Genomic DNA, 56,372 nt, shown 5'->3' on the forward strand with positions numbered 1-56,372 from the left:
GCCCGCACCACGCCGATCCCGTCGACCGGGTGCACGATCAGTGTGTACGGATCCGGGAGCACCACGAGCACCCCGTCGGCGGGTATCGGCAGGTAGTCGCCGAGCCAGCGCAGATGGGTGGCCGCGGCCGGGGTCCGGCCGGTCAGGCGCCACACCGGCGTGCCCGACAGCTCGATGGCCTCGAGCTCCAGCCGCTCGTCCCGCCCGACGTTCGTGATGGCCAGTTCCAGCGCCCGGCCCGACGGCACGGGCCAGCAGCCGGCCTCCTCGGGGCGTACCGGCCTGGAGCCCACCGTGAGCAGCTCGACCAGGTCGCCGTTGAGATGGCGACCCACCACCCTGGTCAGGTCGGCGACCTCGTCGACCGCCTCGACACGGGTCCGCAGCAGCGGCTTGACCTGGTCGAGGTCGCAGACGTCGAGGCGTTCGTCGGCCGCCGCGAGAGCGTTCGCGAGGTGTTCGGAGACCAGCATGGGCCAGTCGTCCCTTGGCCGGCGGCCCACCTCGCGGCGCAACCCGGTCAGCCTGACCAGGATCTCCCTGTCGCCGCTCAGCGCCAGCGAGGCGCCGTCGGCGGCGAAGACGCAGGTGTACCCTAGGGACTCGGCGACGAGCCCGAGCAGCGAGTCGAGATCGACATCCTCGATCGACCGCCGAGAGGGCTCCCGGTCACGCTTGAACAAGTTCACGCGCCGCGTCCCCTCTGTCCGTTTCATCCCTATCCGTGTATTCCTACCTTGCCTGCTCCTCGTTGCGGAACAGACCAGCCAGCGAGCACGATTCGGTATCGATAGCCCCAAGAGCCCCAAGCCACACACTCATCTGTGGTGCGCCGTGCCCCACCGGCAACCCCGCCAGGACCGGCACTCCGAGCGGCAGCAGCCGGTCTTTAAGGACGGGGTAGGGATCTCCGCAGCCCACCCACGAGCCGAGGGCGATCCCGCGCACGCCGTTGAAGGCGCCCGCCTGAAGTAACTGGGTGAGCATCCGGTCGATCCGGTACGGCTCCTCACCGATGTCCTCCAGCAGCACGATCTTCCCGGCGAACGACGGGTGGTAGCGCGTGCCGCACATGGAGGCGAGCAGCGACAGGTTACCGCCCGCCAGCACACCCTCGGCCCGGCCGGGAGACAGCACGAGGTCGCCGATGACGGGTGGCGCCTGGCGGTCCAGGGCGGCCCGCAGGTGCTCCCAGGTGCGCGGCTCGGGCCGCTTCTCGTCGGCGATCACGTCGCAGGCCGGCATCGGCCCGTGCAGCGTGGGCACGCCCAGCTCCATCGCGAACGCGTGATGCAGCGCCGTGATGTCGCTGGACCCGATGAGCGTCTTGGGTCCCGCCGCGCGCATGGCGGCCCAGTCGAGCAGGCCGAGCAGCCTGGCCGCGCCATAACCGCCCCTGGCGCAGAACACCGTGGAGACGGCCGGGTCGCACCAGGCGGCCTGCAGGTCGGCGGCGCGCGAGGCGTCGGCTCCGGCGAGGTAGGGGAGCTCCTGGCGGCCGAGCACGTGCTCGCCGACCACGACCTTCAGCCCGAGCCCCTCCAGGCGCTCGACCCCCCGTCTGAGCAGGATGGCGTTCGGCGAGCCCGACGGCGAGACGACGGCGACGGTGTCACCCTGCCGCATCGACCAACTCCTTGACGAGGACCGACACCGACGTTGGCTTTTTCACCCGCCAAACGGTGTCACACTTACCTCTCGTATGCGACTTCCGCCCCACATCCTCGTGGTCAACGGCATCAAGGTCCGCAGGCCGGTCTTCCTGCTCGGTGCTCCGCACTCCGGCGCGGACCTGCTCGCCCGCGCCCTGAAACGGTCCCCCGGCTTCCACGTCACGATGGGCCGGGCGTCCGTCGCGCACGTGGTCTACGCCTTCGCCCGCAAGCCGTCGATCGGCCAGACGTCGGGGGCCGTACGCGTGCTGCGCGACGCGCTCGCCGAGGCGTGGCAGGTGCTGCCTCGATCGTGCGGCCAGTGCTCGGAGCCGTGCAGGGAGGCCGGCGGCGTCACGAGCATGGGCCCGTGCGTGGCGACGAGCGAGGTGACGAGGTTCGGCGACGGCAGTCCCGACCTGATCTACAGCGCTCCCGTGCTGCTCCAGGCCTTCCCCGACGCCCGGTTCGTGCAGCTCATCCGCGACGGCCGCGACGTGGTCGCCGACATGCTCGACGATCCGGCCTGCCTGGCCTGGTTCAAGCCGGTGATGCTGTCGGAGGAGACCGAGTTCCCCAATCCCTTCCTCGGCGTCAACCGCGACGAGCACCGCGACCGGTGGAAGGGCATGCCCGCCGCGGGCAAGAGCGCCCTGCGCTGGCGCAGCGCCGTACGGCTCAGCGCCACGCTGCGCAAGGACCTGCCCGCCGGCCAGCTGCTCACGCTGCGCTACGAGGACCTCGTGCGGAAGCCGGCCGAGCCGGTGGCTGCGCTGACGGAGTTCCTGGAGACGCGCGTCTCCAAGATCGGCTTGTACGCCCCGCGCGTCTCCGAGGTCGGCTCCTGGCGCGCCCGCCTGCGGCCCGGCGACCTCACGCTGGTGGAGAAGGTCGCCAGGCAGGAGCTCACGCGACTGGGCTACCTGAAGAACTGAACTGGGTGCGGTAGAGCTCGGCGTAGAGCCCGCCGCGCGCCAGCAGCTCCTCGTGGCCGCCCCGCTCGGCGATGCGGCCGTCCTGCACGACGAGGATCTCGTCGGCCTCCCTGATCGTCGACAGCCGGTGCGCGATCACCAGTGAGGTGCGGCCGGCCAGCGCGGTCTTCAGCGCCTGCTGCACGGCCGCCTCCGACTCCGAGTCGAGGTGCGCGGTGGCCTCGTCGAGCACCACCACGCGCGGCGCCTTCAGCAGCAGCCTGGCCAGCGCCAGCCGCTGCTTCTCGCCGCCGGACAGCCGGTAGCCGCGGTCGCCCACGACGGTGTCCAGCCCGTCGGGCAGCCCCTCGATGAGGTCGCCTATCTGCGCGGCCCTGAGAGCGTCCCAGATCTCCTCGTCACTCGCCCCTGGCCTGGCGTAACGGAGGTTGGCCCCGATCGTGTCATGGAAGAGATGAGCGTCCTGCATGACCACTCCCACGGTGTCGCGCAGCGAGGCGAGCGTGGCGTCGCGCACGTCGAGCCCGTTGATCCGGACCGCGCCCTCGTTGACGTCGTAGAGCCGGGAGACCAGCGAGGTGATCGTGGTCTTGCCCGCCCCCGATGGGCCGACCAGGGCGATGAGCCGGCCGGGGCCGGCCGTGAACGACACGCCGCGCAGCACCGGCTGGGACGGGCCCGTGTCCTGCCTGGCCACCGACTCCAGCGAGGCCAGCGACACCTCCTCGGCCGCCGGGTAGCGGAAGTGGACGCCGTCGAAGTCGATCGTCACCGGCCCGTCCGGCAGCGGCTTCGCGTCGGGCTTCTCCGCCACCATGGGCTTGAGGTCGAGGATCTCGAAGACCCGGTCGAAGCTGACGAGCGCGGTCATCACGTCCACCTGCACGTTGGACAGTGAGGTGAGGGGGCCGTACAACCGCATCAGCAGCGCGGCCAGGGCCACCAGCGTGCCCAGCTCGAAGGCGCCGCCGACGGCCAGCACGCCGCCGATGCCGTAGACCAGCGCGGTGGCCAGCGCCGCGACCAGGCCGAGCGCCACCCGGAACACCGTGCCGTACATCCCGACCGTCACGCCCACGTCGCGCACCCGGGCGGCGCGGGCGCCGTAGACGGCGGCGTCGTCCTCGGGCCGGCCGTAGAGCTTGGCCACCATCGCGCCCGCCACGTTGAAGCGCTCGGTCGTGACCGAGCTCATCTCGGCGTCGAGCTGCATCTGCTCGCGGGCCAGCGCGGACATGCGCCGCCCGACCCACTTGGCGGGCACGATGAAGATCGGCAGCAGCACCAGCGCGACCAGCGTCACCTGCCACGACAGCGCCAGCATCGCGCCCAGCACCAGGATCAGGCTGATCACGTTGCTGACGACCGACGACAGCGTGCTGGTCACGGCGCGCTGGGCGCCGATCACGTCGCTGTTGAGCCGGCTGACCAGCGCGCCGGTCTGCGCGCGCATGAAGAAGGCGACCGGCATGCGCTGCACGTGGTCGAACACCTCGGTGCGCAGGTCGTAGATCAGCCCTTCGCCGATGCGCGCGGAGAACCAGCGCTGCACGAGCGTGAGACCCGCGTCGACCAGCGCGAGCGCGGCGATCGCCACGGCCAGGCCGGCCACGACGCCGCTCTTCCTGGGCAGGATGCCGTCGTCGATGATCGCCTTCATCAGCAGCGGGTTGGCGATCACGATGACCGCGCCCGCTATCACCAGCAGCAGGAACGCGGTGATCTGCCCGGTATATGGCCGTGCGTAGCGTGCGATGCGCCGGACCGTGCCGGGTGTGAGCCGCTGCTGGGTCACGGAGTTGTCGCGCCGCAGGGACGTAAATATCTGGGGGCCGAAGCCCCCTCCCATCATCGCCATCGGGGGGTCCTCCTCCCCCGGCTCAGCACCGGGGACGGCCGGGCGATTCCCAGGTCAGCTCAGCGCGTAAAAACCCCGGCGCGGCTCAGCCGAACAGCGCTTTGAGGCGCTGGGCCTGCTCGGCCCCTTCCGCGGCGCTCTGCTCCTCCAGGGTGCGCGCCCGCGCCCCCTGGAGGAGTCGCTTGGTCGCCGCCGCCGCGTCCCGGTTGGTCGACAGCAGCTCCGCGATCTTGTCTTGTACGGCGCCCGCCAGGTCGCCCGGTGCGACCACGCGTTCGGCGAGGCCGATCCGCATGGCCTCGTCGGCCTGGACGGTCCTGGCGGTCAGGCAGATGTCGATCGCCTTGGCCAGGCCCACCAGTTCGACCAGTGGCTTGGTGCCGGTCAGATCGGGCACCAGCCCCATGGCGGGCTCTTTCATGCAGAACTTGACGTCGTCGGCCACGATGCGCAGGTCGCAGGCGAGCGCGAGCTGGAATCCCGCGCCGATCGCGTGCCCCTGTACAGCCGCGATGGAGACGATCTCTGGTCGGCGAAGCCAAAGGAATCCCTGTTGGAATGTCCTGATGCGCTCCTCGAACGCTGTGGTGTCGAGTTGAGCCGCCGAGCTGAACGAGCCCTGTCCGGGCACTCCCTCAGGCGTGAACATTTGCAGGTCGATACCTGCCGAGAAGGACGGTCCCTCACCTTTCACGACGACGATGCGCACCTGCTCAGGCAGGTTGCCCCCGATGTCAGCCAGTGCCGCCCAGGTCGCGAACGTCTGTGCGTTGCGCTTACTGGGCCGATCCAGCGCGATCGTCGCGATCTCACCGTCCACCTCGAAACGGAGTCCGATCTCCGCCAGCCTTTCGGCAGAGACTTCCTCCGCGTACCCCCCGCGCTGTGGCGCTGCCTTCGCTTCCGCCATCGCCCGCTCCCTCATTCGCCTTAGCCGTCGCGCCCGAGCCTACAGAATATGATTCTGGCTCGGGCGCGACGGCGGCTGACTTGGGACGAGCGGCTGCGGTCGCACGTACCGAGGCGGCCGTCAGCGCTTGGACTTGCCTCGAGTCGCTCCCCCGCGCCCGCGCAGAGTCACACCGGACTCGCTCAGGATGCGGTGGATGAACCCGTATGACCGACCGGTCGAAGCGGCCAGGGCGCGGATGCTCTCGCCCGCGGCGTAGCGCTTCTTAAGATCGCCGGCCAGTTTCTCACGATCGGCCCCGGTGACCCGGGTGCCCTTCTTCAGTGTCTCGGCCACGAGTACCTCCTGTAGTGCCGGACTTCCGCAGCGTTACTCCGCCATGATCAGTCATTTCAGCGGGATCGGCTACCTACTCCACGGGAAAAGATCCGTACCCACCCAAATTAAGATCAGGCAAGTGCCACAAGATCGGAAAATTCTTCGCTCCATGCGTCTTCAGTTCCGTCTGGTAGCAAGATCACCCTATCCGGTGACAAGGCGTCAACGGCACCCTCGTCATGGGTGACCAGGACGATTGCTCCTGAATACGACCTCAGAGCGTTCAGAACTTGCTCGCGGCTGACTGGATCTAGGTTGTTCGTGGGCTCATCGAGCAGAAGTACGTTCGCACTCGAGAGGACCAGCATGGCCAGTGCCAGCCGAGTCTTCTCGCCGCCGGACAGCACACCCGCCGGCTTGTCGGCGTCGTCGCCGGAGAACAGGAACGAGCCGAGCACCTTGCGCAACTCGGTGTCGGTGAACTCGCCACCGGCCGAGCGCATGTTCTCCAGGAGGGTCCTGTCGGCCTCGAGGGTCTCGTGCTCCTGGGCGTAATAGCCGATCTTGAGGCCGTGTCCGGGCCTGATCTCGCCGCTGTCGGGTTGTTCGACCCCGCCCAGCAGCCGCAGCAGCGTGGTCTTGCCAGCGCCGTTGAGCCCGAGGATCACGACCCGGTGACCTCGGTCGATGGCCACGTCGACGTCGGTGAAGACCTCCAGCGAGCCGTACGTCTTGGACAGGCCCGCACCCGTCAGCGGCGTGCGCCCGCAGGGCAGTGGGTCGGGGAAGCGCAGCTTGGCGACCTTGTCGCTCTGGCGCTCCTCCTCCGTGCCGGCCAGCAGCCGGTGCGCGCGGCGCATCATGTCCTGGGCGGCCTTGGCCTTGGTGGCCTTGGCCCGCATCTTGTCGGCCTGCGAGAGCAGCGCGCCCGCCTGCTTCTCGGCGTTGGCCCGCTCGCGCTTCCTGCGCTTCTCGTCGGTCTCGCGCTGGGCCAGATAGGCCTTCCAGCCGACGTTGTAGTGGTCGATCACACTGCGGTTGGCGTCGAGGTGCAGCACCTTGTTGACCGTCGCTTCAAGAAGGCCCACGTCGTGACTGATGATCACCAAGCCGCCCTGATGGGATCGCAAAAAATCACGAAGCCATCCGATTGAGTCCGCATCTAGGTGGTTTGTCGGCTCGTCGAGAAGGAGAGTTTCCGCTCCACTGAAAAGAATGCGTGCCAATTCCACGCGCCTTCGCTGGCCGCCTGAAAGCGTTTCCAGTGGCTGCCCGAGCACCCGGTCGGGCAGGCCCAGACTGGAGGCGATGGAGGCGGCCTCGGACTCGGCCGCGTAGCCGCCGAGCACGTGCATCTGGTCCTCGAGCTTGCCGTACTGCCGGACGGCCTTGTCGCGGGTGCGCACGTCGGCGGAGGACATGCCGAGCTCGGCCGCGCGCAGCTTGCGCAGCACCTCGTCGAGCCCTCTGGCCGACAGGATGCGGTCGCGGGCGAGCACCTGCAGGTCGCCGGTGCGCGGGTCCTGCGGCAGGTAGCCGACGGCGCCGCTGGTGGTGACGGTGCCGCCGGCGGGCAGCCCCTCACCGGCCAGGACCTTGGTCAGCGTGGTCTTGCCCGCGCCGTTGCGGCCGACGAGGCCGATCTTGTCGCCGGGATTGACCCGGAAGGAGGCGTTCTCTATGAGCAGGCGCGCGCCCGCGCGCAGCTCGATGTCACTGGCGATGATCATGATTGACGGAACACTCCCGAGCTAGGGGTAAGAAGAGTTGGGCGTGGCGACGCCGGTCAATCGGGAGTGTGCATACAGATCAGTGTAGGGCCCCCGCCGGGAACCCCACCTCTGCTTAATCCGTCGCCAAGTGGCCGCCGATCAGCGCCAGGTTCTGGATCGCGGCCAGGCCGTACTGGGCGGCGTCGTTGGTGGAGACGAACGGCGCCTCCAGCACGTGCGCCAGGACGTGCGGCCCCTCGACGCGGGTGAGACGCCAGTCCGGCTCGCGCTGCAGCGGGTTGCGGTTGAGCTGGTCGCCCTCGTCGAGGAAGAACTTGCGCCAGGCCAGAGCGGCCAGCCCGGCGTCGCCCGAGCGGGCGGCGGCGTACGCGGTGAGGCGGCTGTGCGCCTGCACCAGCGAGATGCCGCTCAGCGCATGGCCCACCTCGGCGGCCTGCTGCTCGGCGGGGGCGAGATAGAGCCGGCAGTAGTCCAGCCAGGCCTGTTCGAACCCGGGCACGTCCAGGCCGAGCGAGATGAGCTCGGAACACATCTCGGGCAGCCCGAAGACCGACGACAGGTGGGAGACGGAGATCTGGTCGCGGGAGGTGTCGAACCGGCCCGTGGCCAGGTCGAGGCGGGCCTCACCGGTCAGGAACCCCCGTGGCAGCGCGCCGATGCCGGCCATCGTGCCCAGCAGCCTGTCCTTGGCGTGCTCGTCGCCGTGGCGCTCCCACCGGGTGAGCCAGGCCGCCACGAGCGAGCCCCAGTCGGTGCCGAGCCCGACCGCCAGCGCGGACGGGTCGGGGGTGTAGACGTCCTGGCGCACCTTGCGCGTGGGGTCGATCGCCAGGAACGTCTCCTCGGGCCTGGCCAGCTCGTCGAGCAGGTCGCCGGTGCGCTCGTCGGCGGTCAGGTAGTAGAAGAAGCGCCGGTAGGCGGCGTTGGAGATGCGCAGCTGCTTGGCGCTGCAGCCCCAGTGCTGCACGTTGTGCCTGGTGCCCAGGCCCTTCCAGCGGCCGAGATGATAGACGTCGACCTCGCCGGTGTGGCGGGTCATGGCCTCGGCGAAGCGGAAGACGTCGGCCCGTCCCGTGCGCAGATACTGGTACCAGAGCCACAGGTCGGGCGAGAGCTCGGAGTTGTCCCACGCGTAGCCGCCGACGTCATAGCGCCAGGTGTGCCGGTCGGCGTCGTAGGTGTGCATCACGTCGCCGTAGTCCCAGAACCCGTACCACCTGCGCTGCTCCCGCTCGCGCCGGTAGAAGTCGAACAGCAGGTCCAGCCGGTCCTCGATCGCGGCATGGGCGGGCGTGGAGCGGTCGGGCAGCGCCCAGTCGCCGAACACGCCCGCCGCGCGGAGGTGTTCGGGGGCGGCGGTCAGCAGCGCCGGCTCGTTCATCGCGGCCGCGTGCCCGGCCAGGGCCGCCGACGACGGCGTGGCGTCGTGGACGCGCAGCGTGAGTTCGTGGGTACGGGCGATGCCGTGGGCGTCGCCGAAGCCCGGCTCGTAGTCCTCGTAGGTGATCTCCAGGCCCTCCAGCTGCTCGGCGAAGGTGTCCTGGCCCATGCCGTCGTGGTAGAAGCGCAGGTCCATGGCGGGGGCGGAGGGCGACCAGAGCCAGACGGTCGCGGTGGCCAGGCCGGTGGCGGCGCCCCTGACGTCGAGCCGGGTGGGGTGCAGCCGCCAGAAGTCGCGCAGGCCGAAGCCGAGTCCGCCGCTCGCGCCGCCGAGGTAGCCGTACCCGGCCGAGCGGGTGCCCGACGGGACGGTCACCCAGGCGTGGCCGCCGGCGGTGCGTTTGCGCAGGGTGAAGCCGTCGGCCGAGGTCTGGTCGAGGGTGTAGTCGTTCCACGCGGGGATGAGGTGCAGGCGGTCGGCCACCTCGGGGTTGCCGATCGGGCCGCACGGCCGGCCCTCGACCTGGGCCCGCCGTACGGCCTCCCCGGGGTCGCGGCGCAGCCCGGTCAGGCCGCGTACCGCCTCGGTGAGGAAGCCGTCCTGCCCGGCCAGCCGCACGTGGCGGTCGTGGAGCTCGTCGCGCATGACCACGTCGGCGCGCAGGCCGAGCCCGGCCAGGAAGTCCCGCTCGGGGTCGCCGTCCCAGACGAACGTGTGCATGACGCGCACATCCTCGGCGCCCGCGTAGAAGTACAGGCGGACGGTGAACGGGAGCCGCCCGTCGTGGTCGCCCGCCAGGCGGATCACGGCCCGGACCGGGCCGTCCTGCTCGACGGTGACCTCGCGGACGATCCCCGTGGCCTGCTCGCGGGTGACCGTGCCGGCGTCGTCCGGGGTGGGGCCGTCCTGGTGGAGGCTGATCAGGCGGACGTCCCTGGCGATCTCGCGCGAGCCGTGGGAGACGGAGCGGGCCAGCGTGTCGCCCGTCTCCTCGATCGTCCAGGTGACGGGCCCCGTGCTCACCCGCAGCACGCCGTCCTCGCGGACGACGGTGACGGGCCGCTCCGGCCCGGCGGCCCGCGGCCGGGCTTGGTCGGCGGCCGCCTGTCCTTCCTGGCCGGTGGCCGGGCGCTTTGTCGTGAGTTCGTACGACGCGGCGGGCTCGGCCTGCGGTCCGATCGCGTGCGCCGACCACTTGACCGACCCGTCCGGCCAGGTGGCGGTCACCCAGCTCTGCACCGGCACCGCGCGCCCCTCGGGGTCGGCGAGCGCGAACGGGGCCGCGCGCTCCACCGCGCCGCGCCGCCACGGCACCCCCCAGGTCACGCCCTGGTCCGTGGGCCGATCCAGCCAGTTCAGCGTGGTCAAAAGATCTCCTTGAGTCGCCCGGCGACCATCACCGCCACCGCGTCGGCGCCGCGGAAGCAGAAGTGGGTGTCGTCGGCCACGCCGTCGGGGTACAGCGGGTGCTCGCCGGGCGCGAAATGGGTGAACAGGGCCTTGGAGCCCTCGGGTCCGAGCCGCTCGTACAGCTCGGTGGTCGCGACGGTCAGGTCGATCAGCGGCAGGCCCTCGGCTGCCGCCAGCTCGCGCACCTGGCCGGGATAGCCGCCGTGGGTCGGCACCAGCCGGTCGCCGTCGAACCTGCGCCGCTGCACCGGCGTGCACAGCACCGGCAGCGCGCCCGCCTGCCGCGCCTCCTCGGCGAAGAGGCGGAGATTCTCCCGGTACGGCAGGCCAGGTTCCTTCTGGTCGTTGTGCCCGAACTGCAGGACCACCACGTCACCAGGCGTGATCTCCAGCAGCAGCGCCGCCCACAGCCCGTCGGCCCGGTGGCTGGCGGTGGTCGCGCCGCCCTTGGCGAAGTTGCGCACCGGGCCGCCGGTGTGGGCCGCGAGCTGCGCGCCCCACCCCGACATGGGCGCCTCGGCCGCCGGGCAGGAGGCGACGGTCGAGTCACCCGCCAGCAGGACCGTACGGGTCACTCCTTGACCGACCCGAGCAGCACACCCTTGGAGAAGTGCTTCTGCAGGAACGGGTAGAAGAACAGGATCGGGAGCGTCGCGATGACGACCACCGCGAACTTCAGTCCCTGGGTGGGGAAGAACACCGACTCCAGCATGGCCATCGCGTTCTGGGCGTCGGGGCTGGTCAGCTGCCTGACGAGCACCTGGAGCGTCCACTTCTTGGAGTCGTCGATGTACAGCAGCGGCGACATGTAGTCGTTCCAGATGCCCACCGCGTAGAACAGCGAGAACGTCGCGATGATCGGCTTCGAGAGCGGCAGCACGATCTTGAAGAAGACGCCCATCTCGTTGCAGCCGTCGATGCGCGCCGCCTCCTCCAGCGCCTGCGGCAGCTCCTGGAAGAAGCTCTTCACGATGATCAGGTAGAAGGGGTTGATCGCCAGCGGCAGGATCAGCGCCCAGTAGCTGTCGAGCATCCCCAGGTCCCGCACCACCAGGTAGGTGGGGATCATGCCGCCGGTGAAGACGAGCGTGAAGATGACCAGGTTCAGGACCAACGTCCGTCCCGGCAGGTACCGCTTGGCCAGGGGGTAGGCCATCGTGAACGTCAGCAGCACCTGCACCACCGTGCCCACCGCCGTCACGCAGATCGTGGTCAGCAGCGCCCGGACGAACGTGCCCGAGTCGAAGATGTACTCATAGGTGGTGGTGACGAACTTCTCCGGCCACAGGAAGAACGGCCGTGAGGCGATCTCCGCCTCCGAGGCGAACGACCCGGCCAGCACGTACAGCAGCGGCAGGATCGTGATCAGCGCCAGGAACAGCAGCACGGCGATGTTGAGCACGTCGAACACGCGACTGCCGAGCGTGTGCTGGTGTGTGGGCGACTGGTTGGGCATTCAAGCGCTCCTTAGAACAGTCCACGCTGGCCGAGGCGCTTGGCCAGCCAGTTGGAGCCGAAGATCAGGAGGACGCCCACCAGTCCCTTGAACAGGCCGACGGCCGTGGAGTAGCTGAAGGCGCCCTGGGTGATGCCCATGTAGTAGACGAATGTGTCGAACACGTCCGCCGCCGAGCGGTTCAGCGCGCCGGTCATCAGCCAGATCTGCTCGAAGCCGGTGTCGAGCAGGTGACCCGATGTCAGGACGGCCATCACCACGATCGTGGGGCGGATCGCGGGCAGCGTGACGTGCCAGAACTGCCGGAAGCGCCCGGCGCCGTCCATGCGGGCCGCCTCGTACAGGTCGGTGTTCACGCCCGCCAGCGCGGCCAGATAGATGATCGTGCCCCAGCCGGTCTGCTTCCACAGCAGCTGGAAGACGATGATCGGCCGGAACCAGTCGGGCTGGGCCACGTAGTCGATCTTCTTGCCGCCGAGCCACTCGTGGAAGAAGGTGGCGATCACCCCGAAGTCCACGGAGAACAGCAGGTACGTCAGTGAGGCGACGATCGTCCAGGACAGGAAGTGCGGGATGTAGACCAGCGACTGGATCGACCGCTTGAGCACGCTGTGCCGCAGCTCGTTCAGCATGAGCGCGACGATGATTGGCGCGGGGAAGACGAAGACCGCCGTCAGCAGCGCCAGGATGAGCGTGTTGAACATCAGGCGGCCGAAGTCCGGCCCGTTGAACAGCTCCTCGAAGTGCTTGAAGCCGACCCACGGGCTGCCGGAGTAGCCGAGGAACGGCAGGAAGTCCTGGAAGGCGATGGTCACGCCGTACATCGGCAGGTACTTGAAGACGATGAAGTACACGAGACCGGGCAGCAGCATCAGGTACAGCCAGCGGTAACGCAGCACGGCGGTGCGGAACGTCAGCCTCTCGCGACGGCGCCCGGGTTTGGTGGCCGCCTTCGTGGGAGGCGGCGCCAGGTCGGTGGCCACAGCCACCTCCTTTCACAGAAGGGGCCCGGGAATGTCCCGGGCCCCTCGGGCGAGGTCAGTTGCCGAGCTTGGAGACCAGGTCGTTGGTCTCGGCGGCGATCTGGGTGCCGCCGTTGTCGTACCAGCGCTTGATCTCGGCCTTCAGCCCCGCCTCGTCGATCGCGCCGGAGATGAACTTGATCCGGGCGTCGGTGATGATCGGGTCGAGGGTCTGGCCCTTGGCGATGGTGGTGGGCGCCATGACCGCGAGCGCCGGGTTGTGCACGGCGGTCTTCAGGTCCTCCTCGGCCAGCTTGTTACGCAGCGTGACCTGGTCCTGGTGCGGCTTGTCCGGATAGATGTCCGGGTAGGCGCCGAGGCCGACGCTGGCGGTGGTGCCGAGCTGGATGAACGCCTTGTCCACGTCCTGCTGGATCTGCTTGACCTTGGGGTCGTCCTGGCTGATGCGGGCGGCGCCGCCGTCCTGGACCTTGAAGTTGCGGCCCTCGAGCCCGTTGCTCAGCAGGATCCCGCCCTCCTTGGAGGCCAGCTTGTCCAGGACCGCCAGCACCTCGTCGAGCTGCTGCTCGGTCTGCACGCTCTGCCGCGGGATGGCGATGACGCCGTTGTAGCCGGTGAAGGGGTAGGAGAACTTCTTGCCGTCGGAGCGCTTGAGGTTGCCGACCGTGAGGACCTTGTCGAAGTCGTTGGGGTCCTTCTCCTTGAGCAGGTCGAGGAGGTTGGTGCCGCGGACGTTGACGTCGATGATCATGCCGCCCTTGCCCTGGACGAACGGGTCGTTCCACTTGGCCGAGTCGAGGGTGGCGTAGTCGGGGTTGACCAGGCCCTCGTCGACCATCTTCTTGACGAACTTGTTCGCCTCGATGAACTCAGGGGTGTCGAAGCCGGGGACGAGCTTGCCGTCCCGCTCACCCCAGACGTTCGGGGCGCCGAACCAGGTCTCGATCACGTCGTACGGACTGGCGCTGCCGTACTGGGGGGACGGCCACTTGGGGATGATCAGGCCGTAGGTGTCCTTCTTGCCGTTGCCGTCAGGGTCCTTCTCGGTGAACGCCTTGGCGATGTCGTAGAGGTCGTCGACGGTCTCAGGCGTCTTCAGCTTGAGCTTGTCCATCCACTGCTTGTTGATCACGACGGCCGAGCGGAGCAGGGGACGGATCCGGTAGAGGCCGTAGATCTTGCCGTTGGTGGAGGAGTTCCGGACCGTCTGCGCGTCCCGGTTCTTCAGGTTCGGGTACTTGTCCAGCTTGTCGGTCAGGTCCCAGAACGCCCCGGCCTGGGCGGCGCGGACGAACGACGAGGTCTTGTCGCCCTGGATGACCATGATCTGCGGCATCTTGTCCGAGGCCAGCGTGACGTTGGTCTTGTCGTTGTAGTCGGCGTTGGGCACCCAGGTGATCTGGAGCTTCTTGCCGACGAGCTTCTCGACCGCCTGCTGCATCTCGCCCTTGGGGTCGGGGGCCGTACCGAACAGCGGGACCATCATGGTCACCGTGCTGCTGTCGGTCTCACTCCCCCCGCCGCTGGAGCAGGCGGACGCGAGAAGAGCAGCCGTTAGCGTCAACACACCGGCGACCAGCCGGCGTCGACGAGATGCGCTCATGAGTTCCCTTTCGAATGCAGGCGCGCCTCGTTCTCCTCGAAGAAACGCAGGCAGAGCCACGTGTTGAGATAGATCCACGCACCGATGCTGATCACCGCTGCGAGAACGGGCATCGCCGAGGTCACGAAGGCGATGGCCGCGAGCGCGAACAGCAGCAGCACTGAGGAAGCGGGTCGAGTTAGCGCTAACAGCGAGGCTTTGGGAACATAGGCCCAGAGCGGCAGGTCGTAGTGCGCGTAGAGCGGCCCGAGATAGGCCCCCACCCCGGCCAGCGCCACCAGCGCCAGAAGGGTCGCGATCCGCAACGCCCCCGAGCCGGGCCCGAGAGCGGAGAAGTACAGGTAGTTGCCCACGAGGACGGTGGCGAGCACCGCCACCGGCAGGATCAGCAGTGAGGCGCGGACGAACTCCCGTCGGTAGACGGTCCAGAATTCGGTCCAGGCCTGAATCGATTCACCGCGGGCATGCCGCCGAGCCAGCGTGTAGGCGGCTACGGTGGCGGGCCCGAGGCCCAGGATCACGCCACCCGCGAGGGTGAACAGGATCCACAGGAGGTTCAGGCGAGCCGCCCAGATGAGCTCTGAGCAGGCAGCTTGAATCCTGATCGACGTGGCGGGATGGTTCATCCGGCACCACCTTCTCGTGGCGTGTGCGCGGACACGGGGGTGGAGTGTTGCGCCGCCGTTCCTTGCCCGTTTCGCACGGGTGAACGGCGGTTGGTGCGAAATTAGTGTTGAATCGACTCAAAGTCAATGACGAGAAACCCGCAGATTCGCATATTCCCCGATCATCGGGGCCATCTGCCGGAACCCGATCTTGCCGCCCACCAGCGCGGGGCCGCCGGTGCTGCCGTCGTCCGTCCAGCGGAACGAGACGACATCGTTAATCGCGAACGTGATCACGCCGCCCTCGACGTCCAGGCGCATGGCGTACGGACCGTCGGCGTCGAGCACCGCGGGTAGCGGGTCGGCACCCTGCGCGACCAGGTGGAATCCATGGCTCTTGCGCAGGTTGCAGGTGTGCAGGGCGCGTTCCGACGCCCACATCCTGCGGAAGTAGGACACGTGGTAGGCGTCGATGTCGCCGTGGTGGTACTGCTCGTACGGCCCGCTGCGCGGCGCGAGGCCCGGATCGAACAGATCCTCGCCACCCCGGCCGCGGGCATGGAAGAACATGATGCACAGCCCCGGCTCCCTGACCGGCCAGAAGTCCCATTCGATCCGCACGTCGGCGGGCAGGTCCTCGGGGCACCACAGCACCACGTTCGCCGCCTGCCCGTCGGCCGGCGGCCTGAGACTCTCCAGCCGCATCCGCCCCATGGGGAACGTCGTCGCACCGTCCCCTTCCAGCCGGAACCCGGCCAGATCGTCGGGGCCGGCGAGCGGATTGCGGTAGATCTCCATCAATGAGGACTCCTGTGCAGGTCGCTGGACTGCCGGACCACCAGGTCCGGCTGAAAGATGACCTGCCGGTGCCGGTGCAGCTCCGGCTCGGCGACCTCCTCCAGCAACAGGTCGATGGCCGTGCGCCCGAGCAGCTCACGCGGCTGGCGGACCGACGACAGCGGCACGGTCGCCGCGGCGGCGAAGTCTATGTCGTCGTAGCCGACGATCGCCATGTCGTCCGGCACGCGCAGCCCACGCGCGGCCATGGCCTGCAGGAACCCCAGGGCGAGCAGGTCGTTGGCGCAGAAGACGGCCGTCGGCCGCTCCCCGGAAGGCAGCGCCGCCACCCGCTCACCCGCGCTCCGCCCGTTGGCGACGCTCAGCGCGGGCATGAACCAGGCGACCAGTTCGACGCCACCACCCGGTCCCATCCCGCCGCCCGGGTCGACTCCCCCGCCCGGCTCGGTGTCGCCCGCCTCGGTGACCGCGCTCGTGAAGCCCGCGTGCCGGTCGGCCACCTGCTTGATCGACTGCGGCCCGCCCACGAACAGGATCTTGCGGTGTCCCCGCTCGATCAGGTGCGATCCGGCGATGTGGCCACCGAGCCGGTCGTCGACCGCCACCGAGCACTGCAGCCCGGTGGCGGCGCTGTCGACGAGCACCACGGGCGTGCCCCTGGCGGCGAGCTCCGCCAGCCGCGGGTTGCCCGCGTCGACCGGCGTGATCAGGATGCCCATCACCCGCTGCTGTTCGAGCTGGTAGAGGTAGCGCAGCTCGCGGGCCGGGTCGGCGGCGCTGTTGCACAGCACCACCATGGTGTCGTGCTCATCCGCCAGGGTGTCGGCGCCCTGCGCGACGTCGGCGAAGAACGGGTTGGCCACGTCCAGCACGATCAGGCCGACCGTGCGGCTGCGGCCGACCCGCAGGTGGCGAGCCACCTCGTTGCGGACGAAGCCCAGCTCGCGGATCGCGCTGAAAACGCGTTCACGCGTGGCGGGGGAGACGATCTCGGGGCGGTTGAGCACGTTGCTCACGGTGCCCACGGAGACGCGTGCCCGCTGCGCGACCTCCTTGATGTTCGTGGTCGCCATTGATCCTCACGTGGCCGCTCCGGTGTTGAACGGGCCTCATCATAGCCGTACACATGATCTTTTTGAATCGACTCAAGGCGATGAGATACCAATTCGCTTGCCGTCGCGCATCAGATCACTGATCACGAGGCCATCATCGCTCCCCACGGCGTACGATGCCGCTCTCGTACGCGAGGACCACGAGCTGTACTCGATCACGCAGGTGAAGCTTGGTAAGGATCCGCCCGATATGCGACTTGACCGTCGCCTCAGAGATCGTCAACGACCCGGCGATCTCGATGTTGGACCAGCCCCGGGCCACCTGCCTGAACACGTCCCGCTCCCGCTCGGTGAGCCGGCCGAGCAGCTGGTCGGCCGGAGACTGCCCGGTCGCCGGGTCGGGCAGGTGACCGGCGAACGCGTCGATGAGCCGGCGGGTCACACCGGGCGACACCATCGCGTCACCGGCCGCCACCGCCCGGACACCTGTCAGCAGGTCGGCCGGCGGCACGTCCTTGAGCAGGAACCCGCTGGCTCCGGCCCGCAGCGCGGCGTAAACGTACTCGTCGAGATCGAACGTGGTCACCACCAGCACCCTCGCCTCGGCCCCCGACCCGACGATCCGCCGGGTCGCCTCGATGCCGTCCAGCACGGGCATCCGTACATCCATCAACACCACGTCGGGCCGCAGCGCCCCGGTCATCGCCACGGCCTGCGCACCGTCGCCCGCCTCGCCCACCACTTCCAGGTCCGGCTGCGTCTCGATCACCGCCCGGAACCCGAGCCGTTGCAGGGGCTGATCGTCGACGAGCAGTAATCGGATGCTCATGCGAGCATATTGTCGTCGAACCGCAGGCGAACGCGCACCCGCCACCCACCGCCAGGGATTGGCCCCGCCTCAACCCAGCCACCGTACGACGCGGCACGCTCGACCATCCCCGCCAGCCCATGACCACCCTCCGCCCCCGGCGTCCCGTAGCCACCACCAGACCCCACCAGCCCGTGGCCACCACTCGGCCCCGCCGTCCCGTAGCCCCCATCCGGCCTCGCCCAGCTGGGGCCACCATCCGGCCCCACCAAACCGCCTCCGTCATCCGGGCCCGCCAACCCGTGAAGACCACCCGGCCCCGCCAGACCGTCTTTGCCATCCGACCCTGCCAACCCGTGCGCACCGTCCGGCCCCACCAATCCACGGCCACCGTCCGGCCGAACCGACACCGGACGTGCGTGACGGCCGGCGCCGTCGTCGGTGATCTCCAGATCAGCGCCGTACGTCGTGTAACTGAGCTGGACGCGCACACTGGCCCGCCGTCCCGCGTGCTTGAGGACGTTGGTCAGCGCCTCCTGCACGATCCGGTACACGGCCAGCCCCGCCCCTGGGCCCCAGTTGCCTGCCACACCCTCGCGGAGCACCTCGACCCGTACACCCGCCTCCCGCACCTGGTCCACCAACCGGTCGAGATCGTCCAACCCCGGCTGCGGCGCCCGATCCGAACCTCCACCCAGCCGCGACTCACCGCCGCCATCGCGCAGCAGACCGACCAGCCGCCGCATCTCCGACAACGCCTGCCGCCCGGTCTCCGAGACCTTCTCCATCATGACCGCCACCCGCTCGTCACCGACTCCGGCGAAATACGAGGCCCTGTCGATGTGCAAGGGCGTGTCGACATGTAAGGGCGTGTCGATGTGCGAGGCCCCGGCGGAGTGAGAAGCGCTGTCGGCCCGCGAGTCTCTGGCGGTAGGCGAAGCACCGTCGATGGGCGAAGCACCGTCCACAGGTGAACCCCCGCCGGAGCATGAGCCGCCCTCGGCAGGTGAGGCACCGTCCGTAAACGCGGCACCGGCGGCGTACTGTATGCCGCCGGTGCCCGGGGCCCTGTAGGCGAGCGAGGCTCTGGCGGTGTACGAAGCGCCGTCAGCGAGCGCGACCATGACGGCCAGGCTGTGCGCGACGATATCGTGCACCTCCCTGGCGATCCTGGCCCGCTCGGCGGCCACCGCCAGCCGGGCCTGGTGATCGCGCTGCTCCGCCAGGTGCCGGGCGCGCTCGGCCAGGTAGCCCTGCCGCATCCGCAGGGTGACCCCCAGCAGCGCGACGACCACCAGGACCGAGGACATCCCGATCAATGTCGGCCAGCCGGGGTCGTCCCGCAGCCCGCTCAGCCCCACGGCGCCCGCGACCGCCCCCACCGCCGGCCACAGGTGGCGCTGCGGGCGGTGCCGGGCCACCGTATACACCGCCAGCAACGGCACGAAGACCAGGAACACGCCAGTGACCCCGATCAGGCCGCTCACGCCGACCAGCCCCAGCACGATCCAGAACACGACGGCAGGCGCCCGCCGCCGCCACACCAGCGGAACATGAACGACGGCGAACCACAGCCAGGCGGCCCCTGTGACACCTGTCCCCGGTTCGAGCACACCGCGGGCATCCGCACCCCCCGCCGTCGCCGGTATGGCCAGCGCCGCGACCAGGCAGGCCAGCCCGGCGTCCGCCATCTCCGGATGGCGGACGGCCCAGGCACGCAGCCGACCAGCGGAAACAGCCCAGACGCGCACCCGACGGACGGCACCGGCCCCGGCACGGAACCGACCGGCGGAAGCGGCCCCGGGACGCACCCGACCGGCGGAAGCAGCCCCAGCATGCGTCCGACGGGCAGAGGCGAGCCAGACACGCACCCGACGGACAGGCGCCGCCCAGGCACGCGGCCCACGAGGGGCGGAGGCGGCGTTCATGCGTCCCGCCCGCGCAGCATCACCGCGGCACCGCACAGCGCCAAGACGATCCACCCGAGCACCACGACCGTCCCCGGTACGGGCTCCAGCACGCCGCCGGTGCCGTCGATCTCGTACATGGCCTGCAGGGCGGGCGTGGGCAGGTAGGGCAGGACGGTCTCGCGCACCGGGGCGGGCAGCGCGCCCGACAGCACCGGAGGAAGGAGCACGATGACGGCCACGAACACGGCGATCGCGCCGGCGGTGTGCCGCACCATCGTGCCGATGCCCAGCCCGAGCAGGCCCACCGCGACCGTGGCGGCCGCCACCCCGAGGATCGCCCGGACGATGTGCGGGTCACCGAGCGTGAGGCGGGCGGTCTCGTCGACGAACGCCTGGTTGGCCAGGAACGCCAGTAAGTAGGCCGCGACCATGATGGGGGCGGTGACGGCGACCAGGACCAGCGCCTTGGCCCATAGCACCGGCAGCCGGCGCGGCACCGCGGTCAGCGTGACCCGGATCAGGCCGCCGCCGTATTCGCTGGTCATCATCAGCACCCCGAACACGCCGATCGCCAGGGCGAACAGCAGGAACCCGCCGCCCACCGCCTGATCCGCGACCGGTGTCGCGGGCGCCGGCTCGCGGGCGGCTGTCCAGCCGATGATCGCGGACAGGCCGATCAGGAGTTGCGGGATCATGCCGAAAACGAACCACGTAGCGCGCAGCGTGTACAGCTTGGTCCATTCCGACCGCAGGACCCGGCCGAAGGTGATCTGGGACGCGGTCACGGCAGGCTCCCTTCCTTCGCGGAGAACTCCATGGCGTCGCGGGTGAGCCGCATATAGGCCTGCTCCAGCGACGCGCGGCGCGGGCTGAGCTCGTGCAGGGCCAGGTCGTGCCCCCTCGCCAGGGCGCTGATCGTCTCGACCGGCAGGCCGCCGATCAGCAGGGTGCCCGGCTCATCGGTCGTCACCGCGGCTCCCTGCCGGACGAGCAGGTCGCGTAGCTCGGTGGCCTGCGGGCTGCGGACCCGCACGCGATCCACGCCGGAGCGGGCGATCAGCTCGGTGGTGGAGGTGTCGGCCAGTAATCGGCCCCGGCCGATGATCACCAGGTGCTGCGCGGTCATGGCCATCTCGCTCATCAGGTGGCTGGAGACCAGCACGGTGCGGCCGTCGGCGGCCAGTCGCCCGAGCAGGGTACGCAGCCACAGCACGCCGTCGGGGTCGAGCCCGTTGACCGGTTCGTCCAAGATAAGGACGCCGGGGTCGCCGAGCAGCGCCGCCGCGATGCCCAGCCGCTGGCGCATGCCCAGGGAGAAGCCGCCCGCCCGGCGCCTGGCCACCGGCTCCAGGCCCGTCAGCGCGAGCACTTCGTCCACCCGGGACGCGGCGATCCCGTGCGTGCGCGCCAGCGCCAGCAGGTGGTGGTAGGCCGTGCGTCCCCGGTGCGCGGGTGTCGCCTCCAGCACCGCGCCGACCTGCCGCAGCGGGTCGGGGTGGTCGGTGTAGGGGCGGCCGTTGACGGTGGCCGTCCCGGCGCTCGGGCGGTCGAGGCCCACGATCGCGCGCATCGTCGTGGACTTGCCGGCGCCGTTGGGCCCCAGAAAGCCGGTGACCTGACCCGGCCGTACGGAGAAGGACAGGTGGTCGACGGCGGTGACGCCCCCGTAGCGTTTGGTCAGCTCCCGTATCTCGATCACGTGGTCAACGCTAGAGACGGGCGCTTCGGCGCACGACCACCCTGGGTCTGGTCTTGGCCGCCGTGCGTGTCAGCCTCAGGTCTTACGAGGCCCCGCCTGTGGTGGGTGGGTCCACCACGCGAATGCGTACCGCGCGGAACAGGGCGGGCGTGTCCTTGAGTACGGCGAGCTTCGGGTCGGGGACGACGAGGAACGGTTCGGTCTCCAGCGCCAGCAGGCCGGCCAGGCGCCGGTCGGCGCGCAGCGCGTCCACGGCCCGGCGGTCGCCGCCGAGCACGACCGCGTCCAGCTCGCCCTGGCACGGCGACAGGACGCGCAGCACGGTCTCGGCCGCCGCTTCGAAGGCCTGGCCCGCCTGGTTCTGCCTGCGTCTGGCGAAGCGCTGCTGCGACCACCCGCCCGCCGCGGTACGCCCCTGGACCAGCCGCGACCCGACCTTGGACGTCACCAGCCGCGACCCATGGAACAGGCCCGCCGCGTAACCGCCCATCCGTACCAATATGACCCCTATGTGCCGCTCCGTCCGCGCGTGGGCGACAAGCCTGGTCACGTACGGCGGCCCGGCCTGCAGCGGCGGGAAGGGCACGTACAGCTCCGCCAGCGCCCCGTCGGCGGCCACCAGGCGCACGACCCGCTCGTCACCGGTGGCCTCGAACGGGCCATGCCGGTCGGCGAAGCCGTCGATCCACGGGTGCACGCGCTCGGGCACCACGGACACCCACCGCCCGCCACCCTTCGCCGGTCGCGCACTCATGCCGGAAGGCTATCCGAACGGAGACCACGCCCAACTCCGTGGGAAATATCGGTGAATTTCGCTTCAAGCCACTTCTGCCCGACGTGGCGCACCACCATCATCGCAACGTGTCCTCCCTGCTCACCAGCCCCGTAGTGGATCTTGACACGGGAGCCGTCATCGCACGCCCGGCGGTCATCGACCCGGCGGGCTACCTCAGGGCCGACCCGCTGCCCATGGTGCTGGAGCTGCCCATGCGGATCGTGCTGGCGGGCGCGGGCGCGCTGGCTCCGCTGCACGAGGCGATGCGGCGGTCGGGCAGGCACCCGCGCGAGGCCATCGTGCTGCTCACGGGCCCGTGCGGGGCGGCCGACCGGCCGGTGTTGAAAGTGACGCTCGACGGGCTGCGCAACCTCGGCTACCTGCTGGGCTTCAGCGACGTGGGCACGGAGAGCGTGCCGCTCGACATCATCGCGGACGCCTCCCCGTACCTGCTGGCCCTGGCCCCGGAGCCGGCCGGGGGGCTGCCGGGCGACCATCGTCCGGCGGCGGTGGCACGGGCGGTGGTAGCACTGGCCCGCGGTCTCGGCGCGCACGCGCTGGTCGCGGGGGTCGAGCACGAGGCGCAGCTCGCCGCGGTGCGCGGCTGGGAGGTGCGGCTGGCCTGCGGGCCGCTGCTGAGCCCGGGACCCGACGGGAAGGTACGGGTGCCGCTCCCGGCCACCGCCGGGGAGCCGTCCGTCACCGCACGGCTCGGGCCGCGCGTGCAGGAGCTCCTGCTGCCCGCCGTGACCCTGCCCGCCGGAGCGAAGGCGGAGGAGGTGATGGCGGCCTTCGGGCAGGAGCCGTCGATCACCAGCGTGATCCTGGTGGACGAGTACCAGCGGCCCAGGGGCAGCCTCGATCGCAGCCGGTTCCTGCTGTCGTTCGCGGCCCGCTACGGGCATGCGCTGCACGGCTCGAAGCCCGCCCAGCGGCTGGCCGACCCGCCGCGTACGGTGCCGAAGAGCACCCCCGCCGTGGCGGCCATGCAGGCGGCGGGCCGGGACTCGGGCCGCGTCTACGACGACCTCGTGGTGACCGACGAGCTGAACCGCTGCCTGGGCATCGTGCGGGTGTCGGACCTCATCCGGCAGGTGGCCTGGGCAGGGTGATCGCCAAGCTCGACCCTGACGTGATCGCCATGCAGGAGTGGGCGGGCCAGGCAACAAGACTCGGCTACCACGAGGCGCGCAGTTCCTCGCTCCTGGTGCTGTCGCAGCGGCCGATCGCCCTGAGTCGGAGGTACGGCAGCGCGGTGCCGGCCGAACTAGAGCCAGCCCTGGGTTTTGGCGCGCTGGACGGCCTCGATGCGGTTGCGGGCGTGCGTCTTCTGGATGGCCGACGACAGGTAGTTGCGCACGGTGCCCTCCGACAGGTGCAGGTGCCGGGCGATGTCGCCGATGGTCGATCCGTCGGCCGCGGCGGCCAGCACGTCGCGTTCGCGGGCCGACAGCGGGTTGGGCCCCGCGCTGAGCGCCGCCGCCGCCAGCCCCGGGTCGATGACCCGCTCCCCCGCGTGTACGCGCCTGATCGCCGCCGCCAGCTCGCGGGCCGGGCTGTCCTTGACCAGGAAGGCCACCGCACCCGCCTCCATGGCGGTACGCAGGTAGCCGGGGCGGCCGAACGTGGTCAGGATCATCACCCGGCAGCCGGGCACCTGTTCGGTGATCCGGGCGCCCGCGCTGAGGCCATCCATGACGGGCATCTCGATGTCGAGCAGGGCGATGTCCGGGCGTTCCGCGAGCGCGACGGCCACCGCCGCCTCGCCGTCGGCCGCCTCGCCGACGACCTCGATGTCGGGCTCCAGGCCGAGCAGCGACGCCAGCGCGCCGCGTACCATGCCCTGGTCCTCGGCCAGGATCACCCGGATCACGCCGCCGCTCCGGCGGGGACCAGCACCCGCAGCCGGAAGCCCGCCCTGGCTCCCGGACCCACCTCCACGGTCCCGCCCGCTCCGCGCACCCGCTCGGTCAGGCCCTGCAGACCGCTGCCGAGCCGGAACGGCTCCTTGCCCTGCCCGTCGTCCATGATCTCCAGGATGGCGTGTTCGCCGTCGTACGTCACCTCGATCTCGCAGCGACGCGCCCGCGCGTGCCGTACGACATTGGTGGTGCCCTCGCGCACCGCCCACCCGAACAGGCCGTCGAGCAGACCGGGCAGCGGTGTGCCCGAGATCCGCACCTGCGGCTCCACGCCCGCCGCCCGCAGCACGGACCTGGCGTTGTCGAGCTCTTCCGGCAGGCTGCGCTGGCGGTAGCCGGTCACGGCCTCGCGTACCTCGGTCAGCGCCTGCCTGGCCACCGACTCGATGTCCTGGATCTCCTTGGACACCCGTGGGGAGTCCTCGGCCAGCCGCCCGGCCAGCTCGCTCTTGAGCACGATCAGCGAGAGGCTGTGGCCGAGCAGGTCGTGCAGGTCGCGGGCGATGCGCAGCCGCTCGTCCGCCGCGGCCAGCCGGGCCACCTCGCCCTGCGCGTCGCGCAGTTGCTGGGCCAGGACCCTGGTGTTGCGTACGCCGATGAACAGCACGCCCAGAGTGACCACCTGGAGCCCCAGTATGGCGATGGAGGTGGCATCATTGCCGTGCAGCAGCCCGCAGCCGACGACGACCCCCAGCATGGCGACGATGCCGAACCCCGCCCGCCGGGGCGACAGGATCATGGAGAAGAGCACCGTGGTGTAGACGGGCAGGCTCAGCCAGCCGCCGCCGAAGACCAGCGCGGCGCCCACGGCCAGCGTCGTGGTGAGGGCGAGCAGCGGGTAGGTCGACGGCGTCCGCTCACGGAAGCTGCGCGGGCTCACGACGGTCGCCAGGTACGAGAGCACGAACGCGACCAGCGACAGCCCCGCCCAGACGGCCTTGACGCCGGCGACCTCCCCGGTCACGATCTCCGCCAACGGGAAGATCAGGTAGATCATCCCGAAGGAGATCCCGAACAACCGCCGGTAGCGGGACGAGTCTCCTCTCGTCCCGCCGAAGGTCAGCAGATTGGCCCAGTTCATCAGATACCTCCGAGGGAAACTCCCGCCTTCAGGCCATATCGAACACTCGTACGATACTTACATGATCGTGTAGTAGAATGTGAGGCGTGGCGCAGATCGTGAAGCGGGCCTACAAGTACCGCTTCTACCCGACGTCCGGGCAGGCCGAAGAGCTGGCCCGGACGTTCGGCTGCGTCCGCCTCGTCTACAACAAAGCCCTGGAAGAACGCACCCGCGCCTACACGCTGCAAAAGCGTCGCGTCTCCTACGTCGAGTCATCGGCGATGATCACGGCGTGGAAGCGTAGCGGCGAGTTCGACTTCCTGTCCGAGGTGTCGTCGGTGCCGTTGCAACAGGCGCTGCGGCACCTGCAAGCGGCGTTCGCGAACTTCTTCGCCAAACGCGCGAAGTACCCGACATTCAAGTCCCGCAAGAAGTCGCGGACGTCGGCGGAGTACACCAGGTCGGCGTTCCGCTGGCGAGACGGCGCGCTGACGCTGGCGAAAATGGACGCGCCGCTGGACATCCGCTGGTCGCGTCCGCTTCCCGATGGCGCGCTCCCGTCCACGGTCACCGTGTCCCGGGACGCGGCCGGGCGCTGGTTCGTGTCCCTGCTGGTCGAGGAGAAGATCAGCCCGCTTCCACCGGTGGATCAGAATGTGGGCGTGGACGCTGGCATCTCGGCGCTGGCCACGCTGTCGACCGGCGAGAAGATCGTCAACCCCCGCCACGAACGCCGCGACCGGCGCAAGCTGGCCACGGCGCAGCGGGCGCTGGCCCGCAAGGAGAAAGGCTCGGCCAACCTGGCCAAAGCGAAACTGAAGGTCGCCAAGATACACGCCCGCATCACCGACCGCAGACGCGACCACCTGCACAAGGTCACGACACGGCTTGTTCGCGAGAACCAAGTGATCGCCGTGGAAGACCTGACCGTCCGCAACATGGTCAAGAACCACTCGCTGGCCCGCGCCATCTCCGACGCGTCCTGGCGCGAACTCCGCTCGATGCTGGAGTACAAGGCGGCCTGGTACGGGCGCACGCTCATGGCGGTCGACCGCTGGTTCCCCTCCTCCAAGTTGTGCTCGGCATGCGGGACGCTGCACGACAAGATGCCGCTGAACGTCCGGGAATGGACATGCGCCTGCGGCGCGGTCCATGACCGGGACGTCAACGCGGCCAACAACGTGCTCGCCGCCGGGCTGGCGGAGAGCTGAAACGCCTGTGGAGCCGATGTAAGACCTCAAGAGGAGACCTCCTCGACGGGCGATCGGCGGTGAAGCAGGAATCCCCTCCCTTCAAGGAAGAGGAGCAGTCAAGCCCGAACAGTAGCCCGCCGGTAGGCGTACGCGGCGGCGCCCCCGAGCACGGCCGCCCACGCCACCACGATGAGCAGGTCGGACATCGGCACGCCGTTGCCCGCGATGACGTTCCAGCCGAGATTGGCGTAGTGGTAAGAAGGCATGAAGTGGGCGAGGGTCCGCATCGTGCCGCCGATGGCGTCGACGGGGAACCAGAGTCCGCCGAGCAGCGACAGGGCGAACATACAGATCATCGCGGCGGGCTGGGCGGCGTCGGCGCTCAGCAGCGAGCCGATGAACAGCCCGAGCGCGATGAACGGGACCGTGCCGATCCACAGCGACAGCAGCAGCGGCAGCCACTGGCCGGCCGGCATCGACACGCCCTGCTGCAGCACGCCGGCCGCGCTGACCAGCAGCAGCGACGGCAGCACGAGGACCATCGCGGCGCCGAGCTTGGTGACGATGATCGCCCAGCTCGGCAGCGGGGTGATCTGCAGCTGGCGCAGCCAGCCAGACTGGCGTTCCTGCGCCCAGGGCACGGCCGAGCTCATCATGGACGAGGCGAGCGCGCCGTAGGCGGCCATCGACACCAGCAGGTAGGTGCTCATCCGCACGCCGCCGGCGTCCTTCTGGTCGCCGTAGATGTTGGCGTTGATCAGGTAGAACACGACGGGGAACAGCACCACGAAGATGATGTAGCGCCGGTTGCGCAGCATCCGCAGCGCCTCGATCTTGGCGTAGTAGAGCATCAGGACTCCCTGGTGAGGGCGAGGAAGGCGTCCTCTAGGTCGGCGCCGGAGAGCTGGAGGTCGCGCACGTCGAGCGTGGTGCCCCGGTAGAGCCCGGCGAGGGTCGCGTCGGTGTCGGAAGTACGCAGCGTGGCCGTGCCGGCGGCGATCTCGACCGCGGTGACGCCGGGCAGCAGGTCGAGCCCGGCCGCGGGCTGCTCGCCGAGGGTGAAGCGGACGGCCTGGCCGCCGACGTCCGCCTTGATCTGCGCGGCGGTGCCGTCGGCCACCACCTTGCCCTTGGCGATGACGATCACCCGGTCGGAGTGCTCATCGGCCTCCTCCAGGTAGTGCGTGGCGAACAGCACGGTCCGGCCGCCCGCCGCGTAGCCGCGCATGCTCTCCCAGAACCGCAGCCGCGACTCCACGTCCATGGCCGCGGTCGGCTCGTCCAGCAGCAGCGCCTTGGGCGCGCCCGCGATCGCCAGGGCGAACCTGACGCGCTGGGACTGGCCGCCGGACAGCTTGTTCGCGCGCCGCTTCACCAGGTCGGTGAGGTCGGCCAGCTTGAAGATCTCCTCCAGGTCCAGCGGCTCGGGGTACAGCTTGCGGACCAGGTCGATGAGCTCCTTGACCGACAGCTCGGGGATGAGCTGGCCGCTCTGCAGCATGGCCCCCATCTGGCCGGCCGCGACGGCCTGGCGGGGCGTGCGGCCGAACACGCTGACCGTCCCCCTGGACGGTCGCAGCAGGCCGAGCAGCATGTTGATGGAGGTCGACTTGCCGGCGCCGTTGGGGCCGAGCAGGGCCACGGTCTTGCCGGGCTCTATGGAGAGGGACACATCGTCGACGGCGAGGACGTTCCCGTAGTCCTTGCTGACGTGGTCGAACACGATGGCGTTCATGAGGTCAACGGTAGGTTCGTGGAACTTGCCTGGTTAGTGCGTTACCTCCGGGGCTGGCGGTGACATTTGTCAGGCGACGCGCCGCACCAGTCCCGTGTCGAGGCTGTAGTAGGCGCCGACCACGCTGGCGGCCTGGCCGGATAACACGGCGTCGACTCTCGGGCTCGCTACCGTACGTACGGTGTGCGCACGGACCATCGCGTCCACCTCGTCCGCTTCGCCCCCGGAGCCGGTGTAGACGGGTTCGAGGGCGGCGACGATGCTGGGCAGCTCGCCGGGCAGCGTCTCCTGCTCGCGCAGCGCCCTGGCCGCGGCGGAGACGGCGCCGCAGCGCTGGTGCCCCAGGACGACGACGAGCCTGGCGTGCAAGGCCTGCGGGCCGAACTGGACCGCCGCGGTGACGAGCCGGTCGACGGTGTGCGCCGCCGTACGCACGACGAGCAGATCGCCCAGCCCGGCGTCGAAGACGACCTCGGGCGGCACCCGTGAGTCGATGCACGACAGCACCACCGCGTATGGCGACTGGCCCACCGCCACCTGCCTTCTGCGGTCGGGGTCCTGGCGCGGACGGCGGGACGCGCCCGCCGCCCAGCGTCGGTTGCCGCGCTGCAACGAAGCCCACACCTGCGACGCCCCGGCATCACAGAAGGGGAGATAGCGGGTGGCAAGCGATTCGTCACGCACAGCTATGTGATTCCCGGACGGGACATCACCTAGCGGACAGATCTCACAGGCGGCAGGCGTAGATGTCGGTGGCCAGGATGGCCCTTGCCCCGATCTCCCAGAGCTGGTCCATCACCTGCTGGTGCCCGCGCCGCCGGACCATCACCCGGACGGCGACCCAGCCCTCGCGGTGCAGCGGTGAGACCGTGGGGCCCTCCATGCCGGGCGTGAGCGCGATGGCCTCCTCGATCCGCTCGGCGCGGATGTCGTAGTCCATCATCACGAAGTCGCGGGCGTGCACGACGCCCTGCAGGCGGCGGACGAGCTGCTCGATGCCGGCGTCCGCCCCGTTGCCATTGCCCTGCTGCTTGATCAGCACGGCCTCGGAGCGCATGATCGGCTCGCCGAACACCTCCAGGCCGACGTTGCGCAGCGTGGTGCCGGTCTCGACGACGTCGGCGACCGCGTCGGCGACGCCCAGCCTGATGGCGGTCTCGACCGCCCCGTCGAGCTTGATGACGCGGGCGTCGACGCCGGACTCGGACAGGTATTTGCCGAGCACGCCGGCATAGGAGGTGGCGATGCGCAGGCCGTCGAGGTCCTTGACCGACGTCATGGCACCCGCCTTGGCGGCCAGCCGGAAGGTGGAGCCGCCGAAGCCGAGCGGCATGATCTCCTCGACGGGGGCACCGGAGTCGACGCGCATGTCGCGGCCGGTGATGCCGGCGTCGAGCATGCCCTCGCCGACGTAGACCGCGATGTCGCGGGGTCGCAGGAAGAACAGCTCGCAACCGTTGTCCTCGTCGACGACGACGAGCTCCTTGCTGTCCCTGCGGGACCGGTAACCGGCCTCTTTGAGCATGGTCTGGGCGGCCTCACTGAGCGCGCCCTTGTTGGGTACGGCCAGACGCAACATGGCTGTGTGTCCTTGGTGTCTCGCGGGCTGGTAGGTGTACGGGCTGACGGGCGCGGGGCGCCCTAAAGATGCTTGTACACCTCATCCAGCCCGATGCCCTTGGCGAGCATGAGCACCTGCACGTGGTAGAGCAGCTGGGAGATCTCCTCGGCGGCCCGGTCACTCGACTCGTGCTCGGCGGCCATCCAGCTCTCGGCGGCCTCCTCGACGACCTTCTTGCCGATGGCATGGACGCCGGCGTCGAGCGCGGCCACGGTGCCCGAGCCCGCGGGCCGGGTGCGTGCCTTCTCTGACAGCTCGGCGAACAGCTCTTCGAAGGTCTTCATGATCTCTCTCGTCGGTCGGCAGGCGTGCGTGACAAGCCTAGTCTGCGCGCGCGGGTCACCGCCCCGCCGTCCGCCACGCGAGACGACCGGGCGACTATAGCGCACTGTTGACTCCCACATCTTACTCATCTATTGTCACACGAGCTAAATAAGGCAATTGGCGCAGTTTTTAGCGGTATATGGAGACTTGGTGTCGACGGAAAGTCCCTTTCCACATTCGCTCCGTGTCCTACTAAAACCGGAAATGCGACGCAATCCAGCTCCCGTCTATGCCGCCTGGCGGGAAACGGACCCGTTCTTCTGGTACGGCGAACTCGGCACCTGGGTGCTCACCCGATATGCCGATTGCGCCGCCGTACTCAAGGGTCTGGATCGCTTCACCTCCGACTGGCGGCGGCTCGGCGAGCGAACGCCCGACGAGCTGGTCATGTTGCAGACCGTCGATCCACCCGACCACCCGCCCGTGCGGCGACTGCTCACCGCCGCCTACCGGGCCCAGGACCATGCGGTGCTGGCCGGACGCACCTCGGAGCGGGTACGGCGGCGCCTGGCCGGGCTGGCGGGAACCGAGTTCGACTTCGTCCACGAATTGGCCATCCCGCTGACCGTGGAGACCATCTGCGAGGTGCTGGGAGTCGATCCCCCGGATCTCGACTGGCTCAACCGTGTTTCCCCGCCCGTCATCGACACCATGGACGGCGGACTGCGCCCCGAGGTGATACCGGCGGGCATGGCCGCGCGGGCCGAACTCGATGAGTTAATAGAACATTGGATGGCCGACCATCATCCGGGCGGCATGTTGGCGTTTATCAGTGATCGTACCCATGAAGCCGACCGCCGCCTGGTGCTGAATTCACTCCGATCGACCTTCCACGCCGGCTTCGAATCCTCTGCCCGGTTGCTGACACTCTCTCTCCTCGCCTTGACCGATAATCCTGGCAGCCTCCTCGAATTCTCCAAAAATCCTGATTTAGCGGTTGAAGAGTTGATTCGCTACACCAGTCAGGTTCAGGTGCTCGCCCGCGGCTGCCTGGCCGACACCGAAGTCGGCGGCAGAAAGGTCCGCGAAGGAGAGGGCGTGACGCTGATCATCGGGGCCGCCAACCGCGACCCGGCCGTCTTTCCCGACCCCGACGTCCTGCGGCTGGGCCGTTCCCCCAATCCCCACCTCGGCTTCGGCCGCGGCCTGCACGCCTGCCTGGGCGCCGGTGTCGCCGCGATGCAGACCAGGGCGCTGTTCACGGAGCTCGCCCGCGGCTACCCCGCCGTCCGGCCGCGCGCCGAGCCGGTGATGTGGGACAGCGGCACCCTGCGAGGAGTTCGGACTCTGCCCGTCGACCTGGGGAGGTGATCCGACATGCGGTACGCCTACTGACCGACTGGTCGCCGTGGCCCGGGCCGGCCACGGCGACCGGCATCACCTGGGGGGGACTCGATGAACCAGCCTGCGGCCGCCCGAGCCCGGTACCGTGACGCACTGGCCGTGCCCGAGTTCCGGGCGATCTTCCTGTCGCACGTCATCTGCATGCTGGGCACGATCGTGACCCAGTTCGCCCTGACCGTGCTGGTCTATCGCCAGACCCGCTCGCCCTTCCTGGCCGCGCTGGTGTTCACCGTCGCGTTCGTCCCCTATCTGTTCGGTGGCGTGCTGCTGTCGGCGCTGGCCGACCGGATGGCCATCCGGCGCCTGCTGGTGGGCTGCAACCTGACGACGGCCGCGCTGGCCGCGGCGATGGCGTCGCCCGGCTCGCCCGTCGGCGTCGTGCTGGTGCTGGCGTTCGGGATGGGACTGGTGGCCCCGGTCTTCGCGGGCGCGCGGGCGGCGCTGCTGCCGCGCATCCTCGACGGCGACGCCTACATCGCGGGGCGCAGCCTGTTCCGGCTGGTGGCGCAGGGTGCGCAGGTGGGTGGGTTCGCTCTCGGCGGGCTGCTGCTCATCGCGCTGACACCACGCGCCGCGCTCCTTCTGAACACGGGCGCCTTCCTGACCTCGGCGGCGCTGCTGGCCGCGGGGGTCAAGTCCCGTCCCGCCGTCACCTCGGCCACGTCGCTCTCGCTCGTCCGTGACTCGCTGGCGGGGCTGGGGAAGGTCTTCCGGCTGGTACCGCTGCGCCGCGTGCTCGTGTTCGGCTGGGCCGTCCCCGCCATCGGGGTGACGCCCGAGGCGCTGGCGGCGCCGTACGCCCAGCTGGCCGGATTCGGGACCGTGGGGCTGGGGCTGCTCATGTCGGCGCTGCCGGTCGGCACGGTGCTGGGTGAGGTGCTGTGCCTGTGGATCCCTTCGCCCGCCCGCCGCCTGCGGCTCATCGTGCCGCTGGCGCTGCTGATGTTCCTGCCGCAGCTCGCCTTCGGCCTGCGTCCCGGGCTGCCGCTCGCGGTGGGGCTGCTGGTGCTGTCGGGCATGGGGCTGGCCCACCACCTGGGGCTGGACCAGCTCCTCATGGACGCGGCCCCGGAGCCGGTGGTGGGCAGGGCGCTGAGCATTCAGACGGCGGGACTGATGTTCTGGCAGGGCATCGGCTTCGCCGTGGCGGGCTCGGCCGCCCAGTGGGTCGCGCCGCCGATGGTCATCACGGCCGGTGCGGTAGTGGGGCTCGCCGTGGTGGCGCTGCTCAGGCCCCGCTGACCGCCACCCTCCTCCCGCTCTCCCGGGCACGCGGGATACCGCTCACCGGGCTCGCGTCGGCTTCCAGCCTGGAGGCCCTGGGAGCACGGCAGCTGTCCCCCTGAGCACAGCGAAAACGGCGCTGCCCGCCGTACCCCCGCAAAAGGGGTACGGCGGGCAGCGCCGTGTGCTGGTCAGCGGTGGGTCACCGGTGACCCGCCGGTGTCAGCGGTCGAAGCGGCGGGCGGTGCCGCTGCGGAAACCGCCGTTGCCACGGTCGTCGGAGCGGTAGCCGCCCCGCGAAGCGCCACGGTCGTCGGAACGCACGGGGCGGTCGTCGGAACGCACGGGCCGGTCGCGGTCGGCCGTGAACGGCCGGCCACGGTCGCCGCTGGGGGCGCGGGTGCCACGGTCGTCGGAGCGGAAGCCGCCGCCCTGACCACGGTCGTCGGAACGGTATCCGCCCTGACGGTCGTTCGAACGGTAGCCGCCGCCCTGACGGTCGTCGGAGCGGGGGCCGCTCTGACGGTCGTCGGAACGGTAGCCGCCGCCACGCGGGGCGTCCGCGCGGGGGGCGCGGTCGTCCGAGCGGAAGCCGCCGCCACGCGGGCCACGGTCACCGCCGCGGTAGCCGCCGGCCTGGCCACGGTCGTCGCCGGTCGTGCGGGGCTCCGGCGAGCCGCCCTCGGCGTGCCGGCGCGGGTAGCGGTCGTCACCGTCGTGGCGACGGGGACGCCGGTCGTCGCCCGCGACGAAAGGACGCTGACCGTCCTCGTGGCGGCGCGGACGGCGCTCGCCGTCGAACTCGCGGCGCGGACGGCGGCCGCGACGGTCGGAGCCGCTGTGGCCGCCTTCGCGGCGGGGGCGCAGCGGCTTGCGGACGTCGGGCTCCCAGACGGGGACGGGCTCGCCGCTCGGGACGCGGGCGCCGGTCACCTCGGACAGGCGCGGGTTGCCCGGCTCGGCCTTGAGGCGGAACGGGTGGATCCCGGCCCTGCGGGTGAGCTGGTCGGTCGAGCGGCGCTCGCTCGGCAGCACCAGCGTGACGACGGTGCCCTTCTCACCCGCGCGGGCCGTGCGGCCACCGCGGTGCAGGTAGCTCTTGTGGTCCTGCGGCGGGTCGACGTGCAGCACGAGGCTGATGTTGTCGACGTGGATGCCGCGCGCCGCCACGTCGGTGCAGACCAGCACGTTGACGGAGCCCTCGCGGAACTCGGCCAGGATGCGGGTGCGCTGGTTCTGGCGCTTGCCGCCGTGCAGGCCGCCCGACTTGATGCCGACGCGGGCCAGCTGCTTGCACAGCCGGTCGACGCCGTGCTGGGTGCGGACGAAGATGATCGTACGGCCCTCGCGGTTGGCGATCTCCGCGGTGACGTCGAACTTGTCGTCGCGGGTCACCTGGATCACGTGGTGCTCCATGAGCTCGACCGGGGAGGTCGCCGGCGCCACGGAGTGCGTGATCGGGTCCTTGAGGAAGCGCCGCACCAGCTTGTCGACGTCGCCGTCGAGCGTGGCGGAGAACAGCAGCCGCTGCCCGTCGGCCGGGGTCTGCGCGAGCAGCTCGGTGACGACGGGGAAGAAGCCGAGGTCGCACATGTGGTCGGCCTCGTCGAGGACGCTGACCTCGATGTCGCCCAGCGAGCACTCGCCCTGCCGGATGAGGTCGCCCAGGCGGCCGGGGGTGGCGATGACGACGTCGACGCCGCGGCGCAGCGCCTCGATCTGCTTGCCCATCGACATGCCGCCGACGATGACCTTCATGCGCAGGCCGAGGCCCCGGCCGAGCGGCTCAAGGGCATCGTGCACCTGGAGCGCGAGCTCACGGGTGGGCACGAGGATCATCGCGCGGGGGCGGCCCGGGGTGGGCCGGACGCCGGAGATGCGGGCCATGAGGGGCAGGCCGAAAGCGAGGGTCTTGCCGGAGCCGGTCTGGCCGCGGCCGAGCACGTTGGCGCCGGTGAGGACGTCGGGGATCGTCGCGCTCTGGATGGGGAACGGGCTGGCTATGCCCTGCTTGGCCAGTCCGGTGATGAGCGGCTTCGGCAGGCCGAGCAGCTCGAATTCGGACGGACCCGGCTCGGGGGTGTTCTCGTTGAGCTCGGGCAGGACAGCGTCAAGCATGGTCACGAACTTCGTGCCTTTCAGTCAGAGTGGCGCGTCACTTCTGCGAAAAGGACGAGCCGGGACGTACGGCAGAGCCGTACTTCATTGCGAGGCGCGGATGGTCGGCATCCGCTGGGTGGGGACTGGCCCGGAGGACGGGCCGTCTACGCGCACCCATTTGCCGGCCGCAGGCGGCGTGAAACGCACTTTGGTGCGTTAGGTGCACGTGTTGCCAACACGGGGAAGACACCATGTATTCCCCGAGTATCTGAGTTATCAGACTTCGGCAGGCTGAAGTGGCTGACACCAAGATGTCAGCCCTACAGCAATGATCAGACGTTGAAGCCTAGCATACGAAGCTGCTCGCGCCCTTCGTCAGTGATCTTGTCCGGTCCCCACGGCGGGAGCCAGACCCAATTGATCTTAACATCGGAAACCATGCCCTCGAGCGCGGAATGCGCCTGATCCTCGATGACATCGGTCAGCGGGCAGGCCGCGCTGGTCAGCGTCATGTCGATGGTGGCCACCGGCCGGCCGCCCTCGGCGGGGTCGAGGTTGAGCCCGTAGATCAGGCCCAGGTCGACGACGTTGATGCCGAGCTCGGGGTCGACGACGTCCTTGAGCGCCTCCATGACCTCGTCGACGGTGGCCTCACCATCGAACCCGGTCGGCGTCTCCACCGGCTTGCTCATCGCGCAGCACTCCTCACAACAGCGTCCTTGTAGGCCATCCACGACAGCAGCGCGCACTTGACGCGCGCCGGGAACTTGGCCACGCCCGCGAACGCCACCGCGTCGCCGAGCACGTCCTCGTCGGCCTCCACCTTGCCCCGGCCCTGCATGAGGCGGGTGAACTCGTCGACCACGGACAGCGTGTCCTCGACCGTCGAGCCGGTGGTCAGCTCGTGCAACACCGAGGCGGCGGCCTGGCTGATCGAACAGCCCTGCCCGTCGTAGGAGACGTCCTCGATCTTGCCGGCGTCGCCCAACTTGACCCGGAGCGTGATCTCGTCGCCGCACGTGGGGTTCACGTGGTGAACCTCGGCGTCGTACGGGTCACGCAGCCCCCGCCCCTGCGGGTGCTTGTAGTGTTCCAGGATCAGTTCCTGGTACATCGACTCGCCGATCATGGCTATGCGAACACCTTCTGAACATGATGGAGGCCGCGGACCAGGGCGTCGATCTCGCCCGTGGTGTTGTACAGGTAGAACGACGCCCGAGTGGTCGCCGGTATTCCGAACCGCAGGTGGAGGGGCCGGGCGCAGTGGTGCCCGACGCGTACCGCGATGCCGAAGTCGTCGTCGAGCAGCTGGCCGACGTCGTGCGGGTGGATGCCGCCGAGCGTGAACGACAGGGTGGCGCCCCGCTGGTCGAGCGAGTCGGGCCCGATCAGGCGCAGCGTGGGCACCTCGCGCAGCGCGTCGAGCGCGTAGGCCGTCAGGCCGCGCTCGTGCGCCTCGATGGCCTCCATGCCGATGCCGGTCAGGTAGTCGACGGCCGCGCCGAGACCGATGGCCTCGACGATCGGCGGAGTGCCCGCCTCGAACTTGTGCGGCACCGGCGCGTACGTCGAGTGGTCCATCCAGACCGCCTCGATCATCTCGCCGCCGCCCAGGAACGGGGGCATGGCGTCGAGCAGCTCGGCCTTGCCCCAGAGCACCCCGATGCCCGAGGGACCGACCATCTTGTGGCCGGTGAAGGCGACGAAGTCGACACCCAGCTCGGCCATGTTCACGGCGTGGTGCGGGACCGACTGGGAGGCGTCGAGCAGCACCAGCGCGCCCACCTCGCGGGCCCGGCGCAGCACGTCGGCCACCGGGTTGATGGTGCCGAGCACGTTGGACTGATGCGCGATCGACACGATCTTCGTGCGCTCAGTGATCAGTCCTGAAATATCCGAAATATCGAGGCGACCGTCGTCCGTGACACCGAACCACTTGAGCGTCGCGCCGGTGCGCTGCACCAGGAACTGCCACGGCACGATGTTGGAGTGGTGCTCCATCTCGGAGATGACGATCTCGTCGCCGGGGCCGAGGGTGAAGCGGGGGTCGGTGTTGGCCGGGTTGCCGAAGGAGTAGGCGACCAGGTTGAGCGCCTCGGAGGCGTTCTTGGTGAAGATCACCTCGTCGCGCGACGGGGCGCCGATGAACTCGGCCACCTTGTCACGCGCGCTCTCGTAGGCCTCGGTCGACTCCGCGCCGAGCACGTGCATGGCGCGCCCGACGTTGCTGTAGTGCATCGCCAGGTGCTCGCGCATGGTCTCGACGACCGCGGTGGGCTTCTGGGAGGAGTTGCCCGAGTCGAGATAGACGAGCGGACGCCCGCCGGGCAGCTCGCGGGAGAGAACCGGGAAGTCCTTCCTGATCCTCTCCACGTCCAAGCTGGTGGAAGTCATACAGATGCCTTCGTGTACTGCTCGTAGCCCTCGGCCTCGAGCTTGTCGGCCAGCTCCGGCCCGCCCTCCTCCACGATCTTGCCAGCGGCGAAGACGTGCACGAAGTCGGGCTTCACGTACCGCAGGATGCGGGTGTAGTGCGTGATCAGCAGGACGCCCGTGTCGCCCGAGGCGCGGAAGCGGTTGATGCCCTCGGACACCACGCGCAGCGCGTCGACGTCGAGCCCGGAGTCGGTCTCGTCGAGCACCGCGATCTTCGGCTTGAGCAGCTCCAGCTGGAGGATCTCGTGGCGCTTCTTCTCACCGCCGGAGAAGCCCTCGTTGAGGTTGCGCTGGGCGAACGCGCCGTCGATCTGCAACGCGTCCATGCCGCTCTTGAGGTCCTTGGCGAACTGGCGCAGCTTGGGCGCCTCGCCGCTGACCGAGGTGACCGCGGTGCGCAGGAAGTTGGAGACCGACACGCCGGGGACCTCGACCGGGTACTGCATGGCCAGGAACAGGCCGGCGCGGGCCCGCTCGTCGACCGTCAGCTCCAGCAGATTGACGCCGTCGAGCAGCACCTCGCCGCCGGTGATGGTGTATTTCGGGTGGCCGGCGATGGCGTAGGCGAGGGTGGACTTGCCGGAGCCGTTGGGCCCCATGATGGCGTGGGTCTTCCCCGACTGCACGGTGAGGTTGACGCCGCGCAGGATTTCCTTGTCCTCGACGGCGACCTTCAGGTCACGGATCTCAAGGGTGGACATGTGTTTTATGACTCCTTCGAGAGCGAGACGAGGACGTCGTCGCCGTCGATCTGGACTGTGTAGACGTTCACGGGTCTGGTGGCGGGCGGCCCGGTGGGTTTGCCGGAGCGGACGTCGAAGCACGAGCCGTGCAACCAGCATTCGAGTGTGCCGTCGTAGACCTCCCCCTCGCTGAGCTTCACCTCGGCGTGGGAGCAGACGTCGTGCAGGGCGAACACCTCGCCGCCCTTGCGGACCAGCGCGACCGGGGTCTCCCCCACCTCCACGCCGATCACTCCGCCGTCGGGGATGTCCTCGACCTTGCACACCTTCTCAAGACTCATCGCGCGAGCTCCGCCTCCACCGCGTTCAGGACGCGATCGCGGATCTCCGCCACCTGGATCTTCTCGATGAGCTGACCGAGGAAGCCCTTGATGACCAGGCGCCGGGCCTCGTCGAAGGGGATGCCGCGGGCCTGCAGGTAGAAGATGTGCTCGTCGTCGAGGCGCCCGGAGGCGCTGGCGTGGCCGGCGCCGGCCACCTCGCCGGTGAGGATCTCCAGGTTGGGCACCGAGTCGGCGCGGGCGCCGTCGGTGAGGATCAGGTTGCGGTTGAGTTCGTAGGTGTCGGTGCCCTCGGCCTCGACCCTGATGATCACATCGCCGATCCACACGGCGTGCGCGTCCTCGCCCTGCAGAGCGCCGCGGTAGTCGACGTTGCTCTTGCAGTGGGGCTGCGAGTGGTCGACCAGGAGGCGGTGCTCCAGGTGCTGGCCCGCGTCGGCGAAGTAGACGCCGGACAGGTCGGCGTCGCCGCCCGGGCCGATGTAGGACACGCTCGGCGACAGGCGCACCAGGTCGCCGCCCAGGGTCACCACGAAGCCCTTGAACGTGGCGTCCTTGGCGAGCTGGGCGTGGTGGTGGGAGACGTGCACGGCGTCGTCGTCCCAGTCCTGCAGGCTGACGACCTTGAGCGTGGCGCCGTCGCCGACGACGAACTCGATGTTGTCGGCGTAGACCGCGCTGCCCTGGTGCTCGATGACGACCACGGCCTCGGCCAGCGGCTCCAGCACGACCACGATGTGGCCGTAGCTGACCCCGTCGCTGCCGCCGCCGCGCAGCTCGATGCGGATCTCCTCGCCGGGCACCGTCTCCTTGGGCACGGTCACGACCAGCGCCTTCTCGAAGGCGTTGTAGGCCTGCGCGCTGACGCGGTCGGCCGGCACGTACGCCTTGCCGATGCGCGCGTCCTCGCGCCCGACCCACTCGGCGGCGACGCCCGCCGGGGTATAGACCTGGGTGAGCACCCGCCCGGTGATCTCCGCCTTGCCGCTGTGCAGGCCCTTCAGGCGGGACAGCGGCGTGAAGCGCCACGCCTCTTCGCGCCCCGTCGGGACCTCGAAGTCGTCCAGGTCGTAGGACGCCTTCTCGTGCAGGGTCGACAAGGGCTTCTCGGTCAGGCCCATCAGCCGACGGCTCCTTCCATCTGCAGCTCGATGAGGCGGTTCAGTTCGAGGGCGTACTCCATGGGGAGCTCGCGCGCGATCGGCTCGACGAAGCCGCGCACGATCATCGCCATCGCCTCGTCCTCGCCCAGACCGCGGCTCATGAGGTAGAACAGCTGGTCCTCGCTCACCTTGGAGACCGTGGCCTCGTGACCCATCGAGACGTCGTCCTCGCGGACGTCGACGTAGGGGTAGGTGTCGGAGCGGCTGATCTGGTCGACCAGGAGCGCGTCGCACTTGACCGTGCTGGCGCTGCCGTGAGCGCCCTCCTCGATCTGGACGAGACCGCGGTAGGAGGTGCGGCCGCCGCCGCGCGCCACCGACTTGGAGATGACGGTGGAGCTCGTGTGCGGAGCCAGGTGCACCATCTTGGAGCCGGCGTCCTGGTGCTGGCCCTCGCCCGCGAAGGCGACGCTCAGCGTCTCACCCTTGGCGTGCTCGCCCATCAGGTAGACGGCCGGGTACTTCATGGTGACCTTGGAGCCGATGTTGCCGTCGATCCACTCCATGGTCGCGCCCTCGTAGGCGACGGCGCGCTTGGTGACCAGGTTGTAGACGTTGTTGGACCAGTTCTGGATGGTCGTGTAACGGCAGCGGGCGTTCTTCTTCACGATGATCTCGACGACCGCGGAGTGCAGCGAGTCGGAGGAGTAGATCGGCGCGGTGCAGCCCTCGACGTAGTGGACGTAGCTGCCCTCGTCGACGATGATCAGCGTCCGCTCGAACTGACCCATGTTCTCGGTGTTGATCCGGAAGTAGGCCTGCAGCGGGATCTCGACCTCGACGTTCGGCGGCACGTAGATGAACGAGCCACCGGACCACACGGAGGTGTTGAGCGCGGCGAACTTGTTGTCGCCGACCGGGATGACCGAGCCGAAGTACTCCTTGAAGAGCTCCTCGTGCTCCCTCAGGCCCGTGTCGGTGTCGACGAAGATGACGCCCTTCTCCTCGAGGTCCTCACGGATCTTGTGATAGACGACCTCGGATTCGTACTGGGCGGCGACACCGGCGATGAGGCGCTGCTTCTCCGCCTCGGGGATGCCGAGCTTGTCATAGGTGTTCTTGATGTCGTCGGGCAGCTCGTCCCAGGAAGCGGCCTGCTTCTCGGTCGAGCGCACGAAGTACTTGATGTTGTCGAAGTCGATGCCCGTGAGGTCGGAACCCCAGGTGGGCAGGGGCTTCTTGCCGAACAGGCGGAGGCCCTTCAGGCGAAGGTCGAGCATCCACTCCGGCTCGTTCTTGAGCGCGGAGATGTTGCGGACGACCTCCTCGGACAGGCCGCGCTTGGCCACCGCCCCTGCGGCATCCGAGTCGGACCAGCCGAACTTGTAATTCCCGAGGCCTTCCAGCTCCGGGCGGTCGGTGACAGTCACCTTCCGGTCTCCTTGCTTTTGTCGCTATGGGTGGCCCTGCTCGTTGCAAGGCCCAGCGCGTGCGGGCTCACATGGGTGGTGCAGACCCCGTCGCCGTGCGCGATCGTGGCCAGGCGCTGCACCGGGGTGCCGAGCAGTTGCGCGAACGCCTCCGTCTCGGCCTCACACAGCTGCGGGAACTCCGCCGCCACGTGCGCCACCGGGCAGTGGTGCTGGCAGAGCTGGTCGCCGCCCGACTTGGCCTTGGTGGCCGAGGCGGCGTACCCCTCCGCCGACAGCGCCTGCGCCAGCACTTGTACGCGCTGGTCGGCCGGCACCGTCAGCATGACCGGCTCCAGTCGTCGCATCAGGCTGGACACCTGCGAGCGGGCGAAGTCGGTCACTGCTTTGTCGCCCACGCGCTCGGCCAGGAAACGCAATACGCTGTTGGCCAGGTCGTCATAGGCGTGCTCGAAAGCACTGCGCCCCGCGTCGGTGATGGCGAACAGCTTGGCCGGTCGCCCTCGTCCGCGCTGTCCGCGCGGACGCACCGTACGAGGCTCGATCATCCCGTCAGCCAGCAGCGCGTCAAGATGACGGCGGACGGCGGCGGGCGTGAGCCCGAGCCGCTCGCCCAGCGCGACCGCCGCGACAGGACCGTGCTCAAGGATCAGCCGAGCGACCCGGGCGCGGGTGCCGCGCTCGTTTCCTGGCTCGATTGACGTGGGCACGTTTTTCACAACATCAGTGTGCCGTAATTCCTTCCCGCTTCACAAATGGATCCTGAAAGACGAGGAATGGAATTTCTCACGCAGGGTAGGCTTACCTAACTCGGCCGATGACCAGGAAGGTCACCGCAGAGCAGGCGATGAGCGCCAGCATCACCGAGGCCATCGGCACTGCCGTGGCCGCCCCCACCAGCCCGACCAGCGGCGCGGCCAGGGCGCCCAGCGCGAACTGGAGCACACCGAGCAGGGCGGAGGCACTGCCCGCGATCTGCTGCGGCTGGCTGGCCAGGGCCAGCGCTCCGGTGCCCGGAAGCACCAGGCCCTGGCCGCACATGATAACGAACAGCGCGGCGACGATGCCCGCCAGGCCCAGCCCGAGGACGGCGGCGGCCAGCAGCAGCGCCGCGCCGGCCAGGGCCACGCACAGGCCGGCGACCACCAGGCGGGCCGGCGCCACCCGTCCCGAGAGCCGCCCGCCGACCTGGGCCATGAGGGTCAGGCCGAGCGCGTTGAGCCCGAAGATGAGCGAATACTGCTGCGGTGTGGCGTGGTACACCTCCTGCAGCACGAACGGCGAGCCGGAGATGTAGCCGAACATGGCGGCGAAGGCCAGCCCCGCGGTCAGCGCGCCGCCCATGAACGAGCGGTCGCGCAGCAGCCGCCAGAAGATGCGCACGGTGTGCTTGAGGCCGCCGCTCTCCCGCTGGTGGGCGGGCAGCGTCTCGCGGACCCCGCCGAGCATGGCCACGAGCAGCACGATCCCGGCGATGCTCAGCGCGACGAAGACGCCGCGCCAGGAGGTGAAGGCGAGCAGTTGCGCGCCCAGGATCGGGGCCAGGATCGGCGCGAGGCCGCTGACGAGCATGAGCGTGGCGAAGATGCGCGCGATGGCGGCGCCGTCGTAGAGGTCGCGGACGACGGCCCGGACGATGACCAGGGCCGCGCCGCCGAGGATGCCCTGCAGCAGGCGGAACAGGATGAGCACGGGCACCGAGGGGGCGAAGGCGCACAGCAGCGAGGCGAGCGCGTACCCGGCCACGCCCACGATCAGCGGCAACCGCCGGCCGCGCACATCGCTCACCGGTCCGGCGACCACCTGGCCGACGGAGACGCCGATGAGACAGGCGGTCAGCGTCAGCTGTACCTGCGCGGGGGTGCTGAGCAGTTCGCCGGTGATGGCGGGCAGCGCGGGCAGGTACATGTCGATCGAGAGCGGGCCGATGGCCGACAGCGCTCCCAGGACGAGCAGCAGGAGTCCGCGGCGCTTCTCCTTGACGACAGGTGACGTGATGACTGGCGTGGCTTCTGCCACGGACATGCGTGAACCCCTCTCCCTCGCAGGCGTGTGACCCACGAGGGCCGAGGGGTTCAACCAAGATCCGGTCTGCCAGATTCCCGATTATGGGATGTTTAGCTGATTTCGCGGAGTTGGATCACGGAGAGTGCCGCTCCCTGCGGGTCGGTGAGCATGGCGAACCGCCCCGGAGGCGCGTCCATGGCGCCGACGAGGATCGTGGCACCCGCCCGCTCGGCCGCGCTGACGGTGGCGTCGAGGTCGGCGACGGCGAAGTACGTCATCCAGTGGGACGGCGTCTCCGGCGGGTACTGCGGCGCCATCTCGATCATGCCGGCGATGCTCGCGTCCCCGGCGTGCCATTCGGTGTACTTGACGCCCTCCATCTCCTGGAGGTGGGGGGTCCAGCCGAAGACGGCCGAGTAGAAGCGCTCCGCGCCGGCGACGTCGCGGGTGACGAGCTCGTTCCAGCAGAACGAGGTCGGCTCGTTGACCAGTTCGGCGCCCTGGTGCCGGCCGGCCTCCCAGATCGAGACGAACGACCCGTCGGGCGACTGGAAGACGGCCATGGTGCCTTCCTCGAACACCTGCATGGGCTCCATGACGACGGTCCCGCCCGCGTTCCTGACCCGGTCGGCGGTGGCGGCGGCGTCTTCGGTGGTGATGTAGGTGTTCCAGGTCGCGGGCATGCCCTCGCCGAAGACGGGGCCCACTCCGGCGACCTTCTTGCCGTCGTAGGTGAACTGGCCGTAGCCCCCGGCCGCCGGGTCGTCGATCATCTCCGCCCGCCAGCCGAACACCTCGTCGTAGAAGCGGACGGACGCCTCGACGTCGGTGCTCGACAGATCCACCCAGCATGGGACGCCGGGCGCATAGCCACTGCGTTGTGACATGGCAACCTCCTGTGATGCGGACGTCACTCTCAGACTTTCACTCCTGGTGGGGACTTTCCGAGAAATGGCCGGGTCAACAGCTGTCCATATCCGGCCACGATCCGGCCTCCCGGACGGACCGGGCAGGGTTGCCAGGCGGACCGTCACGGACAGTCCCTAAACTCGTGGCCATGGAATCCCCAGCCGTCGAGCTCATCGGCCTGGTCAAGCGTTACGGCGGCAGCACCGCCGTCGACGGCCTGTCGCTGCGCGCCGAGCGTGGCGCGGTCACCGCCGTGCTCGGGCCCAACGGCGCCGGCAAGACGTCCACGGTCGAGATCTGCGAGGGGTTCCGGACGGCCGACTCCGGCACGGTGCGGGTGCTGGGCCTGCCGCCCGACCGGCCCGAGCTGCGACCCCGGGTGGGCGTCATGCTCCAGGCGGGCGGCGTGCCGCCCGCGATGCGCTGCGGGGAGTTCCTCCGCCTGGTCTCGCGCTTCTACGCCCATCCCCTCGACGCTCCCGCGCTTCTGGTACGGCTCGGCCTGGCCGACCATGTCCGCACCCCCTACCGCCGCCTGTCGGGGGGCCAGCAGCAGCGGCTCTCCCTGGCCGCGGCGGTCATCGGCCGGCCGGAGCTGGTGTTCCTCGACGAACCGACGGCCGGGCTCGACCCGCAGGCCAGGCATGCCTGCTGGGACCTGGTGGGCGAGCTGCGGGCCGCGGGGGTCTCGGTGGTGCTCACCACGCACCACATGGACGAGGCCGAACGCCTGGCCGACCAGGTGGTGATCATCGATCGGGGGCGGGTGGTGGCCGAGGGCAGCCCGGCGTCGCTGACCGGGGCCGAGCGCCAGCTGCGCTTCAGGGCCCGGCCGGGGCTCTCGCTGGACGAGCTGCTCAACGCGCTGCCCGGCGGCAGCGCGGCCAAGGAGTCGCCCGCGGGCCACTACATCATCGAGGGCCTGGTGGGCCCGGAGTTGCTGGCTACCGTGACGACCTGGTGCGCCGCCGAGGGCGTCATGGCCGCCGACCTGAGCATCGAGCGAAGAACGCTCGAAGACGTGTTCCTGGAGCTGACCGGCAGGGAGCTGCGATGACCACGCTCGACTTCACCCCCGCACCGGCGGCGGCGCCGTTCGCGCGCATGGTGCTGGCGCAGGCGGCGGCCGAGACGCGCCAGACGCTGCGCAACGGCGAGCAGCTGCTGCTGACGTTGATCATCCCGGTGCTGCTGCTCGTCGGGTTCTCCCTGGCCCCGCTGATCGACATCGGCGGCGGCCGGCGGATCGACTTCCTCGCGCCGGGCGTGCTCGCGCTGGCGATCATGTCGACGGCGTTCACCGGGCAGGCCATCGCGACGGGCTTCGAGCGCCGCTACGGCGTGCTGAAGCGGCTCGGCGCGACCCCGCTGTCCAGGGCCGGGCTGTTGCTGGCCAAGACGGCGGCCGTGCTCGCGGTGGAGGGCGTCCAGGTGGTGGTGCTCGTGGCGGTCGCGCTGGCGCTCGGCTGGCGGCCCCAGGGCTCGCCGGTGGCCGCGCTGCTGCTCGTGCTGCTGGGCACGGCGGCCTTCAGCGGGCTGGGGTTGCTCATGGCGGGCGTGCTGCGGGCCGAGGCGACGCTGGCCGGGGCCAATCTGGTCTACCTGGTGCTGCTCGGCGCGGGTGGGGTGATCTTCCCTTTGGACAAGTTCCCCGCCGGGGTGCGGCCGGTCCTGGAGCTGCTGCCGATCTCGGCGCTGACCCGCGGGCTGCGTTCCGTGCTCGCCGGGGGCGCGGCCCTGCCGCTGGGGGCGCTGGCGGTGCTGGCCGCCTGGGCGGTGCTGTCCCTGGGCCTGGCCTCGCGTACGTTCCGCTGGGAGTGAGCAGCCCCCTGAACGCGGCGGGGGTGTGAGCGCGGCGAGCGGTCAGGCTGACGTGCACCGCCGGCCGCACCCCGTTGTGCTCCAGGGCCGTGGCACCCGCCCCGGGCCGAGGTCGGCGGGCTGGGCGGGTGCCACGATCCTCGACACCACCAGCGCGCCCAGCACCGGCATCAGCGCGGAGGCCACCCCGGCCAGCGGGACGCCCAGGTCGGCGGCGATCAGGACGAGCATGGGGGTTTCAATGATCCAGTGCGTATTAGTACCACCTCAGGGAGGGAATGTCGGCCTGGCTCGGTACCGTTCTACCCGCCAGCCGACCTACCGAGGAGTGCCGTGACCGCGTTCGCCCTGGATGATCCTTTCGACCGCGGATCGGGGCTCCCCAAACCCGGCAGCGTGCTGCGTGCCGCTGCCGACTCCATCCCGCCTTCCGGGCTGGTGCTGCTGGCGATCTTCTCGGTGCAGCTCGGGGCGGGCTTCGCCAAGGAGCTGTTCGCGGCGCTGCCGCCGAGCGCGGTGGTGTTCCTGCGCATCGGGGCGGGCGCGCTGATCATGGGCGCGGTGGCCAGGCCCAAGCTGAAGGGGATGTCGTGGCGTGATCTCGGGGTCGGGGTCGCCTTCGGCGTGACGCTGGCGGTCATGAACCTCGTGTTCTACGAGGCGATCGCGCGGCTGCCGCTGGGCATCGCGGTGGCGATCGAGTTCCTCGGGCCGCTGGGCGTGGCGGTCGCGGCGTCCAGGCGCCGGCTCGACCTGCTGTGGATCGGCCTGGCGGCGGCGGGTGTGGCGCTGCTGGCGCCGTGGGGCCAGTCGGCGTCGATCAGCTGGGTCGGCATCGGGCTCGCGATGGCGGCCGGCGCGTGCTGGGCCGCCTACATCCTGCTGTCCGCCTCGGTCGGGCGGCGCTTCCCCGGCACGACCGGGCTGTCGTTCGCGATGATCGTGTCGGCCCTCGTGATCGCGCCGGTGGGCATCACCTCGGGCGGCGGCGACCTGCTCCAGCCGCAGTTGCTGCTGATCGGGCTGGGAGTGGGACTGCTGTCGTCGGTGATCCCGTACTCGCTGGAGCTGAACGCGCTGCGCCGGATGCCGAAACACGTGTTCGGCATCCTGATGAGCCTGGAGCCCGCGATGGCCGCGCTGGTCGGCGTGGTGGTGCTGGGCGAGATGCTGCACGCGCAGCAGTGGGCGGCGATCATCTGCATCGTGGCCGCCAGCCTGGGGACCACGCGCGCCACGAAATAGCCCCCAGGGTGTGATCAGTGCTGGTCGGCCCAGATGCCGCGGACGTGCTGGATGTGCTCGGACATGATGGTGCGGGCCGCCGTGGTGTCGCCGGTCTTGAGCGCGTCGAGCAGCGCGACGTGCTCGCGGGCCGACTCCGACAGCGTGCCGCGCTCCCGCAACTGCGAGAGGCCGTAGAGCCGGGCCCGGTTGCGCAGGTCCTTGACCACCTCGACCAGGTGGGCGTTGCCCGACAGGGTCAGCAGCTCCACGTGGAAGCGCAGGTCGGCGTCCACGTAGCCGAGCAGGTCGCCCCGCTCGGCCGCGGCGACGATCTCCTCGGCGACCGGCCTGAGCCGTTCGAACTCCGCGGCGCGCGAGGCGTCGGCCAGGCGGGTCACGGTGGGCACCTCGATGAGCTGCCGGATCTCGGTCAGCTCGTCGAGATCGCGGTCGGACAGCTCGGTGACCCGGAAGCCCTTGTTGCGCACCGCCTCGACCAGCCCCTCCTTGGCCAGGTCGAGCATGGCCTCACGGACGGGCGTCGCGGAGACGCCGAACTGCGCGGCCAGCACCGGCGCGGAGTAGACCACCCCCGGGCGCATCTCGCCGGTGACCAGCGCGGCACGGAGCGCGTGCGCGACCTGCTCACGCAAGCTCTGCCGCTCGCCCACCATCGGCAGGTCGAGCCGGTTCTCGGCAGTCATCCGGCCATCCCCTCACTCTCAGTACACGCCCGCTGGGGAACGCCCCGCTAGGCCCACGCCTCGTACGCGGCGGCGGCGACCACCAGGTCCTCCCACGCCATCCCGGTGCTCTTGAACACGCGGGGACCGGCACCCGTGGGCACCCGGCCGGCGATCAGGTCGGCGAGGTTACCGGCGAGGTGACCGGTGGTGATCGTACCTTGGCGCACCGGGATGACCACATCCCCCGCCTCGGCCAGCGCCGCCGACCTGGCCTCGACCACGACGGTGGCGCGGGCGAGGAGGTCGCCGTCCAGCTCACGGGCGTCGGGCTCGTGCGACCCGACCGCGACGACCGTGGCGCCGTCGCGGACCAGCTCGCCGGGGAAGAGCGGCTCCCTGGCCGTGGTGCAGCAGGCGATCAGGTCCGCCTCGGCCACGGCACGCAGGTCGGGGTTCGGACCGTGCCCGGCCAGAGCGGGCAGGCCGTGCTCGCGGCAGCGGGCGGCGAGCTCCTCGGCGCGGGCGCGGTCGCGGCCGACGACCGTGACCCGCTCGACGGGCCGGACCGCGCTCAGCGCGAGGATGTGCCCCCACGCCTGCGGGCCGGTGCCGAACACCACCAGGGTGCGGGCGTCCGGCTCGGCCAGGTGCGTGACGGCCAGCGCGGAGACCGCCGGGGTGCGCAGCGAGGTGAGCGCGACGCCGTCCATGGCGGCCAGCGGGGCCAGGGTGTCGCCGTCGAGCAGCAGGTACGTGCCCTGGATGCGGGGCAGCCCGCGCGCGGCGTTACCGGGCGCGACGGTGACGGCCTTCACGCCCGCGTAGCGTCCCGCGGCGGCGGGCATCAGCAGGAGCTGCCCGGCGGGCAGCTCGACGACCGGCCGCAGCGGCGTCTCCTCCGGATCGAGCCCGGCTCGCAGGGCTTCCTCCAGGATCCGTACGGCCCGCGCCACGGGCACCAGCCGCTCGATGGTGGCGGCGTCGAGGTAGGGCAGCGGGCTCACCGGAGCACGAACCCGGTGCCGAGGGGGTCCGCGGGGTCGAGCTCGAAGGTGTGCCTGCCGGTGCGGTAGGCCATGCCCTCGATCTCGGCGACGACGCCCTGGTCCGTGACCTTCCCCACGGTGGCGACGAACGTGCCGCCCGCGATGCCGGTGTGGATCAGCGGCCCCTGGTGGCCCTCGTCGTACAGCAGGGCGAGCCGCGCGGCCGTGCCGGAGCCGCACGGCGACCGGTCCACCTCGCCGTCGGCGAACACCGTCACGTTGCGCTGGTGCGGCCCTTCCCCTTCGTAGAAGATCACTCCGTAGACGCCGGACAGCCGGTCGTCCGCCGGGTGCCGCGTGGCCGGGTGGTCCGCCAGGGCGGCCTTGATCCGGCGCGCGTGGCCGATGAGCTCGGGCAGGTTCGCGGCCTCGACGGACAGGCCGACGGCCGAGACCGGCAGGGCGGCGTAGATGGCGCCGCCGTAGGACAGGTCGACCTTGACGCCGGCGGCGGGGACGGCGCGGGCGATGACGTACGACGGGACGTTGACGAAGGTGACCGACTCGACGCGGTCCCGCGAGCCGCGGACGCGGGCCGTGACGCGGCCGGACGGCACGTCGATGACCACGTCCGTCTCGCCGCCGGGGTCCGCCTCGACCAGCCCCTCGCGGACGGCGTGCACGCCGAGGGCGATCGTGCCGTGGCCGCAGGCGGTGGAGTAGCCGTCCTTGTGCCAGAACAGCGCGCCGAAGTGGGCGCCGGGGTCGTCGGGCGGGACCAGGAAGCAGCCGTACATGTCGGCGTGGCCGCGCGGCTCGTGGCAGAGCAGCCGCCGCACCCGCTCGGCCGGTCCGCCGGGGGCGGCGGCACGGCGTTCGAGCACGGTGGCGCCCGGGAGGTCGGGGGCGCCGCCGGTGACGATCCTGAACGGCTCGCCCGCGGTGTGGTAGTCGACCGTGGTGACGCTCATAGCTCGAACCCCTCGGGGAACGGGTCGCGCGGGTCGAGGAAGTACTGGGCGGTGCCGGTGACCCAGGCGCGGCCGGTGATGGCGGGCACGACCGCGGGCCGCCCGCCGACGGTGGTCTCCCCCAGCAGCCGGCCGACGAACCGGGTGCCGATGAACGACTCGTTGACGAAGTCCCAGCCGTCCGGGCCCACCGGCAGTTCGCCGCGGGCGTGCAACTGGGCCATGCGGGCGCTGGTGCCGGTACCGCAGGGCGAGCGGTCGAACCAGCCCGGGTAGATGGCCATCGCGTGCCGCGAGTGGTGCGCGTTGGAGCCCGGCGCGGCGAAGTAGACGTGGTGGCAGCCGCGGATGCGGTCGTCCTCGGGGTGCACGGGCTCGTCGGCGGCGTCGATGGCCGCCATCGTGGCCAGCCCGGCGGCGAGGATCTCGTTCTTGGCCTTGCGGTCGAAGGGCAGGCCGTAGTCGTCGAGGTCGACGATCGCGTAGAAGTTGCCGCCGTAGGCCAGGTCGTAGCGGATGTCGCCGAAGCCCGGCACGGTGACGACGGCGTCGAGTCTGTCGCTGTAGGCGGGCACGTTGCGCAGCGTCACCGACATGGCCATGCCGTCCTCGACGGCCACGTCCACCTCGACGAGCCCGGCGGGCACCTCCAGGCGTACGGTGGTGACCGGCTCGACGACCTCCACCATGCCGGTCTCCACCAGCACGGTCGCCACGCCGATGGTGCCGTGGCCGCACATCGGCAGCAGCCCGGACACCTCGATGAACAGCACGCCCCAGTCGGCGTCGGGCCTGGTCGGCGGCTGCAGGATGGCGCCGCTCATGGCGGCGTGGCCGCGCGGCTCGTTCATCAGCAGCCGGCGGATGTGGTCGAGGTGGTCGCGGAAGTAGACGCGCCGCTCGGCCATGCTCGCGCCGGGGATCACGCCCACGCCGCCGGTGATCACGCGGGTCGGCATGCCCTCGGTGTGCGAGTCGACGGCGTGGAAGACCCGTTTCGTCCTCATCGCAGGCCCTCCGCGAGCGCCTTCTCCGTCGCACCGCGTACGGCCGCCGCCTGCTCCTCCGTCAGCGGCACGCGCGGCAGGCGGCAGGGCCCGCCATGACGGCCCGCGAGGTCCATCGACAGCTTGATGGCCTGCACGAACTCCGTCTTGGAGTCCCAGCGCAGCAGCGGGTGGAGCGTGCGGTAGAGCGGCAGCGCGGTGTCGAGGTCACCGGCCAGCGCGGCCCGGTAGAGGGCGACGCTGGAGGCGGGCAGCGCGTTGGGGTAGCCCGCGACCCAGCCGACGGCGCCGGCCACCGCCAGCTCCAGCAGCACGTCGTCGGACCCGATCAGCACGTCCAGCCCGGGGGCCAGCTCGGCGAGCTCGTAGGGCCGGCGCGGATCACCGCTGAACTCCTTCACGGCCACGATCAGACCCTCACCGTGCAGGGCCGCGAGCAGCGCGGGCGTCAGGTCCACCTTGGTGTCGTACGGGTTGTTGTAGGCCACGATCGGCACCCCGGCCTTGGCCACCTCGCGGTAGTGCGCGATCACGGACCGCTCGTCGGCCCGGTAGGTGTTGGGCGGCAGCAGCAGCACCGAGCCGCAGCCGGCCGCGCCCGCCTGCTCGGCCCAGCGCCGCGACTCCGCCGCGCCGTACGCGGCGGCGCCCGCCATCACGTTCGCCCCGCCGACGGCCTCGACGGCCGTCTCCACGACCCGGGCCCGCTCCTCGGGAGTGAGCGTCTGGTACTCGCCCAGCGATCCGTTGGGGACCACGCCGTCGCAGCCGTTCTCGACCAGCCAGCGGCAGTGGTCGGCATAGCCGTCGAAGTCGACGGACAGATCCGGGTGCAGCGGGAGCGCCGTGGCCACCATGACACCGTGCCAGGACTTAGCGCGATTTGTCATTAAAGTTTCCTCCAAAATCAGTGGGTATCGAGGTCGGCGAGAGAGCCGAGAGAGATGGGTTGCGCAATGGGGCGGCGAGGGGGCCGGGGCCGCTCCCCGGCCAGGCAGGCGACCGTGTAGCCGCAGACGCGGCCCTGGCACCAGCCCATGCCGGGCCTGGCCAGCAGCTTGACCGAGCGCGCGTCGGTGGCGCCGAGCGCCAGCGCCGCGCGTACGCGGGCGACCGGCACCTCCTCGCACCGGCACACCAGCGTGTCGTCGCGCAGCCAGCCCTGCCAGCCCGGCTTGACCGGATAGGCGTGGTGCAGCGCCTCCCCGAACGCGCGCATCCGCCGGCGCCGCCTGGCCAGCACGCCGGGGACCGGCGCTCCGGCCACGGCCAGGCCCGCGATGCGGCCCTCCAGCTCTGCCAGGTGCCTGCCCCCCACACCGGTCGGCTCGCCGGCCGCCCAGACGCCCTCCACCGTGGTGCGCTGGCGGCCGTCCACCGCGAGTACGGGCATGCCGTCCGCGTCCTGGCGGGTCTGGCAGCCCAGCTCGACGCCGAGCTCGATCTGGGGGACGAAGCCGTAGCCGACGGCCAGGGTGTCGCAGGCCAGTTCCCTGGTGGCGAGCACGTTCCAGTCGGCGTCGAGCCGCGCCACGGTGACGGCCTCCAGCTCGCGCTCGCCGTGCGCGGCGATCACCGCCTGGTGCGTCCGGTACGGCACGCGGTGCCTGGCCATGGCCAGGCCGTAGCCCGCGGCCTCCCCCGCCTTGCCCAGGGCCAGCACCGGATGCCGGGCCAGGGCCAGGCCGCCGTTGGCCTCGAACACGCCCAGCACCTCGGCCCCCGCCGCGGCCAGGCCCGTGGCCACGGGCAGCAGGAACGGCCCGGTGCCGCCGACGACCACCCGGCCGCCGGCGACGACGCCGTTGCCCTTGAGCAGCGCCTGGGCGCCGCCCGCCGTCAGGACGCCGGGCAGGTCCCAGCCGGGGAACGGCAGCGGCCGGTCATGCGCGCCGGTGGCGATCAGGAGGTCATGGCAGCGGATCTCCACCGGGCGACCGTCCGGTGTCTGGCAGTGGACGGTCAGCCGGTCGCCGTCGCGCGTCACGGTCCACACCTGGTGTCCGAGCAGCACCTCGGCCCGCTCGCCCAGCGCGCGGGCCTGCCGCAGGAACCGGTCCAGACCCGGCGTGACGGCGCGCGCCGCGTCGGCCGGGTGACGGAAGTACTGACCGCCGAGGCGGGCTCCGGAGTCGATGAGGACCACATTCAGGCCGTGCAACGCCGCCGCCAGAGCGCCCGCCACTCCGGCAGGCCCACCTCCGACCACGACGAGATCGCAGGCCGCACTCACGCGGTCGTCGCGGACGCGGTCGTCAGTCGCCCTCAGGCGGTCGTCGCTGTCGCTCAGGCGGTCGTCGGGCGCGCTCACGAGGTCGTCACCTCGTCTCCGGGCCGGGCCTCCAGCAGGCAGGCGCGTTCTGGTGGGCGGCCGTTCACCGTGATCAGGCAGTCGAAGCAGACGCCGATGCCGCAGAACAGCCCGCGCGGCCGCCCGCCGAAGCGGGTGGTGCGCCACGCGCGGACCCCGGCGGCGTGCAGGGCCGCGCCGATCGTCTGCCCCGGCTCGACCGGCACGGCCCGGCCGTCGATCGTGATCTGGAAGGTCACTCGGACTCCTCGCTCGCGTGAGAGGACTCGAAGCGGTCCGGGCGGAAGGGGTGCGGGTCGAGGTCCGGGCGGGCGCCGGTCAGCAGCTGGGACAGCACGAGCCCGGTCGCGGGCGCGAGACCGATCCCCGCCCCTTCGTGCCCGCACGCGTGATACAACCCGGGCACGCGCGGATCCGCGCCGATCACCGGCAGATGGTCGGGACAGTACGGCCGGAAACCGCAGTACGACCTGATCACCCGCACGTCCCGGAGCACCGGGAACAGGGCGACGGCCTGGGCCGCCAGCCGGGCCAGCACCCGGGGCGAGGTCGTCCGGTCGAACCCGACCCGCTCCCTGCTCGCCCCGATGAGCACGGTCCCCGCCGGGGTGCCCTCGACGACGGCCGAGGTCTCCAGATCGGCCGAGTCGCTGGCCACGTTGGTGACGTAGGCGGCGGTGTAGACCTTGTGCCGGATCAGCGGCTCGCGCAGCGGCTCGGTGACCAGGATGAAACCGCGCCTGGGCAGGACCGGCAGGTCCACGCCCGCGAGCCGGGCGATCTCGCCGCCCCAGGTGCCGGCCGCGTTGATCACCGCGCCGCCGAGGATGTCACCCCGGTCGGTGCGTACGCCCGTCACCCGGTCGCCGGACCGCGTGAATCCGGTCACGGTGACCCCGGTGCGCAGGTGCAGCGTCCCGTGGCCGAAGCTCTCCGCGCCGTGCCTGAGCAGGTGCGCGGCCGCCAGCATGGGCTGCACCTGGGCGTCCTGCGGGTAGTAGACGCCGCCCGCGAGCCCCTCGGCCAGGTGCGGCTCGTAGCCGCGCAGGTCGGCGGCGGGCACGACGGCGTACTCGACGCCCTGCTCCGCCGCCAGCTCGGCGAGCTGCTTCTGGACCTCGTCCGTCTCGGCGACGACGAGTCCGCCCTTGGGTTCGTACTCGAACCCGCCCAGCGCGGCCAGCTCTCCCCAGAGGCGGTTGGACAGCAGTGCCAGGTCCAGCTCCGGACCCGGCTCCTTGTCCGAGACCAGCACGTTGCCCTCGCCCGCGCCCGTCGTGCCGCCCGCCACCGGGCCGCGGTCCACCACGGTCACGTCGAGTCCGGCCCGGGCGGCGTAATAAGCGCACGCGGCGCCCACCACTCCGGCGCCGATGACGATCACATCGGACATTTCACCTCCCGGTCTGTAATATGTCACATACCCATGCCGCTTGAGAAGCACGTTCCCGATGGGAGGACCGGACAACCAGGCCCTTACCATCGTTGACGTGAAGCTCGTTGACGTGAAACTACCCACGGACCACTCCAACGCCCTGGTCCGGCGCCTGTTCTCCTTCTGGGCGCCGACCGCCGAGTCGATGCGCGGCTGGGCACTGGCCTCCGTGGTGGTCAACGCGGGCATCACGGTGACGGGCGCGGCCGTGCGGGTCACCGGCTCGGGGCTCGGCTGCCCGACCTGGCCCAGGTGCACCCCCGAAAGCTTCGTGCCGATCGCGCATCCGGAGATCTCGCCCGTCACCATGGCCGTCGAGTTCGGCAACCGGCTGCTGACGTTCCTGGTGCTGGCGGTGGGGTTCGCCTGCGTGGTGTCGGCGATGCGGCTGGCCCCGCGGCGCCGTCCGCTGCTCCGGCTGGCCCTGCTGCAGCCCGCGGGCATCGTCTTCCAGGCGCTGTGGGGCGGGCTGGTGGTCAGGAGCCTGCTCAACCCGTTCACGGTCAGCGTGCACTTCCTGGTCTCCATCGCGCTGATCGCCGCCTGCTGGGCGCTCTACGCGCGCTCGAGTGAGGGCGACGGACCGGTCCGCCGGGTGACGCACCGGGACATCCGGCGCCTCGGCCACGTGCTGGTCGCGGCGGTGGTCGTGCTGCTGCTGGCCGGGGTGCTGGTGACCGGCACGGGGCCGCATTCCGGCGACGCGCTGGCCTCCCGCTTCGACCTCGACATCGAGAGCGTGGCGCGGCTGCACGCCGACATCGTCTACCTCGTGGTCGGGCTGTCGTTCGCGCTGATGTTCGCGCTGCACGTGACCGACTCGCCCAGATCGGCCCGCCGGGCCGCGCTGGTGCTGATCATGGTGGAGCTGGCCCAGGGCGTGATCGGCTACACCCAGTACTTCCTGGCGGTGCCCGCCTTCCTGGTCGGCGTGCACGTGCTCGGCTCGACCCTGGTCTGGATCGCCACGCTCAGAGTGGTCACCTCACTGCGCACCCGCGACCCGCTGACGGCCCCGGCCGCCGCCTCCCCCACGGAAACACCGGCCAAAGTCTAAGGTGTGAGGGACTACGTCCCCCTATCTGTGAGGTCGTCGAGTGGCTTTCGCCCGCCCCGCTCGGAAGACCCTGCGCCGGCTGTACCAAGGACTGGTGCTGCTCAGCGTGCTCGCCCTGGCGCCGATGACGTGGGCGTGGCTCGACAGCTCGGACAGCCGCGTGGTGGCCGACACCGGCGGCTGGCTGACCCGGGTGCCCGCCTCGCAGGTGGCGCTCGTGCTGGGCGCGGGCCTGTTCAGCGGCCACCCCTCCCCCTTTCTGGCCCGGCGGCTCGACATCGCGGCCGAGCTCTACCGAGCGGGCAAGGTCAAGGCGCTGCTGCTGTCGGGCGACAACAGCCGCAAGGAGTACGACGAGCCGACGGCCATGCGTGACTACCTGCGGGCCAGGGGCGTGCCCGACGCGGTGATGGTGCTCGACTACGCCGGGTTCGACACCTGGGACTCGTGCGTGCGGGCCCGCCAGGTCTTCGGCGCCGAGCGGCTGACCGTGGTCACGCAGGTGTTCCACCTGCCGAGAGCGGTCACGCTCTGCCGTACGGCGGGGCTGACGACCTTCGGCGTGGGCGACGACTCCGCCAAGCAGTGGGCCGTGACCACCTACGCCTCGGCCACCCGTGAGCTGTTCGCCACCGGCAAGGCGTTCGCCGACGCGCTGCTGCTGCACTCCGACCCGGTCTATCCCGGTCCGCGCGAGACCTCGCTGCGGCGGATCCTGGCTCAGCCGGGGGCGCCGGGCGCGTAGCCCGGTGGCGGGGTGCCCCGCGCCGCGGCCCTGAAGTGGGCGGGCGTCATCGGGAAGCCGGCCCTGGCGGCGCTCATGCATTCGAGCAGGGCGCGCTGCTCCTCGTGGAAGGTCTGCTCGTCGACCATCCGCTTGGCGGCCCGCTCGTGCAGCAGGCCCAGCTCGGTCGCCGCGAGCTGGTAGTCGCGCATCGCGCGCAGCCCCCGCTTGCCGCCGTGGACCTTGGCCCACTGCCTGGCCTGCCGGCGCCGCGACAGGGCGGACAGCATGTAGATGTCGGCCCGGTTGACCAGCTTGGTCGGCTCGTACGGCGGCAGGTAGCGGTGGATCAGCGCGACGATGCGCCGCCGGTCCCTGAGCACCAGCGCGATGAGCACCACCAGCACGACCAGCAGCACCAGGTAGGCGATGACCAGGCCGGGGAAGCCGCCGTAGGAGGTGAGACCGTTCCAGAGCCCGTGCAGGAGCATCGCGCCGACCCAGCCGGCCATGATGATGAAGACCCGCTCGGACCCGTTGCGCTGGGCGGCGTAGGCGACCGCGACGCCGATCATCGAGGTGAACAGCGGGTGCGCGAACGGCGACAGCACGCCGCGCAGCACCACGGTGACGGCCAGCCCCATGCCGCCCTGGTCGGAGTTGAGCGCGGCGACGTAGTAGCTGACGTTCTCGCTCATCGCGAAGCCGAGGCCGACCATGCTGGCGTAGATGACGCCGTCGGTCGGCCCGTCGAACTCGGCCCGGCGGAACCTGAGCAGCCCGAGCAGCACCAGCCCCTTCATCGACTCCTCGACCACCGGCGCGC

General features: G+C 70.4%; 57 protein-coding genes (2 of these 57 only partly in view). 10 read left to right on the forward strand and 47 right to left on the reverse strand.

From position 1 onward, the window contains the following. Positions 1–689: the 5' portion of a hypothetical protein gene (locus tag AB0B91_RS26235; RefSeq protein WP_358324595.1), read on the reverse strand. The gene continues 181 nt to the left of window position 1, outside the view; only the first 689 of its 870 coding nucleotides appear in the window; it begins with the start codon at positions 687–689; its stop codon lies off the left edge, out of view. 43 nt (positions 690–732) lie between these two features. Next, the gene (locus AB0B91_RS26240) at positions 733–1,626 is read right to left on the reverse strand and encodes an LD-carboxypeptidase (RefSeq protein WP_358324597.1); all 894 of its coding nucleotides are present in this window, start codon (positions 1,624–1,626) and stop codon (positions 733–735) included. Positions 1,627–1,702: 76 nt separating this feature from the next. Here AB0B91_RS26240 and AB0B91_RS26245 point away from each other — a divergent pair, with 76 nt between their 5' ends. Then, positions 1,703–2,587: a sulfotransferase gene (locus AB0B91_RS26245; RefSeq protein WP_358324599.1), complete on the forward strand. Its 885-nt coding sequence runs from the start codon at positions 1,703–1,705 to the stop codon at positions 2,585–2,587. Here AB0B91_RS26245 and AB0B91_RS26250 read toward each other — a convergent pair. The 17 genes from AB0B91_RS26250 to AB0B91_RS26330 all read right to left on the reverse strand — a co-directional run bounded on the left by AB0B91_RS26250 (position 2,559) and on the right by AB0B91_RS26330 (position 21,865). Further along, entirely contained in the window at positions 2,559–4,445 is a 1,887-nt protein-coding gene (locus AB0B91_RS26250) for an ABC transporter ATP-binding protein (protein WP_358324601.1), read from the reverse strand. The two genes, AB0B91_RS26245 and AB0B91_RS26250, sit on opposite strands and share 29 nt — an antisense overlap. A gap of 85 nt (positions 4,446–4,530) precedes the next feature. Next, positions 4,531–5,355 carry an enoyl-CoA hydratase/isomerase family protein gene (locus AB0B91_RS26255; protein WP_358324604.1) on the reverse strand — a complete coding sequence of 275 codons (825 nt, stop codon included), beginning with the start codon at positions 5,353–5,355 and terminating at the stop codon, positions 4,531–4,533. Between the two features lie 120 nt (positions 5,356–5,475). Then, positions 5,476–5,691, reverse strand: a complete 216-nt coding sequence (locus tag AB0B91_RS26260; RefSeq protein WP_020547488.1) for a helix-turn-helix domain-containing protein — start codon at positions 5,689–5,691, stop codon at positions 5,476–5,478. Positions 5,692–5,804: 113 nt separating this feature from the next. Next, positions 5,805–7,403 carry an ABC-F family ATP-binding cassette domain-containing protein gene (locus AB0B91_RS26265; RefSeq protein WP_358324607.1) on the reverse strand — a complete coding sequence of 533 codons (1,599 nt, stop codon included), beginning with the start codon at positions 7,401–7,403 and terminating at the stop codon, positions 5,805–5,807. Positions 7,404–7,518: 115 nt separating this feature from the next. After that, complete coding sequence (locus AB0B91_RS26270; RefSeq protein WP_358324610.1) at positions 7,519–10,155, reverse strand: Tat pathway signal sequence domain protein; 2,637 nt, start codon at positions 10,153–10,155, stop codon at positions 7,519–7,521. Next, a complete protein-coding gene (locus AB0B91_RS26275) occupies positions 10,152–10,772 on the reverse strand; it encodes a rhamnogalacturonan acetylesterase (protein WP_358324613.1) in 621 nt (206 codons plus the stop codon). The genes AB0B91_RS26270 and AB0B91_RS26275 overlap by 4 nt, the downstream gene beginning before the upstream one ends. After that, positions 10,769–11,653 (reverse strand): carbohydrate ABC transporter permease, encoded by an 885-nt coding sequence (locus AB0B91_RS26280; RefSeq protein WP_358324616.1) that lies wholly within the window; start codon positions 11,651–11,653, stop codon positions 10,769–10,771. The genes AB0B91_RS26275 and AB0B91_RS26280 overlap by 4 nt, the downstream gene beginning before the upstream one ends. Before the next feature lie 11 nt (positions 11,654–11,664). After that, on the reverse strand, positions 11,665–12,636 hold the full coding sequence (locus AB0B91_RS26285) for an ABC transporter permease subunit (RefSeq protein WP_358324619.1): 972 nt from the start codon (positions 12,634–12,636) through the stop codon (positions 11,665–11,667). Positions 12,637–12,691: 55 nt separating this feature from the next. Next, entirely contained in the window at positions 12,692–14,122 is a 1,431-nt protein-coding gene (locus AB0B91_RS26290; RefSeq protein WP_358324896.1) for an extracellular solute-binding protein, read from the reverse strand. A 113-nt stretch (positions 14,123–14,235) separates the two neighbouring features. After that, positions 14,236–14,865 carry a DUF624 domain-containing protein gene (locus AB0B91_RS26295; RefSeq protein ID WP_358324622.1) on the reverse strand — a complete coding sequence of 210 codons (630 nt, stop codon included), beginning with the start codon at positions 14,863–14,865 and terminating at the stop codon, positions 14,236–14,238. A 123-nt stretch (positions 14,866–14,988) separates the two neighbouring features. Continuing rightward, positions 14,989–15,642, reverse strand: coding sequence for a DUF1961 family protein (locus AB0B91_RS26300; protein ID WP_358324898.1), 654 nt, complete (start codon positions 15,640–15,642; stop codon positions 14,989–14,991). Next, complete coding sequence (locus tag AB0B91_RS26305; protein WP_358324625.1) at positions 15,642–16,715, reverse strand: substrate-binding domain-containing protein; 1,074 nt, start codon at positions 16,713–16,715, stop codon at positions 15,642–15,644. Before AB0B91_RS26305 ends, AB0B91_RS26300 begins: the two co-directional genes overlap by 1 nt. A 133-nt stretch (positions 16,716–16,848) precedes the next feature. Then, positions 16,849–17,523: a response regulator transcription factor gene (locus AB0B91_RS26310; RefSeq protein WP_358324628.1), complete on the reverse strand. Its 675-nt coding sequence runs from the start codon at positions 17,521–17,523 to the stop codon at positions 16,849–16,851. Further along, positions 17,520–19,253: a histidine kinase gene (locus AB0B91_RS26315; protein ID WP_358324631.1), complete on the reverse strand. Its 1,734-nt coding sequence runs from the start codon at positions 19,251–19,253 to the stop codon at positions 17,520–17,522. Before AB0B91_RS26315 ends, AB0B91_RS26310 begins: the two co-directional genes overlap by 4 nt. Positions 19,254–19,426: 173 nt before the next feature. Continuing rightward, entirely contained in the window at positions 19,427–20,197 is a 771-nt protein-coding gene (locus AB0B91_RS26320; RefSeq protein ID WP_358324634.1) for a hypothetical protein, read from the reverse strand. Beyond that, entirely contained in the window at positions 20,194–21,111 is a 918-nt protein-coding gene (locus AB0B91_RS26325; protein WP_358324637.1) for an ATP-binding cassette domain-containing protein, read from the reverse strand. Before AB0B91_RS26325 ends, AB0B91_RS26320 begins: the two co-directional genes overlap by 4 nt. An 82-nt stretch (positions 21,112–21,193) precedes the next feature. After that, positions 21,194–21,865, reverse strand: coding sequence for an acVLRF1 family peptidyl-tRNA hydrolase (locus AB0B91_RS26330; RefSeq protein ID WP_358324639.1), 672 nt, complete (start codon positions 21,863–21,865; stop codon positions 21,194–21,196). 107 nt (positions 21,866–21,972) lie between these two features. Here AB0B91_RS26330 and AB0B91_RS26335 point away from each other — a divergent pair, with 107 nt between their 5' ends. Continuing rightward, entirely contained in the window at positions 21,973–22,998 is a 1,026-nt protein-coding gene (locus AB0B91_RS26335) for an EAL domain-containing protein (RefSeq protein WP_358324642.1), read from the forward strand. 155 nt (positions 22,999–23,153) lie between these two features. Here AB0B91_RS26335 and AB0B91_RS26340 read toward each other — a convergent pair whose 3' ends face one another. Both AB0B91_RS26340 and AB0B91_RS26345 read right to left on the reverse strand, forming a co-directional pair. Beyond that, entirely contained in the window at positions 23,154–23,759 is a 606-nt protein-coding gene (locus AB0B91_RS26340) for a response regulator transcription factor (protein WP_358324645.1), read from the reverse strand. Continuing rightward, positions 23,756–24,889, reverse strand: a complete 1,134-nt coding sequence (locus AB0B91_RS26345) for a sensor histidine kinase (protein ID WP_358324648.1) — start codon at positions 24,887–24,889, stop codon at positions 23,756–23,758. The genes AB0B91_RS26340 and AB0B91_RS26345 overlap by 4 nt, the downstream gene beginning before the upstream one ends. 86 nt (positions 24,890–24,975) lie before the next feature. On the opposite strand from AB0B91_RS26345, the gene AB0B91_RS26350 reads away from it, so the two are divergent. Beyond that, entirely contained in the window at positions 24,976–26,082 is a 1,107-nt protein-coding gene (locus AB0B91_RS26350; protein WP_358324651.1) for an RNA-guided endonuclease TnpB family protein, read from the forward strand. Positions 26,083–26,180: 98 nt separating this feature from the next. Here the strand turns inward: AB0B91_RS26350 and AB0B91_RS26355 are convergent, their stop codons facing one another. The 5 genes from AB0B91_RS26355 to AB0B91_RS26375 form a co-directional block, all read right to left on the reverse strand. Then, a complete protein-coding gene (locus AB0B91_RS26355) occupies positions 26,181–26,915 on the reverse strand; it encodes an ABC transporter permease (protein ID WP_358324653.1) in 735 nt (244 codons plus the stop codon). Continuing rightward, entirely contained in the window at positions 26,915–27,799 is an 885-nt protein-coding gene (locus AB0B91_RS26360; RefSeq protein ID WP_358324656.1) for an ABC transporter ATP-binding protein, read from the reverse strand. Before AB0B91_RS26360 ends, AB0B91_RS26355 begins: the two co-directional genes overlap by 1 nt. A 69-nt stretch (positions 27,800–27,868) precedes the next feature. Then, complete coding sequence (locus AB0B91_RS26365; RefSeq protein WP_358324659.1) at positions 27,869–28,483, reverse strand: carbonic anhydrase; 615 nt, start codon at positions 28,481–28,483, stop codon at positions 27,869–27,871. Positions 28,484–28,526: 43 nt separating this feature from the next. Further along, on the reverse strand, positions 28,527–29,378 hold the full coding sequence (hisG, locus tag AB0B91_RS26370) for an ATP phosphoribosyltransferase (RefSeq protein ID WP_219528546.1): 852 nt from the start codon (positions 29,376–29,378) through the stop codon (positions 28,527–28,529). A gap of 62 nt (positions 29,379–29,440) precedes the next feature. Further along, entirely contained in the window at positions 29,441–29,704 is a 264-nt protein-coding gene (locus AB0B91_RS26375) for a phosphoribosyl-ATP diphosphatase (RefSeq protein WP_214636287.1), read from the reverse strand. Positions 29,705–29,948: 244 nt separating this feature from the next. Here AB0B91_RS26375 and AB0B91_RS26380 point away from each other — a divergent pair, with 244 nt between their 5' ends. Both AB0B91_RS26380 and AB0B91_RS26385 read left to right on the forward strand, forming a co-directional pair. Beyond that, positions 29,949–31,055, forward strand: a complete 1,107-nt coding sequence (locus AB0B91_RS26380; protein WP_358324663.1) for a cytochrome P450 — start codon at positions 29,949–29,951, stop codon at positions 31,053–31,055. Positions 31,056–31,139: 84 nt separating this feature from the next. Further along, positions 31,140–32,330 (forward strand): MFS transporter, encoded by a 1,191-nt coding sequence (locus tag AB0B91_RS26385; RefSeq protein ID WP_358324666.1) that lies wholly within the window; start codon positions 31,140–31,142, stop codon positions 32,328–32,330. 204 nt (positions 32,331–32,534) lie between these two features. On the opposite strand, the gene AB0B91_RS26390 is transcribed toward AB0B91_RS26385, so the two are convergent. The 11 genes from AB0B91_RS26390 to AB0B91_RS26440 all read right to left on the reverse strand — a co-directional run bounded on the left by AB0B91_RS26390 (position 32,535) and on the right by AB0B91_RS26440 (position 43,299). After that, a complete protein-coding gene (locus tag AB0B91_RS26390; RefSeq protein ID WP_358324669.1) occupies positions 32,535–34,430 on the reverse strand; it encodes a DEAD/DEAH box helicase in 1,896 nt (631 codons plus the stop codon). 314 nt (positions 34,431–34,744) lie between these two features. After that, positions 34,745–35,104 carry a metal-sulfur cluster assembly factor gene (locus AB0B91_RS26395; protein ID WP_214636283.1) on the reverse strand — a complete coding sequence of 120 codons (360 nt, stop codon included), beginning with the start codon at positions 35,102–35,104 and terminating at the stop codon, positions 34,745–34,747. After that, positions 35,101–35,541: a Fe-S cluster assembly sulfur transfer protein SufU gene (gene sufU / locus AB0B91_RS26400; protein ID WP_219528548.1), complete on the reverse strand. Its 441-nt coding sequence runs from the start codon at positions 35,539–35,541 to the stop codon at positions 35,101–35,103. The genes AB0B91_RS26395 and sufU overlap by 4 nt, the downstream gene beginning before the upstream one ends. Before the next feature lie 2 nt (positions 35,542–35,543). Further along, complete coding sequence (locus AB0B91_RS26405; protein WP_358324673.1) at positions 35,544–36,806, reverse strand: cysteine desulfurase; 1,263 nt, start codon at positions 36,804–36,806, stop codon at positions 35,544–35,546. After that, the gene (sufC, locus tag AB0B91_RS26410) at positions 36,803–37,549 is read right to left on the reverse strand and encodes a Fe-S cluster assembly ATPase SufC (protein ID WP_358324676.1); all 747 of its coding nucleotides are present in this window, start codon (positions 37,547–37,549) and stop codon (positions 36,803–36,805) included. The genes AB0B91_RS26405 and sufC overlap by 4 nt, the downstream gene beginning before the upstream one ends. 5 nt (positions 37,550–37,554) lie before the next feature. After that, the gene (locus tag AB0B91_RS26415) at positions 37,555–37,872 is read right to left on the reverse strand and encodes a non-heme iron oxygenase ferredoxin subunit (protein WP_214636280.1); all 318 of its coding nucleotides are present in this window, start codon (positions 37,870–37,872) and stop codon (positions 37,555–37,557) included. Further along, positions 37,869–38,993 (reverse strand): Fe-S cluster assembly protein SufD, encoded by a 1,125-nt coding sequence (sufD, locus tag AB0B91_RS26420; RefSeq protein WP_358324678.1) that lies wholly within the window; start codon positions 38,991–38,993, stop codon positions 37,869–37,871. Before sufD ends, AB0B91_RS26415 begins: the two co-directional genes overlap by 4 nt. After that, entirely contained in the window at positions 38,993–40,405 is a 1,413-nt protein-coding gene (sufB, locus tag AB0B91_RS26425; RefSeq protein WP_358324681.1) for a Fe-S cluster assembly protein SufB, read from the reverse strand. Before sufB ends, sufD begins: the two co-directional genes overlap by 1 nt. Next, complete coding sequence (locus AB0B91_RS26430; protein WP_358324683.1) at positions 40,402–41,115, reverse strand: metalloregulator ArsR/SmtB family transcription factor; 714 nt, start codon at positions 41,113–41,115, stop codon at positions 40,402–40,404. Before AB0B91_RS26430 ends, sufB begins: the two co-directional genes overlap by 4 nt. Before the next feature lie 91 nt (positions 41,116–41,206). Next, on the reverse strand, positions 41,207–42,430 hold the full coding sequence (locus AB0B91_RS26435; RefSeq protein WP_358324686.1) for a multidrug effflux MFS transporter: 1,224 nt from the start codon (positions 42,428–42,430) through the stop codon (positions 41,207–41,209). Between the two features lie 92 nt (positions 42,431–42,522). Further along, positions 42,523–43,299 (reverse strand): VOC family protein, encoded by a 777-nt coding sequence (locus tag AB0B91_RS26440; protein WP_358324689.1) that lies wholly within the window; start codon positions 43,297–43,299, stop codon positions 42,523–42,525. Positions 43,300–43,469: 170 nt separating this feature from the next. Here AB0B91_RS26440 and AB0B91_RS26445 point away from each other — a divergent pair, with 170 nt between their 5' ends. Then, a complete protein-coding gene (locus tag AB0B91_RS26445; protein ID WP_358324691.1) occupies positions 43,470–44,378 on the forward strand; it encodes an ABC transporter ATP-binding protein in 909 nt (302 codons plus the stop codon). Further along, the gene (locus AB0B91_RS26450; protein ID WP_358324694.1) at positions 44,375–45,142 is read left to right on the forward strand and encodes an ABC transporter permease; all 768 of its coding nucleotides are present in this window, start codon (positions 44,375–44,377) and stop codon (positions 45,140–45,142) included. Before AB0B91_RS26445 ends, AB0B91_RS26450 begins: the two co-directional genes overlap by 4 nt. A 42-nt stretch (positions 45,143–45,184) precedes the next feature. Here AB0B91_RS26450 and AB0B91_RS26455 read toward each other — a convergent pair whose 3' ends face one another. Next, positions 45,185–45,373 (reverse strand): hypothetical protein, encoded by a 189-nt coding sequence (locus AB0B91_RS26455; protein ID WP_358324697.1) that lies wholly within the window; start codon positions 45,371–45,373, stop codon positions 45,185–45,187. Between the two features lie 102 nt (positions 45,374–45,475). Here AB0B91_RS26455 and AB0B91_RS26460 point away from each other — a divergent pair, with 102 nt between their 5' ends. Then, positions 45,476–46,387 (forward strand): EamA family transporter, encoded by a 912-nt coding sequence (locus AB0B91_RS26460; protein ID WP_358324700.1) that lies wholly within the window; start codon positions 45,476–45,478, stop codon positions 46,385–46,387. A 14-nt stretch (positions 46,388–46,401) separates the two neighbouring features. Here the strand turns inward: AB0B91_RS26460 and AB0B91_RS26465 are convergent, their stop codons facing one another. From AB0B91_RS26465 to AB0B91_RS26500, 8 genes are read right to left on the reverse strand one after another with little or no spacing between them, the layout of a single operon-like run. Beyond that, complete coding sequence (locus AB0B91_RS26465) at positions 46,402–47,073, reverse strand: GntR family transcriptional regulator (RefSeq protein WP_358324703.1); 672 nt, start codon at positions 47,071–47,073, stop codon at positions 46,402–46,404. A 47-nt stretch (positions 47,074–47,120) separates the two neighbouring features. Next, positions 47,121–48,059, reverse strand: a complete 939-nt coding sequence (locus tag AB0B91_RS26470) for an ornithine cyclodeaminase family protein (protein WP_358324706.1) — start codon at positions 48,057–48,059, stop codon at positions 47,121–47,123. Further along, positions 48,056–49,012, reverse strand: a complete 957-nt coding sequence (locus AB0B91_RS26475) for a proline racemase family protein (protein WP_358324709.1) — start codon at positions 49,010–49,012, stop codon at positions 48,056–48,058. The genes AB0B91_RS26470 and AB0B91_RS26475 overlap by 4 nt, the downstream gene beginning before the upstream one ends. Then, positions 49,009–50,019: a proline racemase family protein gene (locus AB0B91_RS26480; protein WP_358324712.1), complete on the reverse strand. Its 1,011-nt coding sequence runs from the start codon at positions 50,017–50,019 to the stop codon at positions 49,009–49,011. Before AB0B91_RS26480 ends, AB0B91_RS26475 begins: the two co-directional genes overlap by 4 nt. Further along, positions 50,016–50,909, reverse strand: coding sequence for a dihydrodipicolinate synthase family protein (locus AB0B91_RS26485; protein ID WP_358324715.1), 894 nt, complete (start codon positions 50,907–50,909; stop codon positions 50,016–50,018). Before AB0B91_RS26485 ends, AB0B91_RS26480 begins: the two co-directional genes overlap by 4 nt. A 17-nt stretch (positions 50,910–50,926) precedes the next feature. Further along, positions 50,927–52,330 (reverse strand): NAD(P)/FAD-dependent oxidoreductase, encoded by a 1,404-nt coding sequence (locus tag AB0B91_RS26490; protein WP_358324718.1) that lies wholly within the window; start codon positions 52,328–52,330, stop codon positions 50,927–50,929. Continuing rightward, positions 52,327–52,569: a (2Fe-2S)-binding protein gene (locus AB0B91_RS26495; RefSeq protein ID WP_214636266.1), complete on the reverse strand. Its 243-nt coding sequence runs from the start codon at positions 52,567–52,569 to the stop codon at positions 52,327–52,329. Before AB0B91_RS26495 ends, AB0B91_RS26490 begins: the two co-directional genes overlap by 4 nt. Next, positions 52,566–53,723, reverse strand: coding sequence for an FAD-binding oxidoreductase (locus tag AB0B91_RS26500; protein ID WP_358324721.1), 1,158 nt, complete (start codon positions 53,721–53,723; stop codon positions 52,566–52,568). Before AB0B91_RS26500 ends, AB0B91_RS26495 begins: the two co-directional genes overlap by 4 nt. A 97-nt stretch (positions 53,724–53,820) precedes the next feature. Between AB0B91_RS26500 and AB0B91_RS26505 the strand changes: the two genes are divergently transcribed. Together AB0B91_RS26505 and AB0B91_RS26510 are read left to right on the forward strand one after the other, a co-directional pair. Continuing rightward, entirely contained in the window at positions 53,821–54,822 is a 1,002-nt protein-coding gene (locus AB0B91_RS26505) for a COX15/CtaA family protein (protein WP_358324724.1), read from the forward strand. Positions 54,823–54,862: 40 nt separating this feature from the next. Beyond that, on the forward strand, positions 54,863–55,567 hold the full coding sequence (locus tag AB0B91_RS26510; protein ID WP_358324727.1) for an ElyC/SanA/YdcF family protein: 705 nt from the start codon (positions 54,863–54,865) through the stop codon (positions 55,565–55,567). On the opposite strand, the gene AB0B91_RS26515 is transcribed toward AB0B91_RS26510, so the two are convergent. Further along, a protein-coding gene (locus AB0B91_RS26515; RefSeq protein WP_358324730.1) for a PrsW family intramembrane metalloprotease crosses the window boundary here: on the reverse strand, positions 55,543–56,372 show its 3' portion. It continues 364 nt past the right edge of the window; the window shows 830 of its 1,194 coding nt (coding positions 365–1,194); its start codon lies off the right edge, out of view; its stop codon occupies positions 55,543–55,545. The genes AB0B91_RS26510 and AB0B91_RS26515 overlap by 25 nt on opposite strands.

This window comes from Nonomuraea sp. NPDC049141, from assembly GCF_040648415.1.
GTDB lineage: Bacteria > Actinomycetota > Actinomycetes > Streptosporangiales > Streptosporangiaceae > Nonomuraea.

Coding starts and splice junctions, on each gene's coding strand:
- AB0B91_RS26310 (WP_358324628.1), bottom strand. CDS start 17,523: ATGAGCATCCGATTACTGCTCGTCGACGATCAGCCCCTGCAACGGCTC.
- AB0B91_RS26290 (WP_358324896.1), bottom strand. CDS start 14,122: ATGATGGTCCCGCTGTTCGGTACGGCCCCCGACCCCAAGGGCGAGATG.
- AB0B91_RS26305 (WP_358324625.1), bottom strand. CDS start 16,715: ATGGCGACCACGAACATCAAGGAGGTCGCGCAGCGGGCACGCGTCTCC.
- AB0B91_RS26250 (WP_358324601.1), bottom strand. CDS start 4,445: ATGGCGATGATGGGAGGGGGCTTCGGCCCCCAGATATTTACGTCCCTG.
- AB0B91_RS26380 (WP_358324663.1), top strand. CDS start 29,949: ATGCGACGCAATCCAGCTCCCGTCTATGCCGCCTGGCGGGAAACGGAC.
- AB0B91_RS26280 (WP_358324616.1), bottom strand. CDS start 11,653: ATGCCCAACCAGTCGCCCACACACCAGCACACGCTCGGCAGTCGCGTG.
- AB0B91_RS26355 (WP_358324653.1), bottom strand. CDS start 26,915: ATGCTCTACTACGCCAAGATCGAGGCGCTGCGGATGCTGCGCAACCGG.
- AB0B91_RS26375 (WP_214636287.1), bottom strand. CDS start 29,704: ATGAAGACCTTCGAAGAGCTGTTCGCCGAGCTGTCAGAGAAGGCACGC.
- AB0B91_RS26485 (WP_358324715.1), bottom strand. CDS start 50,909: ATGACAAATCGCGCTAAGTCCTGGCACGGTGTCATGGTGGCCACGGCG.
- AB0B91_RS26475 (WP_358324709.1), bottom strand. CDS start 49,012: ATGAGCGTCACCACGGTCGACTACCACACCGCGGGCGAGCCGTTCAGG.
- sufD (WP_358324678.1), bottom strand. CDS start 38,993: ATGGGCCTGACCGAGAAGCCCTTGTCGACCCTGCACGAGAAGGCGTCC.
- AB0B91_RS26435 (WP_358324686.1), bottom strand. CDS start 42,430: ATGTCCGTGGCAGAAGCCACGCCAGTCATCACGTCACCTGTCGTCAAG.
- AB0B91_RS26345 (WP_358324648.1), bottom strand. CDS start 24,889: ATGAACTGGGCCAATCTGCTGACCTTCGGCGGGACGAGAGGAGACTCG.
- AB0B91_RS26415 (WP_214636280.1), bottom strand. CDS start 37,872: ATGAGTCTTGAGAAGGTGTGCAAGGTCGAGGACATCCCCGACGGCGGA.
- sufU (WP_219528548.1), bottom strand. CDS start 35,541: ATGATCGGCGAGTCGATGTACCAGGAACTGATCCTGGAACACTACAAG.
- AB0B91_RS26455 (WP_358324697.1), bottom strand. CDS start 45,373: ATGCTCGTCCTGATCGCCGCCGACCTGGGCGTCCCGCTGGCCGGGGTG.
- AB0B91_RS26405 (WP_358324673.1), bottom strand. CDS start 36,806: ATGACTTCCACCAGCTTGGACGTGGAGAGGATCAGGAAGGACTTCCCG.
- AB0B91_RS26245 (WP_358324599.1), top strand. CDS start 1,703: ATGCGACTTCCGCCCCACATCCTCGTGGTCAACGGCATCAAGGTCCGC.
- AB0B91_RS26445 (WP_358324691.1), top strand. CDS start 43,470: ATGGAATCCCCAGCCGTCGAGCTCATCGGCCTGGTCAAGCGTTACGGC.
- AB0B91_RS26240 (WP_358324597.1), bottom strand. CDS start 1,626: ATGCGGCAGGGTGACACCGTCGCCGTCGTCTCGCCGTCGGGCTCGCCG.
- AB0B91_RS26295 (WP_358324622.1), bottom strand. CDS start 14,865: ATGAACCATCCCGCCACGTCGATCAGGATTCAAGCTGCCTGCTCAGAG.
- AB0B91_RS26500 (WP_358324721.1), bottom strand. CDS start 53,723: ATGTCCGATGTGATCGTCATCGGCGCCGGAGTGGTGGGCGCCGCGTGC.
- AB0B91_RS26330 (WP_358324639.1), bottom strand. CDS start 21,865: ATGAGTGCGCGACCGGCGAAGGGTGGCGGGCGGTGGGTGTCCGTGGTG.
- AB0B91_RS26480 (WP_358324712.1), bottom strand. CDS start 50,019: ATGAGGACGAAACGGGTCTTCCACGCCGTCGACTCGCACACCGAGGGC.
- AB0B91_RS26440 (WP_358324689.1), bottom strand. CDS start 43,299: ATGTCACAACGCAGTGGCTATGCGCCCGGCGTCCCATGCTGGGTGGAT.
- AB0B91_RS26360 (WP_358324656.1), bottom strand. CDS start 27,799: ATGAACGCCATCGTGTTCGACCACGTCAGCAAGGACTACGGGAACGTC.
- AB0B91_RS26385 (WP_358324666.1), top strand. CDS start 31,140: ATGAACCAGCCTGCGGCCGCCCGAGCCCGGTACCGTGACGCACTGGCC.
- sufC (WP_358324676.1), bottom strand. CDS start 37,549: ATGTCCACCCTTGAGATCCGTGACCTGAAGGTCGCCGTCGAGGACAAG.
- AB0B91_RS26265 (WP_358324607.1), bottom strand. CDS start 7,403: ATGATCATCGCCAGTGACATCGAGCTGCGCGCGGGCGCGCGCCTGCTC.
- AB0B91_RS26450 (WP_358324694.1), top strand. CDS start 44,375: ATGACCACGCTCGACTTCACCCCCGCACCGGCGGCGGCGCCGTTCGCG.
- AB0B91_RS26465 (WP_358324703.1), bottom strand. CDS start 47,073: ATGACTGCCGAGAACCGGCTCGACCTGCCGATGGTGGGCGAGCGGCAG.
- AB0B91_RS26300 (WP_358324898.1), bottom strand. CDS start 15,642: ATGGAGATCTACCGCAATCCGCTCGCCGGCCCCGACGATCTGGCCGGG.
- AB0B91_RS26390 (WP_358324669.1), bottom strand. CDS start 34,430: ATGCTTGACGCTGTCCTGCCCGAGCTCAACGAGAACACCCCCGAGCCG.
- AB0B91_RS26395 (WP_214636283.1), bottom strand. CDS start 35,104: ATGAGCAAGCCGGTGGAGACGCCGACCGGGTTCGATGGTGAGGCCACC.
- hisG (WP_219528546.1), bottom strand. CDS start 29,378: ATGTTGCGTCTGGCCGTACCCAACAAGGGCGCGCTCAGTGAGGCCGCC.
- AB0B91_RS26255 (WP_358324604.1), bottom strand. CDS start 5,355: ATGGCGGAAGCGAAGGCAGCGCCACAGCGCGGGGGGTACGCGGAGGAA.